The organism is uncultured Bifidobacterium sp., from assembly GCF_945269915.1.
GTDB lineage: Bacteria > Actinomycetota > Actinomycetes > Actinomycetales > Bifidobacteriaceae > Bombiscardovia > Bombiscardovia indica.
Map to the genome: position 1 here is coordinate 1 of NZ_CALYOY010000001.1, position 57,671 is coordinate 57,671.

A 57,671-nucleotide genomic window follows, 5' to 3' on the forward strand; every position below is an offset into this window, starting at 1 on the left:
TGAACCGTGCCATAACTCGCACACCCGCCATCAGATGCCGATCGTCCACACCACCATGCAACAACCCCCAAAACGATTCATCCAACACGGACACGCCCACATCCCAGGCTAGGGGAAGTAAGGCATGGGCTGGGTGAAAAACCCCAGAAAAGCCGCCTACAACAAGATCTACATGAATACAAGGTTCAGCCTCTGGGGCCTCTTTGAGTAGGGTTCCATTAGCCTCAGGCCATGCTCGGACGGGGCCTTCATGGATATGACGGAGCATACTGCAGAAGGTGAATGATGTTCGAAGCATGACAGTCGACAAAGTCGGACTGCTTTGAACAGCATTCACTCATTTTGCTCCTCGCGTTTCTTCGACTCCCCAATGGTTTCCCCCAACCAGTATCCGAATTCGCATGCCTTATCCAATATTGCGTAATGCCGCACATGATTCGCGTCGGAAACAGGGTTGTACCACAGGTGCTTCTCTGTTTCCTGTTGAATGAGTTCCTCCTGCTTCACGCAGTAAGCCAACAAACAGCATAAAAGAACAGCGGCCAGTACTATTGGAATAACAGCTGAGGCAGGACGGAATCACAACACTCTGTTCCTTGGGAAGCAGACACCCAAGCCTGTGTCGATGAGCGAAGCAAGGAAATACAGAACGGATCCTCTAACGAGCAACCGTCTAAACGCTTTTCAACTAAAGAATAGTACGGTCGTCATAGACTTTATGGAATGATTGAACGGCTTTCGGGAACTCGATTTGTCCATAATAAGGAGCTCTGGACTTCTGAAAAACCCGCTTCAGGAAATTGTTAAAACAATAGTTAATAGCATAATTCCAACAGAATTGCTTGATTACACAAGTCAACAATTTCCATATCACAGCTGATACGCAGAGCAATGCGAAAGCAACGAACACAAAGGAAATAGGGGACCACCCTCGTAAGTTAAACACACCAGACAGCACTAATACGCCATCCATAAATAAGACAACGAACCCCAACGCGTATATAAACTCAATTATCAACACCGCTGGCAATGAGGTACTTTTCTCAGCCAACATAGAATTCCTCCTGGATCCTTAAGTTCACGAGCATATTTAAAACGTGCAACTGTACGATCAGAACCTCTCCTGAAAGAACGAAGTTCCTCCAACAGGCTCTCTAAAAAACGGTGCGTGAGACGGGCATTGCCCTCCTATAGACGTGATAAGGGCAGCGACAATGACTGCCAATGCGTTCCAGTTCATTTATCTACACCTTCTATTCTCCGATGCTGAATCTACCCTACTTACTCTTCACCACTGGCTTGAGTTTGATGACTTTGGTTATCATGTGCTTCGAACAAAGCTTCCCGCCCTCTCCTACTGTTGAAACAGTATGCATGGACACCATGAAGACATCCTAGCTGCCTGTCCCGTTTCGGCGGAACTTTCCCATAAGTGCGCCGAAATGGGTGTTTGCGAGGGGTTGAACCGTTGATATCGTTGGAATTCCAACGATAACCCAATGGCGCTCATCTGGGCCGGCTGTTCGATGGCATGGTCGGCTTTGCCGACGAGGGCGGCTAGGGTCTGCAGGGGCCAGTGGGTGTAGCCGGCCGTGGTGCCGATGCTGACGTGTCCCATGAGCTCCTTGCGTGCGTCCTCGGGTGCTCCCGCATCGGCCAGCCTGGTGGCGAAGAAGTGGCGGGCGCTGCGGATGGTCACGTAGGGCAGGCTGGCATCCTCCAGGGCCATGCTCCAGCGCCGGTGCTCCACCGGGTTGGTAAGCGGCCAGCCGTCGCGCGTGAACACCAGGTCCGCGGGGCCGATACGGTGCTCGTCTATCCACCGGTGGAGGTCATGCACAGGTCATCCTCGAGGGGATGAAGCGGACACCCTTGCGGCTTTTGGGCGGCACCATCCACACTTCGCCCCGCACCCTGGCGGCGTGCAGCCATGAGGGGATGACGGTGCCCGCCTTGTACCGTTGCAGCTCGTGCATGACCATGATGCCGTGCACCCCGTTGCTGACGACCAGCTCGGAGGGTGTGACCGCGAACCGTTCACCCTGCCGCATGCCGGTACCAAAGGCGAGCCGCCACATGAGGGCCCACATGCGCCGGTCCTCCGCGTCGTCGGGCCACGGGTGGCGCGCAGACCTCTCCCCCGGTCCGCGTCCGGTGGCTTCGATCAGTGCGGCAGGCTGCCCGGCCTCGAGGATGGTCGTGGGGTTGGCGCTCACCCTGGGCGGGTCGCACCGGTCGCACACGTTGGGCTCGACGAGCCCCTCCCGTGCCGCGTCGGTGAGCGCAATGCGCAGGCGGATGTACGCGTTGAGGGCGGTCTTGCCGCTCCGGTCCCTCATGATCGTGTTGCCTATGCCGCGCACGTGCCTGGGTTCCAGGTCCTGGAGCCTGACATCGCCTATCGTGTCGGCGATGTTGCGGCAGTCGCTCCTGTAGGTCTCGTACACCCTTGGCTTGATGTTGGGGCGTTTGTATTCCTCGAGCCACCGGTCGAGCCAGTCGCGCAGGAGCGGGGACCGGTTGGTCCTGACCCTGCCGGTCCTCTCGTATTCGGCCAGCGCCTCGTCGAATTTGCGTCGGGCCTCGCTCCTGATCCGGTCACTCTTGTCGAGCCGGCGGCGTTTCCCCGTGGCCGGGTCGGGGGCAGTTCGTGGCGGAAATGCCAGTAGCCCCTCCGGTCTTTCGTCATCGATATGCGGTGTGGTGTCTCCCAAGCCTTGTGTCCGTAGTCATCCAAGCACCTCCGGTGTGTACCCTAACGTGTACCCTAATTGACCGTAAAGTGCCGAATACTGGGGAAAATCTTGCTCAGTCGGAACGGTTCCCGGACGCCCCGTGACCTTGGGAAACCCGCCAAAACTAGCGGAATATCAACGATAATCATGGAGCGGGCGACGGGAATCGAACCCGCGTAATCAGTTTGGAAGACTGAGGCTCTACCATTGAGCTACGCCCGCAAAGCCATCTGCTCGGTAAAGAGCTTACCACAGGGTGGGACACCTTACCTGTCGGGTCTGTCGCCCGAAATAAACGGATCATTCCGCATACGCGGATAGCGCCTTGTAATAATCCAGCACTTCAAACAACTTGCAACGCTTCAGCTGTACTGTATGGCACCATCGGAAATCGTCAGGGCCGGCCACTCGAAGAAGCAGCCGGCCGTACCTTGCGGAATCAGAACATCGGTGAATTGCAAATCACCACGGCGCTTGACCCGGTGGCCTCCTTGTGATCCTTGGAGACGCCGTTGACCAGGACGTCGCAGGTCAACTTCTGGTTGGGGTCCTGATTGATGATGTCGCCCATGACGGTCATGGTGTGGGTCTTCTTGGCTTCGTCCCCTGTGATGTCCTTCTGCCAGGAACCGTTGAAATTCTCCTGGCTGGTGGCACCGGCGGGACCATAGGCCACCGAACCGGACCCTGTGGAGGTGGCCTTGAGGGTGATGATCTCATCCTTGGCCTCGTCACCGACTGCAGGTGCCTCCGTTGCTGTATTCGACTCGGCTGACTTGTTTCCGGATTTGCCCTCGTCCTTCTTTTGTGACGTGGTTGTTCCCGCCGACGGGGAAACGGAGTTCGCCGCCTTGGAGAAGCCCGCCTGCATGGCCAGGGTGATCACCATGGCCAGGATGCAAAGAACGGTACCGGCTATGGAGAGCCCCTTGCCCTTCTTGCGCCCCTTGCGACCGGTTGCGTGCACACCGACCAGGCCGAAAACCAATCCGAGAATGCCTACGACGAAAGCGAAGTTGTTGATGATAGGGATGAAGGAGAAGATGATGGCGATGACTCCCAACACCAAGGAGCTAATGGCCATGGCACTGACGGAACGCTCCTCCGACCGGTTATGCCCATGACCACCACGGCCCCGGTTGGGATTGACGGGAGAACCGCCCTGCCCCATCATCCCACCGTCGGCCCCATAGGGACCTTGCTGCCCGGGCTGTGCCGGATAGGCACCTCCCTGACCGGCAGTGGATTGGTCGGCTTGGTATACCCCCTGCCCTGCTGACCTGGCATCCAACGGCGTCTGGCGCTCATTGGGATGGTAGGCCGGAATGGATGACTGCCGTCCTGCGTCCGACTGACCGGCTTGCTCGTTCTGGGGACGGAACCTGTCAAAGGCGTCCCCGGCCCCGGCATTGGTTCCATCGCCGTAGCCGTCGGTATCGCGATTGTAATCCTCACTCATCCTATGCAATCTCCTTGTGCTCTCTACTCTCTCTGGCGGTCAACGCAGATCATCGATGGATATCACCTACGAGGTGGTATTCCGATAGAAAACAACCCTGATCCATCAAAGTTTCATCTCGCAATGACACCGACGTGACCAGCGCTGAAGTCATCACCTTGGCATCCGTTCTGTTCGTTGACACTGTCATGCTATACGTCGGGCGATTTCATCGAAAGTGTACAAACGGGCAGAATTGCCTGCCCAATCGGGCAGGAGCAAGGGAACAAGAATGACCACTCGTACACTGACGAAACCATAGAGGGCAATTATCCTTGAGTGTGACACAGCAGAAATGAACCGGATGGCATGGCCGACGAAATCCCGACCATGCCGGCACAGAGGAACTTGGGAGAACTGGCATGACAGGGTTGCGTGAAAGAATGCGTGGATACCTGGCCGCCGACCCCAAGGACGTGGTTCCGGTACGCACCAGAACACTATGTACCGTCATCATGATCGTCCTGGCCACCTTCATGTCCTTGGCCGAGTCTGCCTTCACCTATAACCACATGGATGCCGCCGGAAGAGGGATCCTCTCTTTCTGGGCGGGTCTCTCCATGATGATTTCCTTTGCCCTGCCGTGGATACTGCTGGTCAAGAGGGACCGTCTGCCCTACATGACCTGCCTTCTCACCAGCCTGTCGACCCTGGTCCTGGCAATCGACCCCCTGATGGCACTGATGGGGTTGACCGGCCTGATCGCCCGCCGCAGACGGGTGGACCGGCTTGTCCCCTGCGCGACCGGTACCCTGGTGGCCACCTTGGTATCCCTCACCCGAGACCTGAACAGGCCACGAAAGGACTCCATAATCAGGACCCTGCTGACCGAGGGTGCCGATGCTGGTCTCAATACACCTCTGGCCGTCGTGGTTCTGAGTCTGGTCTTCCTGGTCCTGTCAATCGCCGTGGGGATATACATTCGCCTCTATACCACAACCCAGGAGGCCACCGAGCAAGCCAGCGCTGCAAATGTACGCAGCAGCAAGCTGGAGAACAGCCTGACCAGACAGCAGGTCACCGACACCATCGCCGTCGAGACGCATGACACCCTGGCCCATTCCCTCTCCCTGATCGGGCTCAACGCCAGCGCCCTTAAGGTCGAACTGGACACCCTGGCCAGACAGGAGCAGGCCTCTTCCCCGCAGGACCCGCTGACCGCCCGTTTGCTCGGCCTGGCCCAGCGTGCTGATGATATTCGCCAGCAGGCAGCCGGCGCCCTGGATGAAACCCACAGCGTCATCGACATGCTCCGTCACCCCGAGAAAGTACTCAATGACATAGCCCCGGATCCGCAAACCGCCCTGACCCGGGAAGCTCTGGACGACATATGCAGGGAGAGCCGTGACACTGGAATGACCCTGAACACCTGGATCGACGTGCGGAACCTGAGCAATCTGGACCCCGTCATAGGCAAGGTGGCTTTCCGGGCCATCCAGGAAGGACTGACCAACGCCCGTCGACACGCCCCGGGCATGCCGGTCTCCCTGGAAGTGACGGCCAGGCCGGATCAGGGTGTGCACGTCCATCTGACCAATCCCATGCCCAAGCCGGGTACTGTCGACCCGTCCGGAGCCAACCTGTCCGCAACTTCCGGAGGCAACGGAATCACGGGGCTGATCAAGCGGGTCAAGGCTGCTTCGGGCCAGTGCAGGTATGGAATCGATGACCATGGGCAGTTCAACCTGGATGTGGTCCTTCCTTTCGAAGCCACGTCCTGAAGCCAACGGATCCCAAGGCGCGCCATGGTGACTGGTTTGGGTAGCATAAGCAGCATGGGAGAAATTCATCCGGAGTCGGAGACAGGGGCGGCATCAAAACCGGGAGACACCGGAAATTCCCCCACATCTTCCGGCACCATCCTGGTCAGTATCGTCGACAACGATCCAATGATATGCCAGACCATGCAGGTCATCATCGATGACTATTCCCAAGGGCAGGTCAGGGTGGTCTCTACCTCCCTGAACGCCGACGACGCCGTGGCCCATGCCCGTCAGGAAAAACCGAATCTGATTCTGATGGATCTTTCCATGCCCGGGTGTGACGGTATCGAAGCCACCAAGCGGCTACGCAGACTTACCAACCCCCCGCACGTCCTGATCCTGACCTCTCTGAGCCCCTCCGATACGGTTGAAAAAGCCGTTGAGGCCGGAGCCGAGGGATTCATCTCGAAGACGGACCCGCCAAAGGAAATCATCTCCAGGATCATCAAGGCCTGCAAAGATGAGCCCCAATTCAACGCGGTCAGCACCCGCCAGCTCATCCACAGCCTGTCCTACAGCCGCCCCATGACCAGGAGGAACCAGGCACGGGCCATGCTGGACTCATTGAGTGAGCGCGAGCGCCAGGCCACCATCCTGGCCTCGGAGGGTATGACCAATGCCGAAATCGGCAGGACCATGTACATCAGTGAGCGCACGGTCAAGGCCCACCTTTCGGCAGCGTGCGACAGCCTCGATATGAGCCGGGTCCAGCTGGCACGACTGGTGGAGAGGGCCGATCTGGAAGACCGGGAGACCGGCCCGGACCCGCAAGCCACCTGATTGGAACCACACCGCTTCGGCAGCAGCCACCAGATGAACGCGTTCTGCCCGGACCCCCACATGTCGGCTTGACACTCCCCCGGCCCCGTAGATGACACTGACTCTGAAGTAATCCCCACGTCCTCGATGACCCCGCCGATTCTCATTCCGTCCATCCCCCAGGCGCTGAAGGCCTCGATGCCCATATAGGGCACAAGCTACTGCCCCCCCCCCCCGGACAGAAGGGCCGCAGGAAGAGCCCATATCGCTGATCACCCGCCCAACGGATCAGGAGGAATACCCGGTTCCTTTCTCACGCCCTCCCCCTTTCCCACGGTATCCGATGGCATTAAGGAGAACATCCTCCTCAGGTGTCCCTGAGATAATGAACCAACCGGCACATCCTCGCGTATCCGACCCTGGTCGACGCGGACGAGACACGAGCAGGTACGGCGGGCAAACTCGAAATCATGGGTCACCACGATGATGATGACCTTCCCCATGTCCGAGAACTGGCGGATAAGCTGCGCCACCCGGTTCATGCCGTCGAAGCCGAGACCTCCGTTCGACTCATCAAGAACCATGAGGGCCTTTCCGCAGATCATGCCCACGCCGACCGTCAGACGTTGCTTCTGCCCTCCCGATAGGGTATTGGGATGGCGTTCACGCAGGGCGCCGAGCCCGAACTCCACCAAGGTCGTTTCGGCCAGAGACCTCTCCGGGTGCCTGATGCCGAAGGAGCACTCAGCCTCCGCACTCTCGGCGAAGAGCTCGTGATCCACGTCCTGCATCACCATGTAGGAATGTCGCAATCGGGCCATGGGTTCACCCAGCCGACCGGACCAGAAAAACTCCTCAGGGATGAATATCCCGACAATGCGCCCATGCTCCAGGTAGACGGTCCGATCGACCGGATCCATGAGGTAGAACAACCAGTGCTCCGCGATCAGGATGGTCTTGCCCTGGCTCTTGATAAGGCAGGTGCCCCCTCAGCTCCGCGATCGGGGCCATGTCGAGATTGGATGAGGGTTCGTCCAAGAGGTATATTTCCGAATCCATGGTATAGACGGAAGCGAGGGCGATCTTCTGCTGCTCACCACCTGACAGTTCGAAGATGTTCCTGTCCATGAGGTCTCGGATGTTGAGGCCCTGAGCCGTCCCGGTCACCCCGCCCAACCAGTTCCCCGACGGAGCGGGCCCGGTTCTCGATGCCAAAGGCCATCTCGATGTCGGTGTTCACATTGAAGAACCGGGTCCTGAGATTCTGGAAGACGGATCCTACCTTCCCGGCTATCCGGTACATGGGCAGGGAGGGTATGACACTCCCATCCACCCTTGCCTGTTCCTAAAGCTCCCTGGGAAAGAACTGCGGGACGAACCCGTTGACCAGCCGCGTGATGGTAGTCTTTCCGCACCCGCTGCGGCCGCAGCAAAGCACGCGCTCCATCAGTCACGAGGAGGTCGATACCATGCAGGCCGTCGCCCTCTCGGCTTGAATAAAAGAGAAGGAAACCCCATCGAATCGATTCCGGGACGACCCAACCGCGCCCACAGTCCGAAGACCAGGTCATTGACGGCAAGGACCATGACCACACAATCCGATGGACCGCATCGAATCCGAACCAGGCATGTGCGCTGTACCGGATTCTCGATCCCCTGGTGACCGAATCGGTCGAGAGCTCATCCGCCGCCCTTGCGGCCGACATCATCAGAGACACACGGATGCACTCCACCGTCAAGACGGGACGGGTGTGGAACCCGGCCGACGAGGGGAAGACACCACGCATCCGCATAATGTCCTGGATATAGACCCGGTCCTCCTGGATGGTCGGCACGTACCGCAAAGAGAACCGACAGAGGAATGACGAGCTGTCTGGGGGTGCGCACCCGGTTCATGGCCAACAGGAACTCATTGCCCTGGCCGTCGTCACCACCAGCCCAGCCAGTATGCCACGGCGAAGACCCTGTGGAAGAGACCCAGGAAGGCCACAAACATGGTCAGGAGGGAGCCGGTCATGTGGGCCAGGACCTACCCGGTCAAAGAAACAGATGACCTCATACGCAACGACGGCCTTGGCTCTGTACCGCCATCGCCCGCAGGCGGCACGGAGCAGACCTATCGACACCACCAACACGAACTGGCAGACCAACGAGGGGCAATCATCGACGAGACCACGCAGATCAGGATAAGAATGAGCTTCGTACGCGGATCCAGATGTGGCTCCCACCCTCCGGCAGCCCCTGTCATGCATTGATGCCCGCTTTTTCGAACTACCTCCTCAGCAGTACAATTCCACAAGAACACTGACCGATGCCGTTACCGGGATCGGAACGAACATGGCTATCAGCATCCAGGTGTTGGCCGTGGCCTGCGTGGTATCGTCGTAGGATTTCTCCGTCCCGTTGCCCAGCATGGTCCTGGACCAGCCGGCCGGATCAATGAAGAAGACCAGATACGAGCCGGTACCACCCAAAGAGAAGAGAATGCAGGACAGGACGTTGACCATCCGGCTCCTGTAGTGACGTGTTCCTGCGACCAGCTCGGCGACGGCCCCCATGAGCATATACCCCAGGGCGAAGGCCCGGTGCATACCGGTGATGAACCGGACCACCCCCATCAGAATGTCCATGACGGTGATGCTCCAGGGCTTCTGCACCCGTGCCACCCTGAGCAGATCGATGGGCCCGCAGAGCAGGGCCGAGGCGGCAGGCATGTAGAAGGTCGGTACCGGGTTGGAAGCGAAGAAAACGCCCCCGATCAAGGTAAAGACCAGTATCAGGGCCGTGAATATACCAGTGGTGACCAGGTCGCGGATGGTCAGTCCTTTTCTGTCACGGGTTCGATCCGCCATGTGTTCTCCTTCTGCCGTGGAACTGTGTGAGAGTCAGTCCATGGCTTGAAAGTACTGGTAAGCTGGGTGGCCTGTTCGTCCCCATGCTCCAAAGAAACGTCCGTTCGTTTCAGAAATGGCGGGTCGCATGCGGATCTATTCGGATTACTATGAACCCCTTCTCCAGGACAACCACTTCACCCTGGTCAAGGACATGGATAACTTCAATCCGGCGGGGTGCTGCTGGTCCCGGTCATCCGAGGTCTGAGAAGGGTTTTCCTGGATCTATGCGCAGAACGACCTGTTCGATATCAAAATCCACGAATTCCGTTTCCACGGCGACTTCATCATGGACTTCCGGTTGCCGAATACCTGAGCGTACCCCTGTATGATTCCATCTCCGGGAAAGAGACATCACCACACCGATGCCTTTCACCGCGATGCATCAAGACCTTCATCAGCGGCCGCGAGCCATACCGGGGGACTCATCCATAAACAGGCTCCAATCCGAAGCATAAGCATCAAGGTGATGCCCGCCTACTATCAGGATCATCTGCAGAACCACTACCATGGCCACTACCGGAATCCTCTCCCCGTCTCCCAGAAAGTCGACCAGACGGAGGACTTCCCTGCCCTTGGCCATGCTCCTACGCGAGGTGGAGCGGTACCGCGGAGACGGCATTGCGACACGGTTGTTCTACGAGAACAAGGTGGCCCAGGCCATCTCCCTCCTCATCGCCCGGGAGAAGGCTCTGGGGAATCCTGCCGGAAGGCGCTTGAACGGCCAGGACCGGGTGCAGCTTGAGAACGTCACCTCCTATCCGGACGAGCATTGCTCGGATGAGGCATCCCTGGACTTCCTGACCACAATCGCCTGCACGGGGAGGACCAAACTCAAATCGACCTTCAGACAGGTGCACTGCTGCGCAATCACGGAATACACCCGGGGCATGTGCATGCGGGAAGCCGGACGTCTCCTGTCTGAAACGGACCGTTCCATGCATCGGTTAGCAGGCATGATCGAATACTCCACCTCGAGTCGGTTTGCCGAGCTCTTCCGCAAGGGCACCGGTCTTGTGCCGTCGGAATACCGAAGGATGACGAAGGAATCCGAGTACGGAAAGACCAGATCGGCTCAGGACCACCGGCAGCAGAGCAGGACCACCGCCGAGGCGATGCCGCCATCGTGGCTTAGGGCAATGCGCCAGACCAGGCTCGCGGCCCCACGGGGATTCGCCTCGAACGCCCCAACCGAATCGTCGCCGTTCACCCCGGACCAGCCAAGTCTGCTCTGGCGTGAATCGGACGGATCCGGGAGTGACTCATCCAGGCGGTCCTGGACTTCCTGCCCGAGATGAACCCCGGGCCTGCCACGCCTGTCGTCCAGTATCTCAATCCCACCCCAGGGGAAATCGTCGAGACCATAGGGGGCGGGCTCATCCCGCAAGGCCTCCGACCAGGCCTTCAGAACGGCCTCCTTACCAGCCCAACGAACAGCCAGGTGCGATTCCACATCATCACCCTTGACCCGGGCCCGCTCCTGGGACTGCCTTTGCTCACGGACTGAGAACAACCTGCTCATCCGAGTACCGGGCATGGCCAACCGCTCGGCGAACTCGGCTATGGAGACCAGGTCATGTCCCAGGCCCAGCACAGTTTCCTCACCCGAAAAACCCATGATATGAGTATGGCCCCGGCAGATGTCATCGGCAAGTCCGGGAATCGACAGTCCGGCATGGCAACCCAGCAAGGCCCTCAGTGAGTACCCAGTGATTCCACACTCTGTGTTCGCACGCACAGACCCTCGGCAATCATGCCCGCACCCGGGCGAAGCAACCCCTGTCAGCCTCCGCTTTCCTGTCTTTGCACTCATTCCGCGGCCGAACCGGGTTCCCTCGGGCCTCCTCCATTGTCGAGGGCCTCTTGATCCGCATCCGCATAATCCGGCAGCATAAGATCGTCACGCCAAGGAAGGTAAAACCGCTATCGGCTTTCAGGAGCGTCTTCGTCAGTCTCAGGGCCAGAAGCAGGGATTGGAGACCATCGTCTCCACACACCTGGAGGGACCAGCACTCCCGACTGCCTTCGACCAGCCCCACCCCGGTCGTACAAGCGCCATCCTCATCTTCGAGCGGTCGCTCCACAAAGAGCAGACATTCGACTCCGTCGTGCACAAGGCGTCTGGTGGCAATACGGTCGGACAAGGCGTCTCCATCCGGTTTTCAATCCTGTTGCATGACTGCCGTGCCATATCAACGGACGCGACGTTCCCATCAGGAAACCGGATTGAAGGAGGCCGAGCAAGCCGAACTTCTAATCAGCGACTGTGGGCAGCTCCAATCAGGAGGCTGGTGCGAACAGGGCCAACAGCCTTGTTCCCTCGTTATGGGTGCAGGCGAGTTCGTGATCGCCACCGACGATCGAGGATTCGGCAAAGGCGAAGAAGTTCTTCCCCTGTCCTGCCGGGTAATTGAGGTCCGAGGATGAGGACCGCATGGCTTTGCCATCGACGGTACAACGCCCTGCATCCACCTTGCGCAGATCCGACCTCATCGCAAGGAGGTAGACGGTACCCTGCTTCTTGGCGGAAATGGTCACCCTGTCGCCGTCCCCGGTCAGGTAGTATTTCTTCATTGCGGCGAATCTGCTGCTGACGTCTTCCAGACTCGGCTCCGAGCGGGTGGAACCCCCGCACCCGGCGAGGGAAATAACCCCGAACATAATCGTCAGAACCAGTGCTGGCAGTTTTGTATTCATGGTGTCCCTATCAGAATCGAACCATGCGATGCCCGTCACACTACGGGTATTGCCAAGTTGGGTCATACACTACCAGACATTCCTTCTCAGCACCAGACACTCCTGGCGGCTTGTCCGAAGTTCGGAACCACCCGCGTCATTCCCGTCTTCGAGCACCACCAAGCCTGGGTCAGGGATTACCCTCACCTCAAGCCACCGACGGAGCCGGTCAGAACCGGAAGGTCGGCATGACGAAGGGTTGGCTGAACCCCCCATGCATAAAGAGGGCCACGACGATGGCCAGCAGGCTCATCACCAGGCCGAAGATGACCATGACCTTCCCCTTGTGCCGACCACCGCTGCGTGCGAAGAAGAATCCCAGCAGGGAGCAGATGACCCCGAGGCCACCCAGGCAGAGGGCCACCAGGCCAACCTCCTTGAAGAAGGAGGCCAGCAGTGCGACGATGCCCAGTACCAGGCTGACGATGGCCATGGAGCTGACCGGGCGCTTGTCCGAACCGTCGGCCTTTATCTCACCCTGATTATCCAGCTGATTCCCGCCTTGGTTCCGGTTATCCTGTTCAACCATTGTCCAACCCCTTTCTTCCGGTTACGAAGAAGACCATTCGGCCCCCGTACCTATATGCTATGATCCGTGCAGAATCCGCTGCAGACACGAATCGCCGGCCCATTCCCATCTGCACAGACCCCGCGTATTCAAAGCAGAACCCTTCCAGCCACTATCCGGTTCCAAGAAAAGCAGTCTCAGCCAAACGTCTACGAGCGCCGGGAAGGCCGGGAATCTGGCGTCTATCAGTCGGTATTCACCTTCTGTAACCCCGTTAGGTACTGTCGGACCCGAACAATTGCAGGACTCGACTGGAACCAGTCGGCCAGAAGATCGAACCAGTAGCCCCTGCGACGATCAATGGTGCGGGAAAACAGGAACTCGCGAATCAAGTCAAGAACAAGGCAAACGGTAAACACAAGAACCACGATGGCCAGGGAATACACGGCCGCACCATGGCCTCCCCAGATCTTACCGATATCAAAAAAGGACCACAGCACTTTCCTGACCGGAGGGTAGTCGTGAATGAGATAAACCCCGAATGTTCCCCTGGCCAGATAGTTGATCAGCCGGCTTTTTATATACATCCGATCGGCAATCAACAAGCATCCGAAAGCGATGAGCAGCTGAGGAAGTTTGCCTTCGGCAATGAGGTAGTCAAAGACGATTCGAGGGAAGGGACCCCCATGGCGCAGATGGACCAGATCCGCGATGACCATGATGGCAAGTATCATCAGAGCACCTACACCGGCCATAGACCAACTCAGAGCACGGGAGGCTTTCCTCATATACCACCGATAGTATGCGATGAGCACATACTGATAAATGAAGCTGACGAAGGTGGCCGACAGGAAACCTGCATAATCATTGGGCGTCATGCCATAGGCGAGACCCCATACAAGCAGCAGGGTCACCGCCAGACATGCATGCATCCTCTGTCCCATTTTTTGCAGGCCCACAGTCACAAAGGGATAGAAGAGCAGGAAGAGCACATAATTGGTCGGATACCACCACATGTCGTACAAGGTGGGGAAGAAAGACCCGATAATCTGCTCAGACATGATGTCTTTACGGTCAAACACAAGGAAACAGACCATAAGCGTCAGGCTGTAGAACAGCATCTGCCGTTCAAGTATCCAGATACGTCTCAGCGACTTTCTGATGCTTAAATCACGCGATTCACATAAAAACCATGCCGATATACCGAAAAAGATGTCTACCGAAATCTTGCCCATTGACAAGAAGAAGACATACGCAAATTGATTGATTGATGCCGGCTGGTCAAAGGCAGGGAACGGATTGTGGGTGACATGATGATGAGCGACGATCATGAACATGGCAATGAGACGCAATAGCTCAAAACTTGAATTACGGCCACCGTGTGAACCTTGGCGCCCCAAGGCTTCTGCCGATCCTCTGACTTCGTTACTCATTCTCACCCCCCTTGCAACGGGAAGAAACCTTACCAGCGGCCGCTGACCACACAGAGGAGGGTAGGCACACCAGCCCGGTAATGCCTACCCCCCTCCGTACAAGCCAGATTCAACTGGCTCAGATCGGCTCAGGCCTGGTCGAAGTATCCGTCAGCACCCAGGCGGGCATTCGGATCCAGGAGCATGGCCTTCTCGACCTCATGGCCGATATAGCCGTGACCATCCTCGTGGAAACGACGGTTGTCGATGGGTTCATAGAGCGGAGCCCTACCCATGCGACCCTCCTCCAAATGGCGCTGGCCTGCCGCCAGTCGGTCATTGGCACGGCGACGCCATTCGGCAAGGGCCTCGGGTCCGGCTGTCTTGGCCACGGAGGCCTCGAAGGCGCCGGGATTGACGATGGCGCCGATGCCGGAGACATGGCCGAAGCCCAGGGAGGTGACCAGACCGGCCTTGACCCTGCCCACCTTGAGAGGCTGCTCCAGCCAGACCATGTGGTCATCGCCCCTCAGTGCCGGGTCGACGCAATCCAGGGAGGCATTGGCCGGAATGACCCCGGACTTGAAGAGCTGGGTCAGGCCGTTGATCTGGAAGATGCAGGCCCCGCCCTTGGCGTGGCCGGTCAGGCTCTTCTGGGAGATGACGTAGAGCGGGTTCCCGTCCGCCCTGCCGATGGCGTGGGCCAGGGTGTTGTGGAGCTCGGACTCGTTGGGGTCGTTGGCGTTGGTCGATGTGTCGTGCTTGGAGACCACCGCGATCTCGTCGGGCTCCACACCCAGCTTGGCCAGGGAACGCACCAGGTCGGAGTCCCCGCCACCCATGCCGGATGCCAGGGCGCCCAGACCGGGGGCCGGAATGGAGGTATGGGCTCCATCCGCGAAGGAGTGGATGTACCCCACGACCCCCGCCACGGGCAGACCCATCCTCAGGGCGATGTCCCCCCTGGTCAGGAGGATGGTGCCGCCACCCTCGGACTCCAGGAAGCCGCCGCGACGGCGGTCGTTGGCCCTGGAGAAGAAACGGGGCTGGATGCCCTTGGCGTACATTTCTGCGGAGTTGGCCGTGGCGTTCATGTTGCCGAAGCCGATGACCGACTCCACGCCGATGTCGTCGATGGCCCCCGTGACCACGAAGTCCGCCTTGCCCAGGGCGATCTTGTCGGCCCCCTCTTCGAGGGAGACCGCAGCCGTGGCGCAGGCCGAGACCGGCTGGACCATGTTGCCGTAGCCACCGATGTAGGACTGCATGACGTGGGCCGCCACCACATTGGGCAGGGCCTCCTGGAGGATGTCCGTCGGAATCTCCTTGCCCAGGAAGCGGTCCAGGTAGAGCTTGCGCATGGAGGCCATGCCGCCGAAGCCGGTCCCTTGGGTGGAGGCCACCTTGGAGGGGTGGACGGCCTGGAGGATCTCGGCGGGGGTGAAGCCTGCGGACAGGTAGGCATCCACCGTGGTCACGATGTTCCACAGGGCGATTTCGTCCACGTCGCCGACCATGGAGGCCGGAATGCCCCACTTCACCGGGTCGAACCCCTGCGGGAACTGGCCGCCGACCGTCCTGGTCATCGTGGCCCTGCGGGGGACGCGAATTCGGGACCCGGCATGCCGGGTGACCGTCCACTCACCGGACTCCTCGTCACGGGCGATGTCGGTGTGGTCGGGATCCTGGTTCACATACTCCTGGGCCAGGTCCTCGGTGGGCACCGAGAAGGCCACGTCATGATCCAGGAAGACATCGACCTCCTCCTCGTCGGTCCCGTCACGGTAGTCGGAACCCATTCCCTCCTCGAAGGGGCGGATGCCGGAGCGGGCCACGACATCATCGTGGTAGCGCTCGGCGATGTCCTGCTCGGGCACCAGCTCACCGTCCGTGTCGTACCAGCCCGGCTTGGGGCTGTCCTGCCACTCGACCAGGCCCATGTTCCAGGCCAGTTCGAGCACGGCGGCGGCACTCAGATCAACCTGACCGTCGGGATGGATGCCCATCTCGGCCTCGAACCGGGTACGGCCCGAGCCCCAGGGACCCATCTCGCCGATGGAGACGATGACGATCTCGTCCTCGGGCCTGGCGGTGACACCCTGCCATTCGGCCAGATCGACCGGGGCCTGGGTGGGCTCGTGCGGGGTCGGGAGGGCCTTGATGACCCTGTCCGCATCCCCGGTGGGGGCCACGGCCCGGGCCTGCCCCTGCTGGGGGTCCGTTGCCTGGGCCTGGTCCATCTGAGCGGCCTCGGCCTTCAGCGCCTTCAGGTCGATGGGCTCGCCGCCCAGCCCACCGGTCAGGTCAACCTGGAGTGGAGCCTGGACAGCCTGGGCCTTGGACGATGCCGTGCACAGATCCAGAAGGGAGTCCGCGATCTGCTCGGTGGAATAGGTGTGGATGCCATGGCCTTCCACCACCTTGACCAGGGGGTCGTTGCCGCCCATGAGGCCGGTTCCACGGACCCACCCGATCAGGGGGTGGGCGAAGGTGACACGTCCGGACCAGTCCTGCTCGGCTTTGGCCCTGTTGATGATGGCGTCAAAGGAGGCCTTGACCTCCCCATAGGCCCCGTCTCCGCCGAAGATACCCCTGTTGGGGGATCCGGGCAGGACCACGTGCAGCCTGTGCTCCACGTCGGTGTCGGCACCGATCTTGGAGAAGCCGGCGATCTGCCGCTCCAGGCTCCAGAGCATCAGCCTGGACTGGGACTCGAAGAGACGGCCCGAGTCGGCCATGGTCCCGTGCATGGGTGGTGCCGCGAAGGGCAGGAGGAGGGTGGGCTCGTAGGCCGGCTTCAGGATCGTCGTCTTGGCGCCGGTCGTCTTCTTCTGCTCGCTGCCGACCCAGTCAACCAGGGCGTCGACGTCGCGGTAGGAGGAAAGATTGGCGGGAAGGAGCCAGAGCCTGGCCTGACCGACCGCATGGCGGCGGTAGAGGTCCTTGGCCCAGATGACGGTCCGGGGTTTCATGGAGAAGGAGGTGGCGATGACGGTGGCCCCTCCCTCCAGAAGTCCGGCCACCAGGGCACCCGCGATGGAGTTCGGGGCGGCACCGGTGACGATGGCCACGTCCTTGACGAACCGCGAGGCCTTGGCATCCTGTTGGACCGGCTTGATGGCCTGGTCGGCAATCCCGGTGAAGACCTGAGCCAGGGTGGCCTCACCGCGGGCCGAAGCCTTGGAGGCGTACCAGACCGCCTGGTCGTGGACCTCCTGTCCGGCACCCAGGAAACTCAGCCCCTGACGCTGGTCATCATGCTCGTAATAGATATGCGCCAGGTCCTCCCTGGCCGTGGCCCAGCGGTCGTCGAAGAGGACTGCCCTGTCGGCGTCGAAGCGGGGTGAGACCTGGTCGGGCCAGTCGGAACCGAGTTCGGCATCGACAGCGGCCACGACGGCCGCATCTTCATCCTCGTCAGGCTGGGGGGCCGGGGCCTTGATTCCCAGCTTGTCCAGGAGGTACCTGGCCGTGGAGGCCAGGACACCCTGGGAGCCGGTGACCTTGGAGGCGAAGGCATCCAGGGCCGCTGAATCGACCACCGCGCCGCCCGCGCCGCCGCCTGCACTGGGCATGCTGACCGTGACACCCCTGGACTGGGCCACCTGCTGGACGGCCTGGTCGATCAGGGTGTTGGCCGCGGCGGTCGTGGTGACCGTCTCGGTGGGCAGGGCGGCCAGGTCGCCACCTCGGGAGGATGCCCCCCCGCGGGTGTCCAGGACCAGGCTGGCCACAACGGCCGAGACCCAGCCCGGACCCAGCTGCCAGGTGTCCGCCACGCGCTTCTCCACCTGCTGAAGCTTCAGACCGGAGGGACCGAAGAGGTCGCGGATACGTTCACGAACGATGTCCGAAAGGACCGGTCCGAAGGGGTGGTAGTTGGGCGCCACCTTGTTGACCAGGGCACTCAAGGCAGCCATGTTGGCCTCGGCCGCACCGTCCACGCTGGCCACACCGAGCTCGGAGCTGATGTCCATCAGGAGCTGGTTGCGGCGCGAGGAAACCCCGTTGGTCAGGGTATCCGTGGTGTCGCTCTCGCCGATCTGGTCCATACGGATCTTGGTGGCATAGGCCAGGAGGACGGTGATGGCATCGGAGGCCTTGAAGGGCAGGTCGGCCACATCCGAACCGGAGGGACCATCGGTCTGAGCCGGGGCCGAGGCCTGTGCAGGGGCGGCAGTGGCGGGAACCGAAGCATCGGAGGCGGCGGGAGCGGCAGCCGGGGCCGAGGCCTCGGAAGCAACAGGTTCGACGCTCTCCTCCTCCACCGGAACCAGGGAGTCGGTGTCGGTCAGGTAGACCCTGCTCTCGTCACGACCGATGTTGTACACGGCCACGTGACGTTCACGGAAATCAGGCAGTTTCAAGGTCCTGGAAGCCATGTTGGCCAGGGTGGGCGAATGGCCCAGACCGACCTCCACAAGCTGCTCCACGCCCAGACCACCCTGCTCGAGTCCACCGAACATCAGTGCTTGCGTCTCGATCCAGCGCACCGGAGAGGCGAACTGCCAGGAGAGCAGCTCGGTCAGAAGGAGGCGTCCCAGCTTCTGATCATCGGCGGCATAGGAGTCCCAGACCTGCGGGTTCTCCAGGGCCTCCCTGATCCGCTCCGAGGGAACCACCTCGAGAATGGAGGCGGCGAAGTCCCGGTTCATCTCGTAGGGCCGGGCCACCAGGTTGGGAATGTAGCGCCCCTCCAGGCGGGAGTAGTCGATCCGTTCGGGCAGGAGTCTGTCGAGCGTGTCCCTGAACTCCGGAACCCCCTTGCGCAGGAGGCTGGAGTGGAAGGGCACATCGATGCCGGGCACATACATGAAGGCGGGCTTGCCGCCGGCCTCCTTGGCCCGCCTGTTGGAGTCCTTGCGCAGGTACTCCAGGCCGGCGATGGTGCCGGCCACGGCATACTGCTGACCGGAAAGGTTGTAGTTGACGATCTCCAGGAATTCACCGCACTCCTGGGAGACTGCAGCCACGTACTGTTTGACCCCCGAGTCGTCCAGACCGAACTGGTTGGGGCGGAGGGCACCCATCCGGTAGTTGCTGCGGCCCTGCTCATCGCGCTCGATCAGGGAGTGCATGGTGGAACCACGGTGGAAGACCAGCTCCAGGACCGTCTCCAGGGACATGACCCCGGCGAAGGAGCTCAGGGCGTTGTACTCGCCCAGGGAGTGGCCGGCGAAGTAGGCGGGCCAGATGTCGCTGCCGGATTCGCGCAGACGTGATGTCTGGGCGAAGGCCACCGTGGCCAGGGCCACCTGGGTGAACTGGGTCAGGTTGAGCAGTCCATCGGGGTGGTGGTAGGTGACCCCCTTGGCCGTCAGGGTCTTGGGGTTGTCGCGGACCACGGCCAGGATCGAGAATCCCAGCTTGCTCCGGGTCAGGGCATCGGCCCGCTCCCAGGTCTCGCGGGCTGCGGGTGACTTGGCCCGCTCGTCCAGGACCATCCCCTGCTGCTGGATGCCCTGGCCGGGGTAGACATAGGCCGTCTTGGGGGCCCGGGCGATGGCCGTTCCCCGGGAGACCAGCTGGCCATCGATCCTGCAGGTGACCTCCAGGACCAGACCGCCGTGGTTGACCTGGCCGATGCGCTCGACCGAGATCTCCACCTGGTCGCCAAGCTGGACCATACCGTACATGTTGTAGGTCCACCCGGCGATTTCGTAGTGGGCGCCCTTGTCGTCCGTGGCCTGGGCCGCATACTGGGCCGTGGCAGAGAGCCACATGCCATGCACCAGGGGTGCCGACAGGCCGGAGACGGCCGCACCACGCCAAGAGGTATGGATGGGGTTGAAGTCACCCGATGTCCGGGCGAAGGCGGTCATGTTGTCGGGGGCGGTGACCGTCACCCTGCGCAGCATCCGTCGGGGGGTGTCCAGGATTTCGGCCTGGATGCCACCGAACTCCGGTGCCTCCTCGGGAAGCTGGTCGCTGTAGGCGCGGCCCCGGATGGCGAACCGTTCCACCTCGCGCGCCAGAACCGTGCCGTCCTGGGCGCTGTGAACCACATGGATGGTGACCACACGGCCCGAGGCGGACTCCTTGTAGTCCTCGGCCCAGGAGGTCAGGGAGATGCGCTGGCCGGTGTGGGCCAGGAGCTCCTCCTCGCTGACCTCGAGCTCAATCAGGTGGTCAAGGTGGACGGCGTTGAGGAGGCCCTCGATGATCGGGAAGCCCTCCACATAGACCGACCCCAGGGCCGTGTAGATGGCGGGCCAGGCAGGTCCGACCAGGGCATCGGGGGCGATCCTGGACGGAACCAGATCGTCAGGCAGGGCACCACCGGTGGCGGCCTCGTGGTCGAAGCCCAGGTTTTCGGAAAGCGTGTAGCCTGTACGGGCCAGGCCGAAGGGATAGGTCGCCTTGTCTTCGGCGGGCTCGATGGTCGGCATGGATTCCAGCCGGTCCCCGGTGATGGCGGTGTTCCCGATGCCGGCCGTGTCGGCCAGCATGGAGTAGACGTGCTGGGGCAGGCGGCTCCTGTCCACGACCGGGAAAAGCCCGGCCTGGGTGCCGTTGACGGTCAGGGGGATGACGATATCGCGCACGGCGTGCTTGTCGCGGCCCCCGTTGGGTTCGTCATCCCAGAAGGTGTCCAGGTGGATGTCCAGGTTGTAGTGCTCCCCGGCCTGGTCCGTCCCGGCGGGGGTGATCTGGTAGGCGGGGTCGCCCACCCTGGTCCCGTAGGCCGGGTTGGCCATCAGGTGGCCCACCCAGGAGATGTTGGGACTGCGACGGATGAACTCCTCGGCGGTGGCGGCACCCGCCAGCTCGCTGTATGCCTTGCGGGGCCGAGGGTCGGCTTGGCCGACCCGGTCGATGGCGGCCTGCTCGAAGCGACCCAGGATGGATGCCACGGGCTCATCCACGGTGGTGATGCCGGCAACCGAAATCGGACCGGGAATGGCGCGGACGGAATCGGCGGAATAACGGGGGTCCTCGGACTGCCAGAGCTGGTCCTGACCCCACCAGCGCAGGAGGTCGTTGTCTATGACCGGCACAAAGGGCATGGGCTTGGGGTACTCCCGCACCAGGACGGGGAACCAGGCGATATCGGTGGGGACCACCCTGACCTGGTCGGCCTGGGGGTAAGCCTGGCGCAGACGTTCCAGGGCCTGGGCCGGTTCGGTCACATCCTCACGGGAGGCGAAGATGGACTCGAACTCGCCGCTCTGCTTCTCGCAGACCCGGGCCTCGATCCGGCGCAGAAGGTGGAGGAAGCGGTCCACGTAGGTGTCGTCGGCCCAGGGGTATGCCAGCTGGGCGAACCGTTCGGCCCACTGCTGGTAGGTCATGGTCTCCAGGTCGCCGAAGTAGGGCTTGGCGGTCCTGTCCAGGGCTGCGATGATCTCATCCCGCCTGGTCTCCAGCTCCTCGGGGTGCTTCATGACCCGGACCAGGAGACGACCGCACTCGGCGGAGGCGTTCTCGATCTCATAGATGTCGGCATGGAGGTGGCTCAGACCCGAACCGACCCCTCCGACAGACTTCCCGCTGGGTACCCACTTCTCCCCCATGGGTGCAAAGGGATCGGGGTCAGGGGTGGTGATGTCGATGCCCGGGGTACGGACCAGGGCCTGCTTGACCTCGGGGTTGGTGTGGGCCTCCTTGGCGGTCATGGCGGCCGTACCGACCATGACACCGTCCACCGGCATGGCCGGCAGGTGGTAGGCCTGGGACCACTGACCGGAGATGTAGTCGGCCGCCCGCTCGGGGGTGCCGATGCCGCCACCTGCCACCAGGACGATGTTGGGGCAGGCCCTGACCTCGGCATAGGTGGTGGAAAGCAGGTCGTCCAGGGACTCCCAGGAGTGGTGGCCGCCGGCGGCGCCGCCCTCGACCTCCATCAGGATGGGGGTGGGGGCCACCTCCTTGGCGATGACGATGACCTGACGAATCTGGTCCACGGTGCCGGGCTTGAAGGCCACATAGGGGAAGCCCTCCCCGTTGAGCTGACCGATCAGCTTGACGGCCTCGTCGGTCTCGGGGATGCCGGCCGAGACGACCACACCGTCGATGGGTGTGCCGGACTCGCGCTTCTTGGGGACGATGTGCTGGCTGCCGAACTGAAGGTTCCAGAGGTAACGGTCCATGAACATGGCGTTGAACTCGACGGTCCTGCCCTCTTCCAACTGCTCTTCCAGCTGGGCCACGTGCCGGTCGAAGACCTCGGCGGTCACCTGGCCGCCACCGGCAAGCTCGGCCCAGTACCCGGCATTGGCCGCGGCGGCCACGATCTCGGGCTCCACCGTGGTGGGGGTCATGCCGGCCAGGAGGATCGGGGGTTTGCCGGTCAGTCTGCTGAAGGCGGTCTGGACCCGCGGACCTGCCGGCGTGGCCAGAAGGCGGGGGGCGAATCGAGTCCAATCCTGGGTCCGGGCAGGTTCATCCTCCATGGTGGAGAGTTCGGCGCGCTGGGCCTGGGAGGTGGCCTCAACCACACCCACCCCGGTTCCCTGGACCAGGTTCCCCACCAGCTTGCCGATGGTCTCGCCGGGCCCCAGGTCGACCAGCCAGAGGTCACGGGGGTCGTTGCTCTTCATGATGTCCCTGATCTGGCCGGCCCAGTCGGCATGGCGCAGGAGGACCTCCTCGGCCAGAACGCGGGCGCGGTCAACATCCAGGGAGCACCTGGAGGCCCAGTCGACGGTCAGATCGACGGCCCCGGTCATCAGGGAGGAGTGGAAGGGCAGGGTGACGTCAAGGTACTCCAGGACGGGGGCGAAGGCGGTGCCGCCGCGGACCTTCTCCTCACGCAGTTTGCTCTGGTGGGCGCTCTCCTTGCCGACTTCGATGGCGAAGGCGGCCAGGTCCTCGGGATACCCGGACAGGACCAGGTGACGGTCGGAGTTGGTCACGGCCACGCTGATGGGCCCACGGGTGCCGGGCACCCGCTCGATCAGGACCTCGACCTGGCGGCGGGTGGCCCCCTTGACCGAGAGCATGGGGGTGGCCTCGCCCTGGCGGTGGATGCCCAGCTGGCGGGCCTGACGGGTGCCGGCGGCCCCGATCAGCATGGCGATGGCCAGGATCTGGTCGATGGCCTCCGTGGCGGCAGCCAGGGATCCACCCTCCTGGATGGCCTGAACCATGTGAACGCCGATGATGCCCTGGGAGTGTCCCAGGAGGGCCACAGGAGCAGCCTGGGCAGGGTCGTACCCCAGCTGCCCCAGGTCCATGAGCGCACCCAACTGTGCCAGGGCGATGCCCGGAACGCTGACGGCCGCATCGGCCGCCGGTCCCAACCGAGCGGGATTGGGCTCAAACCCGAAGAGATCCAGCTGGCGGCCGTTGGTGGCCAGGAGCTCCGGCTTGACCGGCCCGAGCAGGTCGGAGGCCTCCGAAACCCGTTGGGAAAGCCGCCCCCGAATGTCCGGATCCTTGGTCAGATCCGCCAGGGCCACGGTCCAGGGGGTGGACTGGCCGGCGAACATGAGCGCATGGGGCTGTTCCGCTAGACGGTTGATGAAGAATGTGCTGGTCATGATTTCCTATTCGTTGACTGTGGTTCTCGTGCTGCTGAGGGGAGGGTGGTCCGCAGCGACAGGACCTGCCCCTCCTTTCGGGCAATCGGAGGTTGCACACCGAATACGGCTTCTGCGGTAGTGCGCTCACTTTACCCTAATTGGCTTTTCAGGATGTTCCGGTAATCATAAGGGCTGATTTCCGTGATGTTTGTCATTCATCTTCACCCGGCGCTTGTCGGCCAGGAGATCCAGGGCCCCGATCAGGACCTGACGGGTCTGCTCCGGGTCGATCATCCCGTCCAGCTCCCCCATCTCCAAGGAGAGGTTGGCGTTGACGGTCGTGGCCTCGTACTCCTCGGCCAGCCGCTGCCGGAGGGCATCCACATCCTGTCCGGCCTCCTTGGCCTTCTGGAGGTCGCGCCGGTGGATGATGTTCACGGCCCCCGGGGCACCCAGAACCGCTATCTGGGAGCTCGGCCAGGCATAGTTCAGGTCGGCCCCGATGGACTTGGAGCCCATGACGATATAGGAGCCTCCGAAGGCCTTGCGCAGGACCACGGTGACCATGGGCACCTGGGCGTTGGCATAGGCGTAGATGACCTTCGCCCCCCGCCGGATGATGCCGGCATGCTCCTGGTCGGACCCGGGCTTGTAGCCGGGGGTGTCCACCAGGGTGATGACCGGGAGGTTGAAGGCGTCGCAGAGCCGGACGAACCGGGCCAGCTTCTCCGAGGAGTCCACATCCAGGCTGCCTGCGTCGACCATGGGCTGGTTGGCCACGATCCCCACCGGATGACCCTCCAGGCAGGCGAAGCCGACGACGATGGACCGGGCGAAGAGCTCATGGACCTGGACCAGCTCGCCGTTGTCGACGACGGCATGGATCACATCCAGGACATCGTAGGGCTGCCGGTCGTTCTCGGGGATGATCGTTGCCAGACGCTTGGCGGCCTGCCGCTCGGCATGACCGGAGGCGAAGGCGTAGGTCGGGGGCTCCACCTCGCTGCTGGAGGGGAGGTAGGCCAGTACGGTGCGGGCGTAGTCGATGGCATCGGCCTCATCCTCGCCCAGGTAGTGGGCCACGCCCGACCTGGTGTTGTGGACGTAGCCGCCACCCAGCTGATCCATGCTGATGGTCTCCCCGGTCGCCGCCTTGACCACATCGGGCCCGGTGACGAACATATCGGAGTTCTCCTTGGTCATGACGATCAGGTCGGTCAGGGCCGGGCAGTAGACGGCTCCGCCGGCGCAGGGACCGAGGATCAGCGATATCTGGGGAACGAACCCGCTGGCCTGGCAGGTCTTGCGGAAGATCCTCCCGTACTGGGTCAGGGCCGCCACACCCTCCTGGATCCGGGCACCGCCCGAGTCGATCATGGCCACGATGGGGACCTTGATCCGCATGGCCATGTCCATGAGCCTGCAGATCTTCTCCCCCTCGGCCTGGCCCAGGGTGCCACCCCTGACCGAGAAGTCCTGGGCATAGACGCCCACCTTCCGGCCGTAGATCATTCCGAACCCGGTGATGACGGCCGACCCGGCCTTTCCACCGACGATGTTCCCCCCGGCGAAGCGGCCCACCTCCTCGAAGGTATCCTTGTCGAAGAGGAGGTCCAGGCGTTCCCGGGCCGTGTTCTTCCCCTTGGCGTGCTGCCGGTCCCGGGCGTGCTCCTCGGCCTGGCGGGCCAGCTGCGCCGCCTGCCGGATCCCCTGCCGCACCGGTTGGGTCTCGAGCCCGGACCGCCCGGTCTCCCTGCCCGTCTCCCTTGTGGCCCCGACTTTCACTGAACTGTTCATGTCTGCTCCTCCCCCCGGGCTGTCCCATCCCCTCCCGTCTCCCGGGAGGACGCGTCCTGATCCTTGTCGCCTCCTTGCAGGTCCAGGGTGACCAGGGTCTGGCCGGGGTCGACCCCCTGGGCGACCCCGACCTGGATGGACTTGACCGTGCCCTTGGCAGGCGCATAGACGTAGTTCTCCATCTTCATGGATTCCAGGACCACCAGGAGGTCGCCCTTGTCGACCGTCTGCCGCTCTGCAACATTGATCCGGGTGACCACGGCCTGCATAGTGGCCACGATGACCCCGGACCGGGCCGCATCCTGACGGGGGGATCCGGGCTCCGCATCTCTCAGCCCACGCCCACGCAGGGGCTGGGTGGGGCGGCGCGCCGCACCCTGGCGGTTGAAGGAGCCTCCCATGCCTCCCAGGAGGGAATCGGGCAGGGAAAGCTTGACCCGCTTGTCGTCGATCTCGACGTTGTAGGTCTCCATGGTCTCCCTGACCGGGGGCTCCTGGGGGGTACCGGATACCGAGGCCGGCTGACCGGTGGTGTTGGTCTTGGGCTCCATGGTCAGGTAGACCCGTTCCAGCCACTTGGTCGAAACGTCGAAGGAATGACCATTTTCGGCCGTGAACTCCGGGTTGGAGAAGATCTTCTGGAAGAGGCTGGCCGGGGTCGGCACCCCGCCGATGCTCATCTCGCGCAGGGCACGGCGAACCCGGGCCACGGCGGCCGGACGATCCTGCGCGGTGACGACCACCTTGCCCATCATCGAATCATCCCTGGGTGAGACCGTGTCGCCCACCTCAACACCCGAATCGATGCGGATGCCGGGGCCCGAGGGCCACTGGAGGGATTCTATGGTGCCCGAACTGGGGGTCAGGTTGGTGGCCGGGTCCTCGCTGGTGATACGCAGCTCGAAGCTGTGCCCGCGCGGGGCCGGGGCCGGGGTCAGGGAGCCCCCGTCGGCGATGATCAACTGTTCCCGGACCAGGTCCAGGCCGCAGACCTGCTCGCTGACCGTGTGCTCCACCTGGAGCCTGGGGTTGACCTCCATGAAGTAGACCGAGTCCTGGGGGGTGACCAGGAACTCGCAGGTGCCCAGCCCCTCGTAACCGACCGTATCGAAAAGCCGCCGGGAGAACCCCTCCAGCTGGGAGATGACATCGGCCGAGAGGAAGGGGGCCGGGGCCTCCTCGACCAGCTTCTGATTGCGGCGCTGCACGGAGCAATCCCTGGTGGAGTAGACCGTGAACTGGCCATGGCTGTCACGCCCGGACTGCGTCTCCACGTGCCGGGCCCGATCGACGAACTTCTCGATGAAGTAGTCTCCCAGATCGCCCCCCTGGAGGGCGTCATGGTTCATATAGAAGGTACGGAGCTCGTCACTGTCGTTGATCAGGGTTATACCGCGTCCACCGCCCCCGTCCGCCTTCTTCATCATGACGGGGTAGCCGTTGTCGTCGGCGAAGTCCAGGAGTGCACGCATGTCGGAGACCGGCTCACTCAGCCCGGGCACGACGGGCACCCTGGCCCGCTCGGCCACCTTGCAGGCCGTGATCTTGTCACCAAGCTCGTCCAGAACGGATGGGTCCGGCCCCACCCAGGTGATCCCGGCGGCCTTGACCTTGGAGGCGAAGGAGGAGAACTCGGAGAGGAACCCGTATCCGGGATGGAGGGCGTCGGCCCCGGCCCGCTTGGCGATGGAGACGATCAGGTCCTCGTTCAGATAGGTCTGGATGTTGGTGTCACCAGGCAGAAGGTAGGCCTCGTCCGCCATCTGGGCGTAAGGGGCGTCACGGTCCTGATCTGCATAGACGGCCACGGTGGCGACGCCCATTTCCTGGGCGGTTCGCACCACCCTGAGCGCGATTTCGCCTCTGTTGGCAATCAGCAGTTTTTTCATATACCCTTCTCTTTCCCCGTGGATGGCGGAGCCTCCCCCGCAATGAATCGATGCTTATCTGGTACCCGATGACACATCGGGAAGAACGCCGACATCGCCGGTGGTCACGGTGATTGACGACCCGTCCTCCAACTCAACCTTGAGGGAGGCATCGGGGTTGATGGCCAGGGCCTTGCCCCTGACCGGATCACCGGCAACTGGCCTGACCTCGACCTGGCGGCCCACGGTCCAGCTCATGCCTCCGATCCGCGAGCGCAGATCATCCAGGGCCGGGTCCGCCCGGTCCACCAGGTCGTTCAGGTAGAGGCTCAGGTACCAGGAGATGGCATCGACCAGGTCGTCCCTGAGCATGCCGTATTCGGGAAGCTGCCCGTAGCGGAGGTGGAGGGAGGTGGCCAGATCGGTGGGCAGGTGGTCTTCGGGCAGGAAGAGGTTCATGCCCACACCGATGATGACAGCGGACCACTCCTGGTCTACCGTCACCAGTTCGCAGAGGATCCCCGCCAGCTTGCAGCCCCCGCAAAAGATATCGTTGGGCCATTTCAGGGCCAGGTCGGAACCGGTCCTGGTCCGATCCGCGTCAAGTGGTCGGCACCCGTGGTATGCAAGGACATCCTCGAGGCCGTCGATGACGGCGAGTCCGGAGATCATGGGAAGCCATCCGGACCGGGAGCCCGTGGTCAGAGGGGTGGGGAGGGCCACGGCCCATGAGGAGAGGAGAGATTGACCGGCCTGGTTGACCCAGGTGCGATCAAGACGACCACGGCACCGGACCTGTACATCTGAAACCGCCACACTGAGTGGCACATTACAGTGCCCGGTACCGGGCCATCGCCGAATACCTTTACTTGCGACTCTTCCCTCATTTCGTGTAGCCGTAGTAATCCCCTTGCGGGTATTTTTTCGAGGCGTGTCTTCGGCTTTCCCCTTTGTGCCTGGAACTACAAACCCCTTCGTGTTCCCCACGTCCGTTGCGGAACCGCTGTCCCCAAACAGCTTCTCCACCCGTTGGCGCGCGTCTGAATACGGGGAGGTTTCCAGAGCATGGGCCAGAAGGGTATTGGTCGAATCAACGGTATCGAGAACCGTGATAGATGACACAACACCACTGCTCAGCGATGCCGATGGTTGCCACTTGGTATTCTGATGAGGCACATCTTTTACTATAAGTCACGGAAGGTTCTTCAGGAAGCTGGCTATCTACAAAACAGGACGTCCGATTTTGTACCTTTCCACAAATCACGCCACGGAGCGGCAGGACCGCCCCGGCAGAGGACACCAATCGTGTCCGAATCGTGGTCCGATGGATAGAATTGGATGTACCGAACCGCATGCTTCATACACGAGGGGGGACCACTTGGCAGCAGATACCGGTACCAGCGGCAACTCTCTGAGTGGTCACCGGAACCCTCCTGGCACCATCCTGGGCAGGGGCCTTGCCGGACTCATCTGTCTCTGGATCGCCTGGTGCACCTCGGTGGGCCCCATATACCGCCGGAGCGGGTCCATGGCCGAGTTCGGCTGGTCGAATACCCTGATTCTCCTGGTCACCCTGACCGTCTGCCTGGGCATGGTCGCCCTGGTCGGCCGCCTACTGAGTGGCGGTGAGTCCGTCTGGACCGGCTTGGAGAACGGACGTGATGGATTCCCGGGAAGGAAGGTCAGGGCCTTCAAGGATTCCCTGGACGGGCGGGAACGGTTCCGGTCCATGGTCGGCGCCTACCGGGCATTCATCATGGGGCAGACCCGGGGATGGAAACCCATCATGCGCCTCCTGGTCATTGGATGGGCCTGGGCCCTGGTGACCCTCCTGGCCGCGTACGGAGCCGACCTCTACGCACAGATCGCCGAGTGCACCAACTGGCTCCTGCAGATGCGGGGCGACGTGCCCCAATACGGCGGGAACGCCTTCACCCAGATGGACGTCTACCCGATCGGACACTACCTCTGGCCGGCCGACCCCACCTTCCTGACCGACCAGCACAACCTGGTCCTGACCTTCTTCTACGGGATGACGGCCCTGGCCTCCCAGCGGCTGACAGGCTCCTACGACGCGGGCATCGTCCTCCTGGGGGGGCTGCAACTGGTCTTCGGCGCCTTCTGCTGCGCCGTCACGGCTGATCGGTTCTTCACCGGCGGACGGCCCTGCGCTACCGGCGCGGAGACCAGGACCGTCACGGCAGAGCCTGGAGCCTACCGGGCCGGCCCCCTGGCCCGCACCCTGGTCATCATCTTCTTCCTGGTCTGCCCCTTCAACGTCTTCAGCACGATCAGCCTGACCAAGTCACCCCTCTTCGCCTTCGCCTTCGTCTGGTGGTTCGGCATCTGGTACCAGGCCATCAGGCAGGACGGGCCCGGCAAGCGCCCCTTGGCCAGCACCAGGACCCTGGTTGGTCTGGCCGTCAGCACCCTGATCATGCTGATCAGCACCAAGTATGGGGTCTACATCGTCGCCGCCCAGATCGTCCTGGCACTGATCCTGCACCGGCGGCATTGGCGGGCCTACCTGGTCTGCCTTCTCCTGCCCATCCTGGCCTTCACGGCCCTGATCACCGGCCTTGAGGGGGCAGGACGGGTCATCAAGGGAGACCCCGTGGAGAGCAAGAGCATCCAGCTCCAGCAGATAGCCCGGGTGGCCAAGGTCGACCCCTCAGGCATCGACGGACGGACCAGGCAGGACCTGGCACCCATCCTGGACCTGGGCTCGGCGGCCACCAACTACACGCCCTGGGAGGCCGACAGGGTCAAGTCATCCGGGAACCAGCCCAAGCTGATCGTCTACAAGTGGCGCACGGTCACGGCCGAGCAGATGAAGAGGTTGAATCGGGCCTGGCTCCACCTGGCCAAGGGGCACACCCTTCCCTACCTGGATGCGTTCATGGCCGAATGCTACGGCTACTTCGACGTCAACGACCCGGCCTATGTGGCCATGTCCTATTATCTGAATAACTCCTACGTGCAGGAATCCAGCACCTGGATCCAGTACTGGTGCCGGGATTGGCGCAACGGAATCACGGGCCTGGCCAGAACCTGGGCCAGCATACCCGTCCTGGGCTGGGTGGCCCAGGGGAACTTCTGGGTGGTCCTGGCGCTGATCCTGATTGCCGCCTGGCTGAGCACCGGACGCTGGCGCCACCTGCTCGGCTTCTTCCCGCTCCTGCTGATCATGGGGGTCATGGTCACCTCGCCGGCCAACAACTTCGAACGGCACATGCTTCCCGTGGCCATGGTGGTGCCCTTCCTGATCCTGGCCATGTCCCGCGAACGCCAAAGCGCTTCCACCCAGGAAAGGAGCGGGTCCCTACCATGCTGACACCCAAGAGAAGACCCCGGTCTGACGCTGTTGGGGGTCGCACCGGGGCGGGGAGTCTGTTCCGGAATGGTCTGGTACCGAATGGCTGAACCGCATAGGACCGCGGGCAGCGGCATCCCCCACCCGAATGGCCAATCGCCGGATGCGTCCGACAAGCCGGATTCCATGGCCGTCCCCCTGCCTGAACCGATCAGAACCCTGGTTCGCCAGGCCGAGAAGGACCTCGGCGACAAGTTGCCATGGTACGAGGATCTGCCCCAGGACAGCAAGCAGATCCTCAAGGAACTTATTGAAATCGCCATCGCCTCCTTCCTGACGTGGAAGGGCCGGCAGGACAGCCTCCCGCCCGACACAGGATGCGACTCCGAACAGGGCATGGTTTCCCTACCGGCACCATTGGAATTCTCTCAGGTCATCAGTCCCCGCCAGGCCATGGACGTGACCCGGGTCATCGTGGACCTGCTCGAGAACAACATCACCGTCTTCGCCCGTGAGGGGGAGCCTGAGGATGAGACCAGGGATACCATACTGCGCTATGCCTGGGAGGTGGCCTTCTCTGCCGCGACGATATACGCCGACCTGGCCGAGGCCCGGAACAGCATGGGAACCAGGACCGAGACCCTGATCATCGAGAGCCTAATCGACGGATCGACCGGCAGACAGGTAACGACCGGACTCACCATGCTGGGGTGGCCGGCCGACTACCGGTGTTTCGCCATCGTGGGCCGAACACCCCGGGGAGGGAAGACGAGTGCCGGCATAATCCACCAGCGTATCCGGCTCACCCTGGAGCAGGCTGGGGCCAGGGTACTTATGTCCCAGCACAACAAACTGGTCGTGATCCTGGCCGATATGGAGGAGGCTGGGACCCCGGCCGACCTCTGTGCCGGCCTCCTCCGCTACTTCGACAAAGAGAGTCCGGTCTGCCTGGGCCCGCTCCGTCACGGAATCCACGGGGCGGTCGAAACCATCCAGGCGGCCCTGAACACCTATACGGTGGCCCCTGCAGCCGAAGGGCTGAGTGTGGACGGCGGCCTACCCAGGCCCCTCCATGCGGACGACCTCCTGCCCGAGCGTGCCCTGATGGGCGACGAGAAGGCCTCGGACCAGCTCTACCAGGAGGTCTACAAGAGCCTGAGCAACGGGGATCGGAACAACCCCCTCCTGGTGACCCTGAGTACCTTCCTGGTCTCCGGCAACTCCCTGGAGACCACGGCCAGGCGGCTGGGAGTCCACCCCAACACGGTCCGGTACCGACTCAAACGGTCCATCGAAGTGACCGGCTGGGATGCCATGAACCCCCGTGAGGCCTTCGTTCTCCAGACCGCCCTGAAGATAGGCCAGATCCGCGACGCCCAGGAGCAGATGCAGGAACCCCGGGCATAGCTTCCGACCCAAACCGTCTCTGGTCGGTTGGGAGGTCTGCAGGGTCGGCACAGGACAGACTGCTCAGGCGCGGAACCATCGGCCCGACACGACGAGGCATGGAACAGGGTGGATGGCCGTACGGCCATCCACCCTCAGGAATCCACGAGGGCAACGCCCCCGAGACCACAATCAGAGCAGGGCTATGTCCAGAGGAACACCAGGACCCATGGTCGTGGTCAGGGTGGCCTTGGTGATGTAGCGACCCTTGACCGTGGCCGGCTTGGCGCGCTTGATCTCCTCATCGACGGCGCGGAAGTTCTCCGCCAGGGCCTTTTCATCGAAGGAGACCTTGCCCACGGGGAAGCTCAGGTTGCCGTTCTTGTCGACGCGGAACTCGATACGACCCGCCTTGATCTCGGAGACGGCCTTGGCCACATCCATGGTGACGGTGCCGGTCTTCGGGTTGGGCATGAGACCACGGGGGCCCAGGACGCGGCCCAGACGGCCGACCTTGCCCATCATGTCAGGGGTGGCAACCACGGCATCGAAGTCCAGGTAGCCGCCGGCGACCTTTGTCACCAGCTCGTCATCGCCAACCTCGTCCGCGCCGGCCTCGGTGGCAGCAGTGGCCTGGGGGCCACGGGCGAAGACCAGGACGCGGACGGTCTTGCCGGTGCCGTTGGGCAGGCTGACGGTGCCGCGGACCAGCTGGTCGGCCTTACGGGGATCCACGTTCAGACGGTAGACGGCCTCTACGGTCTCGTCAAACCCGCGCTTGGGCATGCTCTTGAGCAGGGCGATGCCCTCCTCAGGGGTGTACAGGTTGGTGCGATCGACCTTCTCGGCCGCCTCGCGGTACTTCTTGGAACGCTTGGTCATCTGCTTCTCCTATCAGCAGTCGCGGTGCGGGCAAGCGTATGCCCTACCGCTCACAACAAAAATTTCAGTCGGTGACGGTGATGCCCATGGAACGGGCGGTGCCTTCGATGATCTTCATGCCGGCCTCGACATCTCGGGCCGACAGGTCCTCCATCTTGGTCTCGGCGATCTCGCGGACCTGGGCCTTGGTAACCGAGCCCACCTTGGTGGTCAGCGGGTTGCCGGCACCCTTGGCCACGCCAGCAGCCTTGCGGAGCAGGTCCGCAGCCGGCGGGGTCTTAGTGACGAAAGTGAAGGAACGATCCTCATAGACGGTGATGATGCAGGGGATGACCTGACCCATCCTGTCCTTGGTGGCATCGTTATACTGCTTGCAGAAGTCCATGATATTGACGCCATGGGAACCCAGGGCGGGGCCCAGCGGCGGGGCAGGATTGGCCTTGCCTGCCTCGATCTGCACTTTGATCAGCGCGGTGACTTTCTTCTTTGCAGCCATTGCTGGTTCTTCTTTCTATGAAGCGGTGATGTCGGAGACCGAAGGGTCCCCTCCCGCAACTTGTTCTTTCCACATGCACCCTGGGGGCGCACAAGCCTGTCGATTATGACATGGGCCGACGACACGCCGACCGGTGCCGACCCGGGGCTAGGAGATCTTCTCCACCTGGTCGAATCCCAGCTCGACCGGGGTGTCACGCCCGAAGATCGAGACCAGGACGGTCAGCTTCTGGGTGGTGGGCTCCACATCGGAGACCACGGCGGCCATGGTGGCGAAGGGCCCGTCGGTGACGGTGACCTGGTCGCCCACGGCGTAGGAGACCTCGACCGTACGCTTCTTGGCGGCCTCGGGCTTGTCGCCTGCAGCCTTCAGGGCCTCGGAGGCAATCATGGGGGCCATCATCCTGACGACCTCCTTGCGGGTCAGGGGTGCGGGCTCCTTGCTGGGGCCCACGAACCCGGTGACACCTTCGGTGTCGCGAATGATGCGACGTGCATTCTCGTCCGGCCACATACGGATGAGCACATAACCGGGGACCCGAACACGGGTGACGACCTTCTTGCCACGGTCCGTGTGCTTCTCGACCTCCTCCATGGGAATCTCCACCTGGAATACCTGGTCTTCAAGACCGAAGGAGACGATACGGGACTCGACGTTGGCCTTGACCCGCTTTTCGTACCCGGAGTACGTGTGCAGGACGTACCACTTGCCCTCAAGGGTGCGCAGCTTCTTGGAAAACTCGTCAACCGCCTTCTGGCCGGCATCCTCCTGGGCGGGTTGATCCTGGGCGGTCTCACCCTGATCGACGGAATCCGCCTGGGCCTGCTCGGGGGCGGGGCCGGCATCTTCCCGAGCCTGCCGGTCGACAGGCCGGTCCTGGATCGGAGCCTCCTCCTGCCCCTCGGCCAGGGCCGGGACCGTATCCTGGGGTCCCTGGGTCAGATCATTGCCCAGACCCTCAGTCGTCAGATCATCACTCATGGATTACTCCACCTTCTACCTTGTTGCGCTTCAGCCGAATACGAGGAAGACCAGTTTGCCCAGCCCGAAGTCCAGAACCGTCACGAAGAGCATGAGCAGGAGGACGAAGATGAAGACGGCCACCGACCAGCCCAGGAGTTCCTTCCCGGTCGGGGCGACCACCTTGCGGATCTCATCGATGACCTGTTTGATGAACAGACCGATACGCATGAAGAAGTTCGGCTTGTCTTCTTTCCTTGCCATGGTCTACATCCTTCACTTGTCGTGCACTGCCAGCTGCAACACTTTGCAGGGAAGGCGGGACTCGAACCCACAACCTACGGTTTTGGAGACCGTTGCGCTACCAATTGCGCCACTTCCCTATCGGGACTTCTCCCAACAGTACTCGAGGCAGACAAACCCGCCTCCACTGTCGGAGAAAAACCGCCAAATTGCTATTTTAGCGTAAAGGGTGGTCTGAGTCCAACCGCGTGCCGTCACGACACCTCGGAGGAAGGCGATCAGACCCCGACCCAGACCTGGAACCGGCGCATCCCCTCGGCCAGGTCCGCATCGGACAGGGCGTAGGAGAAGCGCAGATGACCCGGAGCACCGAAGGCCTCACCCGGTACGGCGGCCACATGGATCTCCTCCAGCACCGCTGCGGCCAGGTCGGAGGAGGTCCGGCTGATGGTTCCTCTGGGGCCCACCGGCCGGTTCAGGAGTCCGGTTACATCCGGGAAGGCATAGAAGGCTCCCTTGGGTTCCGGGCAATGGACACCCGGCACCTGGCTCAGGGCGGCCATGATGGCCTGACGACGGAGACCGAAGGCCCTGCCCATGGCCCTGACCTCATCCAGGGGGGCCTGAATGGCTGTCAGGGCGGCCCGCTGCGAAACATCGGCCACGTTGGATGTCATATGGCCCTGGAGCTTGCCGGCGGCCTGGGCTACGGGGGCCGGAGCCACCATCCATCCCACACGCCAACCGGTCATGGCGTAGGTCTTGGCCACCCCGTTCAGGACGATCAGCTGATCGCGCAGCTCCGGCAGAAGGGCACCCGGGTAGGGGGTGTGGGCACCGTCGTAGGTCAGGTGTTCATAGATTTCGTCACTGACCACCCAGATGTGGTGTTCAATGGCCCACCGACCGATGGCCCTGACCAGATCGTCGTCCCAGACCACCCCTGTGGGATTGGAGGGGGTGTTGATGATGATGGCCTTGGTCCGCTCGGTACGTGCCGCCTCCAGGGCATCCAGGGAAGGCAGGTAACCCTTGTCCGACCCACTGAAGACGGGGACCGGCTCCCCTCCGGCCAGGGTGACCACTTCAGGATAACTGGTCCAATAGGGAGCAGGGATGATGACCTGGTCACCCGGGTCGAGAAGAATCTGGAAGGTCTCGTAGACGGCCTGCTTGCCGCCATTGGTGACCACCACCTGCTCAGGTTCCACCGCATAGCCGGAATCACGCCTGGTCTTGTCGGCTATGGCCTGACGCAGCTCGGGCAGACCGGCCGTGGGGGTGTAGCGGTGATTGCGCGGGTCCAGGCAGGCCTGCGAGGCGGCCCGGGCGATGAAGTCCGGGGTGGGGAAGTCGGGCTCACCCGCACCGAAGCTGATGACGTCGACCCCCTGGGCCTTCATGGCCTTGGCCTTGGAGTCCACGGTCAGGGTGGCGCTGGGGGCCACGGAATCGATACGTCTGCTCAGGGTCTGCCATTCAGCCATGCTCATGGTTTCCATGGTACCGCCCGTCTTCCGTTTTCTTCAGATAAGGACCAAAGAATCACGATGGACCAGTGGATGGGCGAAATGCGCCCCCTGTCGTCGGCGCAGATCCGTGGTGGTCAGGCCCAGCATCTCCTCGGCCTCCTCGGAGTCGTACCCGGAGAGCCCCTTGGCCACCTGGTCACCGGACTGGTCCCATATCCAGACCGGGTCACCGGCCGAGAACCCTCCCCGGACACTGACCGTGCCCGCCGCCAGGAGACTGGCCCGACCAGCCCGGAGGGCCTCGGCTGCCCCCCGGTCGACCACGTACCCGCCCTGGGGTTGGGACGCGTATTTGATCCAGAGCCTGTGGGAGGATCCCCGCCGTCGAAGCGGGGCGAAGAGGGTGCCCACCGGGTCCCCCTCCATGGCAGGACCGGCCTGATCAGCCCGGGCCAGGACCACGGGGACACCTGAAGAGGTGGCCATCCTGGCGGCATCCAGCTTGGTGGTCATTCCCCCGGTGCCCAGACCCGATGAGGACCCGGCCGCGTCGATCCGATCCATGGCCTCGGCCACGTCGGGAACGAATTCGATCCGCCTGGCCCCGGGATGGCCGGGAGGGGCGGTATAGAGGGCATCCACGTCGGTCAAGAGGACCAGGGCATCAGCGCTGACGATGTTGGCGATCAGGGCCGAGAGACGATCATTGTCGCCGAAGCGGATCTCGTTGCTGGCCAGGGCGTCGTTCTCGTTCACCACGGGGATGACCCCCAGATCGAGCAGTCGGCAGAGGGTACGGCGGGCATTGCGGTACTGGACGGCCAGGGTGGTGTCGCGGGCCGTAATCAGAATCTGGCCAACCCGCAGCCCCCTTCGGGAGAAGGCGGCCTCGTACTGGGCCATGAGAAGTCCCTGGCCCACCGATGCGGTGGCCTGTTGGGTGACCACATCCTCGGGGCGGGACCGGAATCCCAGGGGGCCGAAACCCGCAGCGATGGCCCCTGAAGTGACCAGGACCAGCCTGGCCCCATCGTTGGCGGCCGAGGCCAGGGCCCCGACCAGGGCGTTCAGGCGGGAGGTGTCCAGGTGACCGTCGGGGGTCGTCAGGGAACTGGAACCCACCTTGACCACCATCGTGCGGGCCTGGGCCACCCGGGCACGAATCTCGTCATGACTGGGTGCGGCCATGGTCGATCAGTCCCCTTCCCCGGTCTGGTCCACCTGGGTGTCCGCCTCCTGGGCCGGCCGACCCAGGAGACCTTCCATGTCGTGGGGGTCGTCGGCCACGGAAGGATCGGCCCAGTGCCCGACCTTGCGCTCCCGGTCCATGACCTCGCGCACGGCCTGACGGGCGTCCATCATCCTGTGGTACTCCTCGCGGCGCTGACTGTTGGTCCGGCGGCGGGTACGGCCCTCGGTCTCCTCCAGACGGATGTCCTTGCCACGGGCGATCCGGGGGGTTCCGTCCAGCATCTCGGCCCCGGCGGCGATGGTCGGATCCCAGTCGAAGGCCATGGCATCATCCCCGGGGCCGATCCTGACCTCATCGCCCGGGTGGGCACCCTCCCGCCGGAGGGCGTCCTCCACGCCCAGGCCCGCCAGCCGGTCGGCCAGGAAGCCCACGGCCTCCTCGTTGTCGAAGTTGGTCTGGCGGACCCAGCGTTCGGGCTTCTCCCCACGGACCTGGAACCAGTGCTGACCGTCGCGGTTCCGTCTGCGTTCCACCGTGAAATCGCCAAGGGTATCCCCCCTGCGGCCCCGACGGGTCTCCAGGGGCCGGATGACCACCCGGGCCTCCTCCTCGGCGGCCTGGGCTCTGAGCTTGCCACGCAGGTGGGTGACCAGGGCGGCCAGGTAATAGCCCAGCTCCTTGAGCCCCTGATGGGAGGCAGTGGAGACGATGAAGACCTTCAGCCCCATGCGTTCGAATTCGGGACGGACGAATTCGGCCAGCTCCCGGGCCTCGGGCAGGTCGGCCTTGTTGAGGATGACCACCCTGGGCCGCTGTTCCATGGGGATGACCCCCAGGGGCAGCTCCAGCCGGTCGGCGTATCTGGCGAGTTCATCCTCCAGGGCACGGTAATCGCTGACCGGGTCCCTGTCCGGCTCCAGGGTGGCGCAGTCGATCACATGGGCGATGATCTCGGTCCGCTCGATATGGCGGAGGAACTCCAGGCCCAACCCCTTGCCCTGGGAGGCGCCGGGGATCAGCCCAGGCACGTCGGCCATGGTGAAACGGTCATCCCCGGCCTGGACCACGCCCAGGTTGGGGACCAGGGTGGTGAAAGGATAATCGGCGATCTTGGGCTTGGCCGAGCTCATGGCGGCCACCAGGCTCGACTTGCCGGCACTGGGGAAACCGACCAGGGCCACATCGGCCATGGACTTGAGTTCCAGGACCAGGTCCCTGTCCTGGCCAGGCTCACCCAGGAGGGCGAACCCGGGCGCCCTCCGCGCCTTGTTGGCCAGAGATCGGTTACCCAGACCTCCGATGCCACCCTGGGCGGCGACGAATCGGTCCCCCGCGTGGTTCAGATCGGCCAGACGCCTGCCGGGTCGCTTGGTCTCGCCCTCATGGCCCTCGGCGGTGAAGACCACCGTACCCACCGGCACCGGCAGAATCAGATCCTGGCCACGGCTGCCGTCCTTGTCGCCGCCCAGGCCCATGGTGCCCGAATCGGCCTTGCGGTGGGGCAGGAAGCGATAGTCCAGGAGACTGGTGGCGTTGGTGTCGGCCTCCAGGATGACCGATCCGCCATGCCCCCCGTCACCACCATCCGGCCCAGCCAGGGGCTTGTACTTCTCACGGCGTATGGAGGATGCCCCATTGCCACCGTCTCCGCCCTTGACATGGACGGTGACACGATCCACGAATGCACTCATACCAACCAACCCCTATGCTCTCCGACCAAGCGGCCGCCGTCCGAACAATGAAAAAAGCCGCGTCCTTACCGGGCGCGGCTGAAGCGATGAAGACAGCTCAGGCCGTGACGACATCCACGACCTTGCGGTCACGACGCTCGCCGAACCTGACCTCGCCATCCGCCAGTGCGAAGAGGGTGTGGTCCTTGCCCAGACCCACATTCCGACCGGGATGGAACTTGGTGCCACGCTGACGGACGATGATGTTGCCCGCCACGACGGTCTCGCCGCCGAACTTCTTGACGCCCAGGTACTGAGGATTCGAATCGCGCCCGTTACGAGAGCTGGACGCGCCCTTCTTGTGTGCCATGTCTGGATTCCTTTCCTAAGCTTTTCGACCCGAATCAGGCGATGGCCGTGATCCTGACCACAGACAGCTTCTGACGGTGACCCTTGCGGCGTGCCACGCCGGTCTTGTTCTTGAACTTCTGAATGTTGATCTTGGGGCCCTTGGCCTCGTCATCCACGATCTCGCCCTTGACGGAGATCTTGGCCAGATCCTTGGCGGCCAGGGTCACCTTGGCTCCATCGACGACCAGTGCGACCGGAAACTCGACCGACTCGCCCTTCTTGGCGCCCAGACGGTTGACCTCAATCAGGTCACCGACCTGGACCTTCTCCTGATGGCCTCCGGCCTTCACAATCGCGTACATAGCCCTACCTTGCCTGTTTGTCTAAAGCTGAGCGCGCCCGGAACCCTGTCCGGACACCAGCCAACTACTATATAGGCAAACACACCGCATCGTCAAATGTATTCACCCTATTGCCAAAACGGGTTTCAGCTTACGACTCCTGGGCGACATCCACCGAATCCGTGGACTCCGTGTCGTCCTCATCCCGGTCGCCCTCGTCGGAGGCGGCCTGGGCCGCCGCAGCGATCTGGGCCAGCTTGGCCTTGACGGCCGGGGTGGACCCGGTGGTCACACTCTCCTTGGCCGACGCATTATGGCCGTGCTTGTTGGTCTTGACGAAGGGATCGCCACCCTTGACGGCGTAAGGGTCATCATAGGAAGCGGAGATGGTCGGCTCATCGTGGAGGATGAACCCACGCCCATGGCAGGTGGGGCATTCCTCGGAGAAGGCCTCTACCAGGCCCTGGCCCACCCTCTTGCGGGTCATCTGGACCAGACCCAGCGAGGTGACCTCGGCCACCTGGTGCTTGGTGCGGTCGCGGGCCAGGCACTCCACCAGACGGCGCAGGACCAGGTCGCGGTTGGCCGGCATGACCATGTCCACATAGTCAATCATGATCATCCCGCCGATGTCACGCAGTCGCAGCTGCCGGGCGATCTCCTCGGAGGCCTCCAGGTTGCACCTGGTCACGGTCTCCTCCAGTGACTTGCCCCTGCCGATGAAACGGCCGGTGTTGACATCGATGGTGGTCATGGCTTCGGTGCGGTCGATGACCAGGGAGCCGCCGGAGGGAAGGTAGACCTGACGCTCCATGCCCTTGCGCAGCTGGCTGTCGATGCTCCACTTGTCGAAGACATCCTTGCCCTCATGCTCGGACGGGTCCCACCTGACCAGCTTGTCCTTGAGGTCGGGGGCCATGGTGTCCAGGTAGTTCTCGACCCGGTCGTAGACCCGGTCACCCTGGACCACCAGGCTGGAGAAGTCATCGTTGAAGATGTCACGGACCACCCGGATGGCCACGTCGGGCTCACCCTGGAGGAGCTTGGGCCGCTTGCCGTGCAGGAACTCCTTGCGCTTGGACTCGATCTGCTCCCACTGACGCTGGAGGTTCTCCAGATCCTTGGTCAGGGCCTCCTCGCTGGCACCCTCTGCCGCCGTACGGATGATGACCCCCATGTCCTTGGGGGCGATCCTGGAGACGATCCCCTTGAGGCGGGACCGCTCGTGGTCGGCCAGCTTGCGGCTGACACCGGTCATGCCCCCCGAGGGAACCAGGACCAGGAAGCGGCCCGCCAGGGTCACCTGGGAGGTCAGACGGGCGCCCTTGTGGCCGATGGGGTCCTTGGTGACCTGGACCAGGACGGGGTCGCCCGACTTGAAAGCCAGCTCGATACGACGGGGCTGCCCCTCCAGACGGGTGGTGTCCCAGTTGACCTCGCCGGCGTAGAGAACACCGTTGCGGGCCTGGCCGATGTCGACGAAGGCGGCCTCCATGCTGGGCAGGACGTTCTGGACCCGCCCCAGGTAGACGTTGCCGACCGTGGAGACCTCCTGGATGTCGGAGACGTAGTGCTCCACCAGGATGTCATCCTCGATGACCGAGATCTGTGTGTGCTGCTCCTTCTCGCGCACCACCATGAGCCGGTCGACATTCTCGCGGCGGGCCAGGAAGTCCTGCTCCACCAACTGGGACTGGCGCGAACGCTCACGACGGTTGTCGCGCCGACGCTGCTTCTTGGCCTCCAGGCGGGTGGACCCCTCGATGTCGGTGATCTCATCGATGTACTGCTGCTTGCGGGAGCGGCGGGAACCACCTGTCTCCTCGGCCTCCGGTTCGGAAGACCTGGAACCACGTCTGCGCCTGCGGCGACGGGTCAGTCCCCCCTCTTCCTCCTCCTCGTTCTCATGGTCACGGGAGCGGCGACGACGGCGGGAGCCGAGCTTCTCGGTCTCCTCCTCGTGGACGCGCTCACCCTTGCCGCGACGGTGACGGCGGGAGGATCGGGAGGGGGCCTCCGCGGAGTCTTCCTCATCCTCGTCGTTGATGAAGGTAATGCCTTCGTGGTCGAGGTCCTCCTCGATCAGTTCCACCTCATCGGCGGCGCGGCGTTCCTCGGCATTGAGCCTGCGGGACCTGCGGGACCCGGACTCTGGACGCTCTTCTTCCTCCACACCGGACCCATCGTCAACGGCGTTGCGTGAACGCCGGCTCCTGGACCTGCGGGAGGGCCTGGGCGCTGCCGGCTCCTTCTCATCCTCCGTGCCGGATTCATCCCCGTCCTCCGGGGCCACCGGAATGACGGGCTCCTGGAAGAGAAGGGAGGTCATGGGCCGGGCCGGGGCCGGGGCCGAGGAAGCCGTCCGCGATGAACGGGCCTTGGACCTGGTCGACCGGGACCTGCGGCCCTGGTCATCGTCCTCCTGGACAAGGCCGGTCAGGGATTCCACGGCCTCCAGGGCACGTTCCTGACGATCGTCCGATTCCCCGGAGGAATCATGACCGGACCCGGAACGACGGCGGGAGGGGACCTCGGTCGATTCCGAGGCCTTGGTCCGGGTGGACCTGCGTGGTCTGGTCGAAGTCTTGCGGCGGCGGGATGCGGGCGCCTCTTCATCCTCGTCCGACCGGTCCTGATCCGCGGCTTGGGACTCGTTCAGGTCCGGTTCCGGATCCTGTCGGGGGGACCGACGACGGGTGCTGGAACCCGATCGGGTCTCCTCGCCCTCATCCCGGGTCTTGGTGCGGCGGCGACGCCCCCTGCCGGAGGTCGTCTCCTCGTCCTGATCGGCCTCGACCTTGACAGGTACGTGGGCGCCGGCGGCACCCGCCACCCGGACCACACGCCGTCCACCACGGCGACGACGGGTGGTTCCCTTCTCATCCTGGGGATCCTGGTCGGATGCCGGTCGGCTTGTTTGCGTTGCACCTGCTGAGGATTCTTCTTTACTGTCCTCGTTCGTATTCCTGGGCACTATGCTCCTTGCGGCACGCTGACTCGAACCGCGCTCACGGGTCCGACACTCTGTCACTCCACACTCTCACTGTGGCCGCACACCCTGTGGGATGCGCTCGGTCGGGACACCTTTGAAAAAGTCTTCCTGGCACAGGCGGACACCGGCGCCTGCATGGATCCAGACGAATCCATACAGGGGGATCAACGCCTACGCTGCAAGTGGTCAGGCAGAACCACCACTCTCAAGTATGACACAGATTTTGTATCATTGGTGTTTTTTGAGCCAGGAGACCAGGATCGACTCCAGCGACACCAGGTCATCCAAGGGAACCTGCTCATCCGACTTATGGGCAAGGAGGGGGTCTCCGGCACCCAGGTTGACGGCGGGGACGCCCAGGGCGGAGAACCGGGCCACATCGGTCCATCCCAGCTTGGGTCGGGGGGTGGAACCGTTGGTCTGGGTGATCAGATCCGTCAGGGACCGGGCCCAGGGCGAGGCCAGTCCGGGACGGGCCGCCGGGGACTCATCACACATCTCGACATCGAATCCCTCGAAGACCCCTCCGGTGGCCCGGTGCTCCCCATTGCCCAGCTCCGCACCGGCATCGGCCCCCATCATCAGGGCCTTGGCATCGGCCAGGGTCTTGTCCGGGGCGAAACGATAGTTGACGTGGACCCGGCATGTGTCGGGGATGACATTGGTGCCGGTCCCCCCGCTGATCATCGTGGCGTTGAGACCCTCCTGGTAGTCCAATCCATCCACGGCCACGGTCCTTGGCTGGTAGGCATCGAGTCTGGCCAGGATGGGGGCGGCGGAATGGATGGCATTACTGCCCATCCAGGACCGGGCCGAGTGGGCGGCCACCCCGTGGGTGACCAGGTCGAATCGCATGGTCCCGTTGCAGCCCGCCTCGATTCCGCAGTTGGTGGGCTCACCGATGATGGCGAAGTCGCCACGGACCCAGTCGGGATGGGCGGCCACCACCCTGCCCAGACCGTTCTTCTCGGCCGCGACCTCCTCATGGTCGTAGAAGACCAGGGTCAGGTCATAGACCGGGTTGTCCAGGACGGAGGCCAGATGGAGCATAACCGCATCAGATGCCTTCATGTCGGCGGTGCCCCGCCCCCGGAGCACCCGGGAACCCGGATGGGCCTGGGCCACGTCGGACCTGATCTCCGGGTCGCCGGTCTCCAGCCACCGGGGCGGCAGGTTCCCATTGACCGGGACCGTATCCAAATGACCGGCCATGACGATCCTGTGGGACCTGCCCAGGTCGGTCCGGGCCACGACCGTGTCACCCAACCTGTCAACCCGCCAGGAAGGGCAGGCCGCGAGCGCCGCCTGGACGGCATCCGCCAGCGGCCCCTCATCGTCGCTGACCGAGGCGGTGGCCACCATCCGCTCCAGTATCAGGGCCAGGGCCTCCTCGGAAGGCAGGGCGGATGTGCCGTCCAGGAGTCCCGTCTCCCGGGAACCGTGCCGGCGGGGTGCCATATCCTGCGGAATCGTGTTCATAGGACCATGCTATAGGCAGATGATTTCGGGGATGTCGGGACTTCCGAGCCTTGGATGGGCCCATCCGTCCATGGGACATCCGGAACGGGATCGGCATCCGGGTGGCACAATGGTGGTGCCCGGTGCCGGTACCCGAGTCCGTCACCGTCCGCATGACCACGATTTTGGGAGTTGGTGAAAGAAAAGATGCCCGGTCTGCTCAGTGCCATGGAAGGCTTTTTCATCATCGGCGTCGTCATTGCGGTGGGCTATGTGGCCTCCCGCTTCCATATCGGCGGGCCCTCGGCCCAGATGGTTCTGAACAAGTTCTCCTTCTTCGTCTCCACCCCCTGCCTCATGTTCGCCATCCTCTCCAAGCAGAGGCTCAGCGTCATCTTCCATCCCAGCATCATCGTGGCCTTCTTCTCGGCGGCGGCCGTGGGGCTGATCTTCGTTGCCCTGAACGCCCTGACCTTCCATATGGATGCGGCGAATGCCACCATCGGGGCCCTGAACTCGCTCTACCTGAACTCCAACAACATCGGCCTGCCTGTGGCCACCTACATCCTGGGCAACCCCACCCTGGTGGCCCCGATCCTGGTCATGCAGCAGGCCCTCTTCACACCAATAGGCCTGACCGTCCTGGATGCCACGACCACCGGGAAGCTGTCCCTGAAGACCATCATCAAGCAGCCCCTGAAGCAGCCCATCCTGCTCGGGTCCCTGGGCGGGATCCTGATTTCAGCCATCAGCGCCCAGGCAGGGCACTTCGTGATTCCCGACTTCGTCTTCAAGCCCATCGACATGATCGGCGCCTCGGCGGTCCCCATGATCCTGATGGCCTTCGGCATGTCCCTGCGCGGCTCCAGGCCCATGGGGAAGGGGACCGATCGACGGGCCACCCTGACCGTGGTGATCCTGAAGAACCTGGTCATGCCCATCATCGCCTTCCTCCTCGCATGGTTCGTCATGGGTTTCCGGGGCGTGGAACTCTACGGGTGCGTGGTCCTGGCAGCCCTGCCCACCGGGCAGAACGTCTACAACTATGCGGCCCGGTACAACGTGGGGACCACCTTCGCCCGGGACGGAATCCTGATCAGCACGATCACCTCACCAATGGTCATCGCCCTGATCGCCGTCATCCTGGGCTGAGCGGGCAGGCTCTCCCCCAGTCTCCCCGGACCCCGATAGGGCCGTCAGGACAATCCCCGGAGCCGTCAAAAAGGGGACGGGCCCCACTCAGAGTTCCCGGAGGAGAAATGGATGGCACTGCTGGAAGTGTCGGGCAGTGGGAGCGCAATATGCGAATCAGCACCGGACTCATGAACACAGCGTACCGGCAGGAAATGTCACCGATGGAACTCGACCCGGATTAATCCCTGGCGGCCAGGTCCTCGAGGCGACGACGGAAGTGGGGCCAGTCCTGGCCGAAAGCACCCAGGAGGGGACGGGAGTCGACCTGATCGATGGGAACCCAGGCCAGCTCGATGCTCTCGTCGTCGTTCATGTGCGGGTCCACCCGGTGACCGGGCCGCTCGAAGGCCAGGATGGTGGTGTATCCCCAGGGGCCATGGTCCTCAAGGTGGGAACCGACCACCTGGATGTCTTCGGGATGGACGTTGGCCTCCTCGTAGCTCTCGCGCAGGCCGCCCTCCAGGGGGCTCTCGCCGTCCGAGACGGCACCGCCGGGCACACCCCAGGTTCCACCCTCGGCGCTCCACCTGGCACGGTGCTGGAGAAGGACCTCGGTCAGGACACCGGTCTGCTGGTCACGACGGGCCAGGAGGACACCGGCCGCGCCGTTCAGGCCCCAGTGCTGCTTCCCACAGGCACAGTTCACCCAGCCGTCACCAGGCTGATGGACGTTTCCCTTGGGAGGGACGATTCCGCTTGGATCGGTCCGGTCCTCCGAATCCGCGGGCCGGACCAGGGCCGGATCCCAGAGGTCGGCCCAGTGCAGTCCCAGCTGCCCGACCAGGGAGCGCAGGGTTGGCATGCTCAGTCCCATGACCCCGCTGGGATCACCCTCGATTCCGGTGATGAAGGCGCTGCCCAACCCCTCCAGGGTGAAGGATCCGGCCACCTCCAGGGGCTCCCCGGTGGCGATGTAGGCCTCCATGTCGTCCCGGTCATACTGCCCGAAGGAAACCTCGGCCCTGCTGACGGCGCGGACCCTCCGTCCAGAGGCCACGTCGGTCAGGCAGTGGCCGGTGACCAGGGTGCCGGTACGACCCCGCATGGCCATGAGCCGTTCCATGGCCACCTCGGGCGTATGGGGCTTGCCCATGATCCGCCCGTCAAGGCTGAACAGTGAATCGCACCCCAGGAGCAGGGGCCCGACCTTGGCCCGGACCATGCCCGCCCAGGACCTGACGGCCTGATGCATGGGCTCCACCTGTGCCGGGTCCTCGGCCCGGGCATCAAGGGGCCTGACCACGACCAGGTCCCCCTGTGCCTGGGTCTCGGCGTCAATGACCGCACGCAGGGTCTGCAGAATCAGGTCGGCCTTGCCCTCTGCCAGGATGGAGACCCTGTCCTCTATGGACAGGTCGGCCACTCTGAGCCCCTGTGCCTGGGCGGCATCCTCCAGGGCCTTGGGTTCATCCAGGTGGGACTTGCGGATGACGGGACTGATTCCTCCCTTGACCAGGAGGGCCTGGCGGGAGGGCGACTGGGAGGCCAGGATGAAGGGGATGTGCCCCCTGCCTTGGCCGGTCTGCACCGTCGCCTTGGAGGTCCGGGCTTCAGCAGCCATTCAGGTCACCATCCCCATCGCATTCCACCTGAACCCCTTGCAGGTCCACATCCAGCTGGAGGATCCGCCAATGGCCGGAATCCAGCTGGTCCTTGGCCAGGACCTTGAGATCCTCCGAGGCATCCCCGTAGTGGAGGACGATGACGCAGGGCCCGGCGCCCGAGACCGCGGCGGCGTACCCGTGTCGGCGGAAGAGGTCGATCAGGTCGGTCGATGCGGGCATCAGATTCGCCCGGTAGGGCTGGTGGAGCCTGTCCTGGGTGGCCACGAAGAGGAGGGAATTGGCCCTGACGGACAGGTCCTCCCCCGGACCGGCCAGGCTGGAGGGATTCAGGGCCCCGGGGATCAGGGCGACCCTGGACAGGTTGTGGACGGCATCGGCATAGGGCACCTGGTCGGGCAGGGCCCGACGGGCCTTCTCGGTGGAGAGGTGGAAGTCGGGCACGAAGACCGTGGCCCTGATGGCCGGATCCACCTGGTAGCGCAGGCTGTGGAAGCCCGGTGCCAACGGGGTGCCTCCGGCGATGGGGAGGGACCCCACACCCTCGTCGGTGACCAGGTCGTAGGAGACGGTCAGCCCCCCGTAGACGGCCGGAGCCACGTTGTCGGGGTGCCCCTCGATCCGGGCGGCAAGGTCGAAGATGGCATCCCGGGAGATCCGGCCCGGGTGGGCAAAGGCCGCTGCCGCACTGATCCCGGCCACGATGGCCTCGGCGCTGGACCCGAGTCCCCGGGCCTGGGGAATCCGGTTGGAGGCGGTCATGAGGAAGCCGAACCGGGGCAGCCCGAAGACCTGGCAGGCCTTTCGGAAGGTGGAGACGACCAGGTGGGTCTCATCCCTGGGCAGGGTACCCTCCCCCTCCCCCCTGATGACCACGTTGACGGAGGTGTCGGCAGGGTCGGCCGCCCGGGTGAAGACGATCTCGTCATGGTGGTCCAGGGCCAGACCCACCGCGTCGAAGCCCGAACCCAGGTTGGCGCTGGTGGCGGGAACCCGGACCCGCACGGTCGGTATCCGGGGGTGGTCCGCGCCCATCAGAGGGCGTCCTGGTCGAAGACGCGCAGGATGGAGGCCTGGCCGGTCACCGAGTCGAAGGTGGACACCCGTTTGACGACCTGGCGCAGGGTCGCCTCATCGCAGAGGTGGGTGACCACCCTGAGCTGCTGGATCTCCCCGCTGTAACCCGGATCGTGCAGGGTGGGCTTGATGTCCTGGTTGACCCCGTTGATGGAGATGCCCTCCTGGGAGAAGACCTGGGCGATGGCCGCCAGGACGCCTGGCTTGTCGTGGATCAGGAAGCGGACGGCGAAGGCGGCCCGGGAAGCCTCCAGGGGGGCCATGGGCACCTGGGCGTACATGGGGATGATCGGGCCCATTCCCTGCTGGGCTATGTGCCGGGCCTCGGTGACCACATCACCGACCACGGCGGAGGCCGTAGGGGCGCCACCGGCCCCACGCCCGTAGAACATGAGGTCATCGGCCGCCTCGGCGGTGACGAAGACCGCGTTGAAACTGCCGTGGACCGAGGCCAGGGGGTGGGTGTCGGGAATCAGGGCCGGGTAGACCCTGGCCGAAATGCCCTGGTCGGTGCGCTCGGCCACGGCCAGGAGTTTGATCACCCTGTGCTCGGCCTTGGCCGCGGCGATGTCGTCGGCCGTGATGGCCCTGATCCCCTCGACCGGCACATCATCCATCCGCACATCCCGGTGGAAGGCCAGGGTGGCCATGATGGCGGCCTTGGCGGCGGCATCCAGGCCATCCACGTCCGCGGTCGGATCGGCCTCGGCGAACCCCTTGGCCTGGGCATCGCCCAGGGCCTCCTCGAACTGGAGCCCCTTGGTGGTCATCTCGTCGAGAATGTAGTTGGTGGTGCCGTTGACGATGCCCACCAGGCTGGTGATCCTGTCTCCCACCAGGGATTCCCGCAGGGGGCGGACGATGGGGATGGCCCCGCCTACAGCGGCCTCGAAGTAGATATCAACACCATGATCCTGGGCCGCCTGGTAGAGTTCCGGCCCGTGCCGGGCCAGGAGGGCCTTGTTTGCCGTGACCACGGAGGCCCCTGACCCGATGGCCTTGAGCAGGAGGGTCCGGGCCGGCTCGATGCCGCCGATGAGCTCAATGACGACGTCGGCCCTGGTGACCAGACCCTCTGAATCGGTGGTCAGGAGGGACTTGTCGATCCAGTCCGCCGTGACCTTGGAGGGGTCCAGAACTGCAATACCGACCAGTTCCAGTGGGCGACCAACCCGGCTGGCCAGGTCCTCGCATTCCTCGACCAGCAGACGGGCGGTCTGCGAGCCGACGGTTCCGGCCCCCAGGAGGGCGATACGGATGGGTTTATCGGATTCCGTCATGGGCTTCGCGGACATGTGCGCTCCTTCATTCGTACCCCGGTGCGTCGGGTACCATAGAGTATCCATCCTAGAGAATCAATCCGACACAGGCGGCGGGGATTCCACCCATATGGACTGCCTCCGTCCGGTCAGACCTCGAGCTGATGACCACTCTAGTCGGAAAGGATCACACTGACCTCCTCGAAGGTGACCTCGAAGAGCGCCAACCTGTCGCGGAAGGGCCCGATCCGCTCCATGTATCCCGGCCTCTTCCTCTCGAAGACAGGGGCCACATCCTCGCAGGTCCTGGAACTAAGACGGGCAACCCCCTCTCCCCGCACGCATGCTATTGGTTCACCGGGGAGGGTGACGAAGACCACCTTCCCGTTCTTCCCTATCTGTTCCACCTTCCTGGACTCCGGGTAGGTGACGAAGTAGAGGATTTTCTCCTCGGGATCATAGGAGAAACCGACCATCCGCACGTCGGGTTGCCCAACAACGCTGGTAGCCAGGGCCATGACCCGTTGCGTACCCATGATCCTTAAAAAAATCCTGACGGATATCCATAACCGTGCTCCTTGCCATCCGGCCTTTCCCGGCCTCAGCCCTGATCCAGGTCGAGCAGATCGTCCATGGTCTGCCCCCGCAGCATCAGGTGGTCGCCCACCCCGTCCAGGGCCACGACCGGGGGAATCAGGACCTGGTTGTAGTTGCTGGCCATGGTCCGCCCATAGGCGCCGGTCACCGGCACCAGGAGGAGGTCCCCCCGGTGGATGTCGGCGGGCAGGGAGACGTCACGTACGACGATGTCGCCGGACTCGCAGTGTCTGCCGACCACCCGGGCGCGAATGGTCTCCCCACTGCCCTTGCGGTTGGCCAGGATCACCGTGTAGTCGGCCCGGTAGAGGGCCGGACGAATGTTGTCGCCCATGCCACCGTCCACCGATACGTAGGTCCTTACGGTCCCGTCCGAAAGGGGTACCGGCTTGACGGTGCCCACCCGGTAGAGGGTCATTCCGCTGGGACCGGCGATCCATCGGCCGGGCTCAAAGGAGAGAACGGGCATGGGCATGCCCAGCCGGTCGTTGATCCTGGTGATGGCATGACCCAGGTCGTCAAGGGCCTCGGACAGATCCATCCGGTCCTCGTCCGGCAGATAGGGGACGGAGAAGCCGCCACCCAGATCCACCTCGGGCAGGAGGAACCCATCGGTCTCCCAGAAGGTCCGTCTCAAGAGCATCATGCGCTTGGCCGCCTGGACAAAGGCCGAGGCCCCGTGGATCTGCGACCCGATGTGGGTATGGATTCCCACCAGCTCCAGATCGTCCGCATGGGTCTGAATATCCTTCAGGACCTTGATGGCCGGACCATCCGCCAGCATGTCCAGGGCTGCGGCGAGGGCCGGATCCACCAGGGCCCCATCGGCACCAGCCCGGAAAAGGTCGGAGGAATCCGTGGACAGTATCCCGCTTCCTGATTGGGTTCGCCCGCTTGGGGGTTGACTTCCCTCCCCTGCCCCATCCGGGCATGATGCCTGTCCTCCCTCGCCACCGTAGAGGTCAAGGAGGGAGGCATCGGCACCCGGTGCCAGCATGGGAACCCCGAATTTCTGATCCTCGTGGGAGGTGGAGATGTACTCGTGGCCACCGGCATGGACCCCGACCGTGATCCTGACCATGACCCGGGCACGTTTGCCCTGGCTGTGGGCTATGGCGGCTATGCGTTCCGGCTCGTCGGCCGCATCGACGACGATCTTCCCGTACCCCTGCTCGACGGCCAGGGCGATCTCCTGGTCGGACTTGTTGTTGCCATGCAGGACCAGGCGACGGCCCGGGGCGCCGGCGGCCTTGGCGATCAGCATCTCACCCAGGGTGCAGGTGTCGATGTTGAGCCCCCGGTCCAGCATGATCCGCACGACCTCCTTGCTCAGGAAGGCCTTGCCGGCATAGCTGACCTGGGTGGTGGCCGTAGGCAGACTCCGGCTGACGATCTGTCTGAAGGTCCGGGCCCGTTCGGCCATGAAGGCGGTATCCATCAGGTAGACCGGGGTGCCGTAGCGATCCGCCAGGTCCCCGACAGGGACCCCCTGGATGCTCACGGCACCACAATCCTGGCGACGGACCGTCCGCGGCCAGATGTCACCCAGGTTCGACTGTTCCTTCTCCTGGCTCATGGAGTCCCCTTCCCTCGCGCAGTCCTGATCCGACCGGTCCGGTCACATCCTGTCCGGAGCGCAGACGCCCAGGAGATCGAGTCCGTTGGCGATGACCTGTTGGACAGCATCGTTGAGTCTGAGCCTGGCGGCCGCCCTGGCCGGCTCCGGGTTCTTGGCCTCCTGCCTGGCCGGATCATCCGCTCCGGTCAGCTCCATGGGGACCACCCGCTCCAGGTTGTACCAGCGGTGATACACCCCCGCCAGCTGCTCCAGGTAGTGGGCCACCCGATGGGGGGCCTTCTGGTCACCCGCCGTCTGCACGATGTTGGGGTAGAGGGCCAGGGTGCCCAGAACCTCGTTGTCGGCCCCGGTGTCCAGGAGGGCAAGGTCGGCCTTGGAGGCATCGATCCCGGCCTCTGCCGCATTCCTGTCGACGTTCCTGGACCGGGCATGGGCGTACTGGACGTAGTAGACGGGGTTCTCGTTGGTGTGGGAGACCAGGAGGTCCAGGTCGATGTCGACGGACTGGTTATAGTCGGTTCGGGCCAGGGAGTACCGGGCCGCGTCCACCCCGATGGCCTCGACCAGGTCGTCGATGGTGACCACGTTGCCGGCCCTCTTGCTCATCCGCACGGCCCGGCCATCCTTGAGGACGTTGACCAGCTGGCCGATCAGAATCTGCATGTTGACGCCCGGTTCGTCGCCGAAGGCGGCGCAGATGGCCATCATCCTGCCGATGTAGCCGTGGTGGTCGGCCCCCAGCATGTAGATGGCCTCGTCGCAGGGGTCCTTGTCACGCCGGCGCTTGTTCAGGTAGTAGGCGATGTCGGCCGCCACGTAGGCGGCATTCCCGTCGGACTTGATGACCACACGGTCCTTGTCGTCGCCGTACCTGCTGGAACGGAACCAGGTTGCCCCGTCCTTCTCGTAGATGTCGCCCTGGCCACGCAGTTCATCGATGGCCTTCTGCACCTGACCCGACTCATAGAGGCTGTTCTCATGGAACCAGACGTCGAAATCCACCCGGAAATCCTTCATGGACTGTTGGATTTCGGCGAACATCATCGGAACGGCCCGGCTGCGGAAGGCCTCACGCTGCTGGCTGTCGCCCTCGGCACCGTCCTCGTCCCTGACCCTGGGCAGGGCCAGGACATCCAGGCCCTCGGCCCTGGCCTCATCCACCACCCGCTGGGCGATCTCGTCGATGTAGGCACCCCTGTATCCGTCGGCCGGAACCGGCTCATGATGGGCCGCCGCCACCAGGGAGCGGCTGAACCGGTCGATCTGGGTGCCATGGTCGTTGAAGTAATACTCGCGGACCACCTTGGCCCCGTTGGCCTCCAGAACGCGGGCCATGGAGTCGCCGACCGCGGCCCAGCGGGTCCCCCCGATATGGATGGGGCCGGTGGGGTTGGCCGAGACGAATTCCAGGTTCAGGGTGCGCCCCTGGAGGTGGTCATTGGACCCGTAGGCCCTACCCTCCTTGAGGACGGTATCGACCACGGCCGCGGCCGAGGCGGAATCCAGGCTGATGTTGATGAAACCGGGACCGGCGACGTCCACGCCGGCGATCCCGTCGGCCTTGACCAGGGCCCGGGCCAGGGACTCCCCCAGGTCACGGGGCTTCATGCCGGCCTGCTTGGCCAGCTGCATGGCGATGTTGGTGGACCAGTCCCCATGGGAACGGTCCTTGGGCCTCATGACGGCCAGGTTTCCGGCGGCGGGAACCATGGAGGCATCCAGGTCACCCAGACCGCCCGCCTGGGCCAGTTGGACAGCGGTAGAGGAAATGATACGGGCAAGTGCTTCAGGACTCATGACCCCAAGTCTAGCGGGCCGGGTGACGAGTCGGCCGTCCGGTCCCACCCCGGGCTCAGGCCATGGCGATCACGTCGATCTCGACCAGGGCGCCCTTGGGGATCATATTGTTGCCAAAAGCCACCCGGGCGGGCCGGACCGAACCGATGAAGACCTGGGAATAGGCCTTGTCGACCTCGGTGAAGTCCTCCACGTTCCTCATGTAGACCGTGGCCTTGACCACCCTCTCCATCCCGGTGCCCGCAGCATCCAGGATGCTCTTGATGTTCTTCAGGGCCTGGACGGCCTGGTCGCCGGCCGTCCCCTGCACCAGGTCGCCGGTCTCCGGGTCGATGCCCAGCTGGCCGGAGACGAAGACGAACCCGTTTGCCTTGACCGCCTGGCTATAGGCCCCCAACGCCTGGGGTGCATAGGGTGTACCGATCTCTTCCAGACCCTCGTCCATGAACGTCCCTCCTCGGGTGCAGGCCCTTCCGGCCTCCGCCAGGGCAGGCGGTGCGGCAGGTGCCGATGGCTGACCGGAATTCCGGTCGAGTTGCTTCCAACTATAAACCGCCAGTACCCGAGGAGGGGTTATCAGGACCATTTCATCGCAATCGGATCAGTAGACCACTAAACCCGACCCCGGATCAGTGGGACCGGCTTTCCAGACCCATCCAGTAGGCCAGGGACTTCAGGTCTCCGGCCTGGTGGGTCTTGACGAACTCATCGATCTGTGCCTGGTCCTTGCAGGTCTCCGGGAAACGCATGTAACGGGTATCCAGGGGGCTGGCACCGGTCAGCTTCACATCGATGATCGAGGACCGGTCGGCCTTGCGGGCCTGGTCGAAGGCCCGACGGGCATCATCCAGGGTCCTCACCGTGAAGCCCAGGGCGCCGAAGCCCTCGGCCACCTTGGCCCAATCCGTATCGGGCAGGTCCACTCCGCTCAGAGGCTGGTGGCTGTCATCGCGCTGCTCGGCCTCGATGTATCCCAGGGTCTGGTTGGAGAAGACCACGTTGATGACCGGTGCCTGGTACTTGAGCTGGACCAGGACCTCCTCACCCAGCATGGCGAATCCACCGTCGCCGCTCAGGGAGTAGACCGTGGAATCCGGATACTCCAGCTTGGCGGCCAGGGCGGCCGGAACAGCGAAGCCCATGGTGGCGTGCCTGCCCGAAACGGCCCAGCGGTTGGTGGGCTTCAGGTGAAGGAGACGGAGGAAGTCGATGTCGACATTGCCCACGTCGGGAATGACGATGTCATTGTCCCCAAGCTGCCGGTCGATCACGTGGAAGACCGGTTCGGGCCTCAGGGGGGTGGAGGTGTCCCCGTTGAAGGAGGCCACCCACTTGTCCCAGTTCTCCTTGCTCCGCAGGCAGGCCCGGTAGAAGACCGACTCCTCCTGCTGGGTCCCGGCCGCGGTCAGGGCCTTCAGGGTCTCCCTGGCATCCGCCTGGATGGCCAGACCGATGTTGGGCTGGAAGCGCTTGCCCAGCTTGGAGGGATCCATATCGATTTGGATGACCTTGGTATGGGGAGCCACGAACATGGATCCGAAGGGGTTGTCGGACCCGATCCAGACCGAAAGGTCGGCCGTATAAATGGCCTCGGTGGCCGTCTTGGTGGCCACACGTCCCGCCGACTGGAGGTAGGCCGGATAGGTGTCCTCGACGATTCCCTTGGCCGGGAAGGTTGAGACCATGGGCATCTTGAACTTCTCCGACATGGCCACCAGCTCATCCCTGGCACCGCGGGCGCCCTGTCCGAAATAGAGCAGGGGTGCCTTGGCCGACCGGATCATCTCGACGGCCCGGGCCACCAGATCCTCCGGGGGCTTCAGGGGTTGGGGCTTGCGGAAATCGGCGGCCGAAGCAACCGGCCGGTCCTCGATCCGAGCCCAGGCCAGGTCCTTGGGGATGATGACCACGGAAACGCCCTTGTTCTTGTAAGCGCGTCTGATCGCCTCGTCGACCAGTCCGGGCAATCCATCGGCATTGGTGGCGGCCCTGTCGAAGACGGCCACATCGGAGAACATGGGAACCTCGTCCATGGCCTGGAAGAAGTCGATGTTCATGAACTGCTGGGGCACCTCACCAACCAGGGCCAGGACGGGCACCCCATCCTCACGGGCATCATAGAGCCCGTTGAGCAGGTGGACGGCACCGGGGCCCGAGGAGCCGAAGCAAACGCCGATCCGACCGGTCAGCTTGGCCTCGGCCGCAGCCGCCAGGGCACCGGCCTCCTCATGCCGCACCTGAATGAAGTCGATCCGATCGCGTTCATCATGGATGGCGTTCATCATGGAATCGAAGGATCCCCCGGGCAGACCGTATATACGCGGCACGCCCCACTGCTCCAAAACCCTGAGAACCGCATCCCCCGCATTGATCTGATTGGTCATGACCATCTCCTTTATCTGGTCCGGTGTCAGGACGGGATGCCACCTTGCACTGTCCGCACCTGCCGAAATATCCATCTCCCACTATCCCACCAGACCCCGTGACAGGTGGGTGCAAACGGGGCTGAATTCCTTGAGAGCGTAGCAAATGCAAGTCCTTTGCGTGAAAGCTCACATCAGATTCCACCGACTTCATATCGTCTTATCGTGGACGAGGGCTGAGGGACAATCACGGAAGATGAACGATGCCATGCACGTGATGGATGGAGTGGGCTCGAAGGGATTCGAACCCTCGACCTTCTGTTCCGGAGACAGACGCTCTATCCGCTGAGCTACGAACCCGACATGACCGTCCGAAGACGGGCAACAGGGACCATCTTAGGACACTTTGCCGAAAAATGCACCCGAAGCGGACCCTGGTGTCGCAGGAGATGGCCCTCCTTGCGGTGTGTCAGCACAGGAAAATACAGATTTGCGTTTACGGTGAAGGCAAGACTTCACGGAGTCGTATTGGTTGCGCCATTGCATCCGTCCACGGCTCCGCGAAGCCGCCAACAAACCCCGATTTTCTTCTCTCGGGCTGATTCTCACTGTAGTGTGTCCCTCCCCCGACCACAAGCGGCCTTCACATTCGGCAATCCACCCGGAAATTCCTTAGATCGGCCTGCCAACCATGCCGAGAAGCTTGGAATACCTAGGAATTGGGCATGGGTGCATTTCCAGATGATTCAATGAACAATCGACTGGAATATCAGCGCACGAATCGACCGACTCCAGGCAAGACCGAGGCAATCGCCTCGAACCCCCAGGCCCGGATCGTTACTCCGGTATCCCGCGCAAGACCGGTCCTCAACCATTTCCGGTCGGACCGGGACGGGGCATGGCATAGCCGGGTCCCATCACGTACCATGGAGGAATGCCGTTGGATGAGGAACACAAGGATTTCGAATTCGAGCGCCGTTTCTTTTGCAGACGGCTGCCTGAAAAGTTGACAAGGGAGGAAACTCCCACCCTGATTGTGCAGAGCTATTACGTGCACGAAGACAACTATGCCCTCCGAATACGCCTTCAGGCCAATGACTACGGGGTGCCCATGAGCGCCCACACCGATGCCCTGCACACCCTCCTGGAGAGCGGCGACCGTTTCACCGCGGCTTCGATGACGGCCAAGGGTCCATCCGTGGGCGGCACCAGGTATGAGGCTGAACGCGCCATCGACGTCGGCATAGCCCAGGAGCTCGTGTTGAGGGGCGGATCCCCCATAGTCAAGAACCGTTATGGTATCTGGCTGGACGAGGACTGGTGGAACCTGGATGCTTTCGGCGACAAGAACGCACCGTTGATTGTTGCCGAGGTGGAGCGGAGCGGGCCGGTGACCGACCTGACCATCCCGGACTTCTGTCTGACGGAAATCACCGATGACGCTCGATTCTCCAATGACGGTCTGGCCGACAGACCCTTCAGCCACTGGAAGGATACCTTCGACCAGGAGCTTGCCGAGCATGGACCGCACTTCCTGACCAATTTCGGATACAACAGGACCGAAAGGCCTGAAGATGGTCACTAGACGGTACCGGGGCCACCGCTCGGATGGCCACCCACCCCATGCGTGTAACCACGGCAGTCCTGCAGAAATCTTCCTGAACAGCTACAAAACGTCAGTACATCATCGTGGACAGCCGCCGACGGGCGTTGACCAGGCGCGGGTCCGCAGGCTCGGGAATCGAGAAATACTCCAGGAGCCGCTGACGGACCGGCTCCATCTGGTCACGATGCCCGCCGAGAAAATCCAGCAGACGGTCAAAGGCATCCTGAATCTGCCCCCCCAGCATGTCCACATCGGCCACCGCCAGCTGGGCGTCCAGGTCGTCAGGGGCATCGGCCGCGGCCTGCCGCACCTGGCGGACATCGGCACTGGCCGAACGGCTCATGAGGAGGGCCTTGGCATGTTCACGCCGGGCCAGGTCATCACCTGGGTCGGCCTCCATCACCTTGGCATAGGCCTGAGCAGCCCCGGCATAATCGCCCTCCCGGGCAA

At 63.3% G+C, this 57,671-nt stretch carries 40 protein-coding genes, 3 tRNA genes and 1 pseudogene (1 of these 44 running past the window's edge); 7 read left to right on the forward strand and 37 right to left on the reverse strand.

Annotation, left to right across the window (positions count from 1 at the left end):
• Positions 1-1,354: 1,354 nt before the first annotated feature.
• The 4 genes from Q0K62_RS00005 to Q0K62_RS00020 form a co-directional block, all read right to left on the reverse strand.
• On the reverse strand, positions 1,355-1,840 hold the full coding sequence (locus tag Q0K62_RS00005; RefSeq protein WP_297315930.1) for a site-specific integrase: 486 nt from the start codon (positions 1,838-1,840) through the stop codon (positions 1,355-1,357).
• Positions 1,833-2,714, reverse strand: coding sequence for a hypothetical protein (locus tag Q0K62_RS00010; protein WP_297315931.1), 882 nt, complete (start codon positions 2,712-2,714; stop codon positions 1,833-1,835). The genes Q0K62_RS00005 and Q0K62_RS00010 overlap by 8 nt, the downstream gene beginning before the upstream one ends.
• Positions 2,715-2,883: 169 nt before the next feature.
• Positions 2,884-2,957: transfer RNA gene (locus Q0K62_RS00015), tRNA-Gly, on the reverse strand.
• A 217-nt stretch (positions 2,958-3,174) separates the two neighbouring features.
• Complete coding sequence (locus Q0K62_RS00020; RefSeq protein ID WP_297315932.1) at positions 3,175-4,194, reverse strand: hypothetical protein; 1,020 nt, start codon at positions 4,192-4,194, stop codon at positions 3,175-3,177.
• A 401-nt stretch (positions 4,195-4,595) separates the two neighbouring features.
• Between Q0K62_RS00020 and Q0K62_RS00025 the strand changes: the two genes are divergently transcribed.
• A complete protein-coding gene (locus Q0K62_RS00025; RefSeq protein WP_297315933.1) occupies positions 4,596-5,954 on the forward strand; it encodes a histidine kinase in 1,359 nt (452 codons plus the stop codon).
• Between the two features lie 54 nt (positions 5,955-6,008).
• Positions 6,009-6,776 carry a response regulator transcription factor gene (locus tag Q0K62_RS00030; RefSeq protein WP_297315934.1) on the forward strand — a complete coding sequence of 256 codons (768 nt, stop codon included), beginning with the start codon at positions 6,009-6,011 and terminating at the stop codon, positions 6,774-6,776.
• Positions 6,777-7,027: 251 nt separating this feature from the next.
• Here the strand turns inward: Q0K62_RS00030 and Q0K62_RS00035 are convergent, their stop codons facing one another.
• The 3 genes from Q0K62_RS00035 to Q0K62_RS00040 all read right to left on the reverse strand — a co-directional run bounded on the left by Q0K62_RS00035 (position 7,028) and on the right by Q0K62_RS00040 (position 9,607).
• The gene (locus Q0K62_RS00035; protein ID WP_297315935.1) at positions 7,028-7,675 is read right to left on the reverse strand and encodes an ATP-binding cassette domain-containing protein; all 648 of its coding nucleotides are present in this window, start codon (positions 7,673-7,675) and stop codon (positions 7,028-7,030) included.
• Positions 7,611-7,883, reverse strand: a complete 273-nt coding sequence (locus tag Q0K62_RS07965) for an ATP-binding cassette domain-containing protein (protein ID WP_366515873.1) — start codon at positions 7,881-7,883, stop codon at positions 7,611-7,613. Before Q0K62_RS07965 ends, Q0K62_RS00035 begins: the two co-directional genes overlap by 65 nt.
• 1,151 nt (positions 7,884-9,034) lie before the next feature.
• Positions 9,035-9,607 (reverse strand): MptD family putative ECF transporter S component, encoded by a 573-nt coding sequence (locus Q0K62_RS00040; protein WP_297315936.1) that lies wholly within the window; start codon positions 9,605-9,607, stop codon positions 9,035-9,037.
• Positions 9,608-10,227: 620 nt separating this feature from the next.
• Here Q0K62_RS00040 and Q0K62_RS07970 point away from each other — a divergent pair.
• Positions 10,228-10,623 (forward strand): annotated as a pseudogene (locus tag Q0K62_RS07970) (AraC family transcriptional regulator); the annotation flags it as partial.
• A 98-nt stretch (positions 10,624-10,721) separates the two neighbouring features.
• Here the strand turns inward: Q0K62_RS07970 and Q0K62_RS00045 are convergent.
• The 8 genes from Q0K62_RS00045 to Q0K62_RS00080 form a co-directional block, all read right to left on the reverse strand.
• Positions 10,722-11,264 (reverse strand): 4'-phosphopantetheinyl transferase superfamily protein, encoded by a 543-nt coding sequence (locus Q0K62_RS00045; protein WP_297316035.1) that lies wholly within the window; start codon positions 11,262-11,264, stop codon positions 10,722-10,724.
• A gap of 662 nt (positions 11,265-11,926) precedes the next feature.
• Complete coding sequence (locus tag Q0K62_RS00050; protein WP_297315937.1) at positions 11,927-12,343, reverse strand: hypothetical protein; 417 nt, start codon at positions 12,341-12,343, stop codon at positions 11,927-11,929.
• A 208-nt stretch (positions 12,344-12,551) separates the two neighbouring features.
• Positions 12,552-12,911 (reverse strand): hypothetical protein, encoded by a 360-nt coding sequence (locus tag Q0K62_RS00055; protein WP_297315938.1) that lies wholly within the window; start codon positions 12,909-12,911, stop codon positions 12,552-12,554.
• Between the two features lie 224 nt (positions 12,912-13,135).
• The gene (locus Q0K62_RS00060) at positions 13,136-14,323 is read right to left on the reverse strand and encodes an acyltransferase (protein ID WP_297315939.1); all 1,188 of its coding nucleotides are present in this window, start codon (positions 14,321-14,323) and stop codon (positions 13,136-13,138) included.
• Positions 14,324-14,451: 128 nt separating this feature from the next.
• Positions 14,452-23,784, reverse strand: a complete 9,333-nt coding sequence (locus tag Q0K62_RS00065) for a type I polyketide synthase (protein ID WP_297315940.1) — start codon at positions 23,782-23,784, stop codon at positions 14,452-14,454.
• A 165-nt stretch (positions 23,785-23,949) separates the two neighbouring features.
• Entirely contained in the window at positions 23,950-25,563 is a 1,614-nt protein-coding gene (locus tag Q0K62_RS00070; protein WP_297315941.1) for an acyl-CoA carboxylase subunit beta, read from the reverse strand.
• Positions 25,560-27,452 (reverse strand): biotin carboxylase N-terminal domain-containing protein, encoded by a 1,893-nt coding sequence (locus tag Q0K62_RS00075; protein ID WP_297315942.1) that lies wholly within the window; start codon positions 27,450-27,452, stop codon positions 25,560-25,562. The genes Q0K62_RS00070 and Q0K62_RS00075 overlap by 4 nt, the downstream gene beginning before the upstream one ends.
• A gap of 54 nt (positions 27,453-27,506) precedes the next feature.
• Positions 27,507-28,247 carry a biotin--acetyl-CoA-carboxylase ligase gene (locus Q0K62_RS00080; protein ID WP_297315943.1) on the reverse strand — a complete coding sequence of 247 codons (741 nt, stop codon included), beginning with the start codon at positions 28,245-28,247 and terminating at the stop codon, positions 27,507-27,509.
• 562 nt (positions 28,248-28,809) lie between these two features.
• Between Q0K62_RS00080 and Q0K62_RS00085 the strand changes: the two genes are divergently transcribed.
• The gene (locus Q0K62_RS00085; RefSeq protein WP_297315944.1) at positions 28,810-30,765 is read left to right on the forward strand and encodes a DUF6020 family protein; all 1,956 of its coding nucleotides are present in this window, start codon (positions 28,810-28,812) and stop codon (positions 30,763-30,765) included.
• Positions 30,766-30,846: 81 nt separating this feature from the next.
• Entirely contained in the window at positions 30,847-32,151 is a 1,305-nt protein-coding gene (locus tag Q0K62_RS00090) for a helix-turn-helix domain-containing protein (RefSeq protein ID WP_297315945.1), read from the forward strand.
• A gap of 171 nt (positions 32,152-32,322) precedes the next feature.
• On the opposite strand, the gene rplA is transcribed toward Q0K62_RS00090, so the two are convergent.
• The 12 genes from rplA to dapE form a co-directional block, all read right to left on the reverse strand.
• A complete protein-coding gene (gene rplA / locus Q0K62_RS00095; protein ID WP_297315946.1) occupies positions 32,323-33,012 on the reverse strand; it encodes a 50S ribosomal protein L1 in 690 nt (229 codons plus the stop codon).
• Between the two features lie 64 nt (positions 33,013-33,076).
• Positions 33,077-33,508, reverse strand: a complete 432-nt coding sequence (rplK, locus tag Q0K62_RS00100; protein ID WP_297315947.1) for a 50S ribosomal protein L11 — start codon at positions 33,506-33,508, stop codon at positions 33,077-33,079.
• 147 nt (positions 33,509-33,655) lie between these two features.
• A complete protein-coding gene (gene nusG, locus Q0K62_RS00105) occupies positions 33,656-34,489 on the reverse strand; it encodes a transcription termination/antitermination protein NusG (RefSeq protein ID WP_297315948.1) in 834 nt (277 codons plus the stop codon).
• A gap of 30 nt (positions 34,490-34,519) precedes the next feature.
• A complete protein-coding gene (secE, locus tag Q0K62_RS00110; protein ID WP_297315949.1) occupies positions 34,520-34,732 on the reverse strand; it encodes a preprotein translocase subunit SecE in 213 nt (70 codons plus the stop codon).
• Between the two features lie 46 nt (positions 34,733-34,778).
• Positions 34,779-34,851: transfer RNA gene (locus Q0K62_RS00115), tRNA-Trp, on the reverse strand.
• A gap of 138 nt (positions 34,852-34,989) precedes the next feature.
• Positions 34,990-36,198 (reverse strand): pyridoxal phosphate-dependent aminotransferase, encoded by a 1,209-nt coding sequence (locus Q0K62_RS00120; protein WP_297316036.1) that lies wholly within the window; start codon positions 36,196-36,198, stop codon positions 34,990-34,992.
• A gap of 39 nt (positions 36,199-36,237) precedes the next feature.
• Entirely contained in the window at positions 36,238-37,371 is a 1,134-nt protein-coding gene (proB, locus tag Q0K62_RS00125) for a glutamate 5-kinase (RefSeq protein WP_297315950.1), read from the reverse strand.
• Between the two features lie 6 nt (positions 37,372-37,377).
• A complete protein-coding gene (gene obgE, locus Q0K62_RS00130; RefSeq protein WP_297315951.1) occupies positions 37,378-39,066 on the reverse strand; it encodes a GTPase ObgE in 1,689 nt (562 codons plus the stop codon).
• 97 nt (positions 39,067-39,163) lie between these two features.
• Complete coding sequence (gene rpmA, locus Q0K62_RS00135; RefSeq protein ID WP_297315952.1) at positions 39,164-39,415, reverse strand: 50S ribosomal protein L27; 252 nt, start codon at positions 39,413-39,415, stop codon at positions 39,164-39,166.
• Positions 39,416-39,449: 34 nt separating this feature from the next.
• On the reverse strand, positions 39,450-39,758 hold the full coding sequence (rplU, locus tag Q0K62_RS00140; protein WP_297315953.1) for a 50S ribosomal protein L21: 309 nt from the start codon (positions 39,756-39,758) through the stop codon (positions 39,450-39,452).
• 130 nt (positions 39,759-39,888) lie between these two features.
• Positions 39,889-42,711 carry an Rne/Rng family ribonuclease gene (locus tag Q0K62_RS00145; protein ID WP_297315954.1) on the reverse strand — a complete coding sequence of 941 codons (2,823 nt, stop codon included), beginning with the start codon at positions 42,709-42,711 and terminating at the stop codon, positions 39,889-39,891.
• A 246-nt stretch (positions 42,712-42,957) separates the two neighbouring features.
• Entirely contained in the window at positions 42,958-44,208 is a 1,251-nt protein-coding gene (gene dapE, locus Q0K62_RS00150; protein WP_297315955.1) for a succinyl-diaminopimelate desuccinylase, read from the reverse strand.
• A gap of 186 nt (positions 44,209-44,394) precedes the next feature.
• Here dapE and Q0K62_RS00155 point away from each other — a divergent pair, with 186 nt between their 5' ends.
• Positions 44,395-45,339 carry an AEC family transporter gene (locus tag Q0K62_RS00155; RefSeq protein ID WP_297316037.1) on the forward strand — a complete coding sequence of 315 codons (945 nt, stop codon included), beginning with the start codon at positions 44,395-44,397 and terminating at the stop codon, positions 45,337-45,339.
• Positions 45,340-45,559: 220 nt separating this feature from the next.
• Here Q0K62_RS00155 and Q0K62_RS00160 read toward each other — a convergent pair whose 3' ends face one another.
• From Q0K62_RS00160 to Q0K62_RS00200, 9 genes are all read right to left on the reverse strand, one after another.
• Positions 45,560-46,942, reverse strand: a complete 1,383-nt coding sequence (locus Q0K62_RS00160) for a Maf family nucleotide pyrophosphatase (protein WP_297315956.1) — start codon at positions 46,940-46,942, stop codon at positions 45,560-45,562.
• The gene (thrB, locus tag Q0K62_RS00165) at positions 46,932-47,978 is read right to left on the reverse strand and encodes a homoserine kinase (RefSeq protein ID WP_297315957.1); all 1,047 of its coding nucleotides are present in this window, start codon (positions 47,976-47,978) and stop codon (positions 46,932-46,934) included. The genes Q0K62_RS00160 and thrB overlap by 11 nt, the downstream gene beginning before the upstream one ends.
• A complete protein-coding gene (locus Q0K62_RS00170; RefSeq protein WP_297316038.1) occupies positions 47,978-49,300 on the reverse strand; it encodes a homoserine dehydrogenase in 1,323 nt (440 codons plus the stop codon). The genes thrB and Q0K62_RS00170 overlap by 1 nt, the downstream gene beginning before the upstream one ends.
• 152 nt (positions 49,301-49,452) lie before the next feature.
• Positions 49,453-49,815, reverse strand: coding sequence for a pyridoxamine 5'-phosphate oxidase family protein (locus Q0K62_RS00175; protein ID WP_297315958.1), 363 nt, complete (start codon positions 49,813-49,815; stop codon positions 49,453-49,455).
• 65 nt (positions 49,816-49,880) lie between these two features.
• Positions 49,881-51,452 (reverse strand): diaminopimelate decarboxylase, encoded by a 1,572-nt coding sequence (locus tag Q0K62_RS00180; protein ID WP_297315959.1) that lies wholly within the window; start codon positions 51,450-51,452, stop codon positions 49,881-49,883.
• Positions 51,453-51,494: 42 nt separating this feature from the next.
• Positions 51,495-53,252 (reverse strand): arginine--tRNA ligase, encoded by a 1,758-nt coding sequence (gene argS / locus Q0K62_RS00185; protein ID WP_297315960.1) that lies wholly within the window; start codon positions 53,250-53,252, stop codon positions 51,495-51,497.
• Positions 53,253-53,307: 55 nt separating this feature from the next.
• Complete coding sequence (locus Q0K62_RS00190) at positions 53,308-53,697, reverse strand: Rid family detoxifying hydrolase (RefSeq protein WP_297315961.1); 390 nt, start codon at positions 53,695-53,697, stop codon at positions 53,308-53,310.
• 184 nt (positions 53,698-53,881) lie between these two features.
• Positions 53,882-55,636: a pyruvate oxidase gene (spxB, locus tag Q0K62_RS00195; protein ID WP_297315962.1), complete on the reverse strand. Its 1,755-nt coding sequence runs from the start codon at positions 55,634-55,636 to the stop codon at positions 53,882-53,884.
• A 266-nt stretch (positions 55,637-55,902) separates the two neighbouring features.
• Positions 55,903-55,975: transfer RNA gene (locus Q0K62_RS00200), tRNA-Arg, on the reverse strand.
• A gap of 574 nt (positions 55,976-56,549) precedes the next feature.
• Between Q0K62_RS00200 and Q0K62_RS00205 the strand changes: the two genes are divergently transcribed.
• A complete protein-coding gene (locus Q0K62_RS00205) occupies positions 56,550-57,200 on the forward strand; it encodes a hypothetical protein (protein ID WP_297315963.1) in 651 nt (216 codons plus the stop codon).
• Positions 57,201-57,291: 91 nt separating this feature from the next.
• On the opposite strand, the gene Q0K62_RS00210 is transcribed toward Q0K62_RS00205, so the two are convergent.
• On the reverse strand, positions 57,292-57,671 hold the 3' end of the coding sequence (locus Q0K62_RS00210) for a tetratricopeptide repeat protein (protein ID WP_297315964.1). The gene runs 586 nt beyond the window's last position; only the last 380 of its 966 coding nucleotides appear in the window; its start codon lies off the right edge, out of view; it ends in the stop codon at positions 57,292-57,294.

Excerpts from the sequence above, each read along its gene's own strand:
- Q0K62_RS00040 (WP_297315936.1), bottom strand. The coding sequence starts at position 9,607 with ATGGCGGATCGAACCCGTGACAGAAAAGGACTGACCATCCGCGACCTG.
- spxB (WP_297315962.1), bottom strand. The coding sequence starts at position 55,636 with ATGACCAATCAGATCAATGCGGGGGATGCGGTTCTCAGGGTTTTGGAG.
- Q0K62_RS00035 (WP_297315935.1), bottom strand. The coding sequence starts at position 7,675 with ATGGATCCGGTCGATCGGACCGTCTACCTGGAGCATGGGCGCATTGTC.
- rpmA (WP_297315952.1), bottom strand. The coding sequence starts at position 39,415 with ATGGCACACAAGAAGGGCGCGTCCAGCTCTCGTAACGGGCGCGATTCG.
- rplU (WP_297315953.1), bottom strand. The coding sequence starts at position 39,758 with ATGTACGCGATTGTGAAGGCCGGAGGCCATCAGGAGAAGGTCCAGGTC.
- Q0K62_RS00190 (WP_297315961.1), bottom strand. The coding sequence starts at position 53,697 with ATGGACGAGGGTCTGGAAGAGATCGGTACACCCTATGCACCCCAGGCG.
- Q0K62_RS00060 (WP_297315939.1), bottom strand. The coding sequence starts at position 14,323 with ATGAGTAACGAAGTCAGAGGATCGGCAGAAGCCTTGGGGCGCCAAGGT.
- argS (WP_297315960.1), bottom strand. The coding sequence starts at position 53,252 with ATGAGTCCTGAAGCACTTGCCCGTATCATTTCCTCTACCGCTGTCCAA.
- Q0K62_RS00180 (WP_297315959.1), bottom strand. The coding sequence starts at position 51,452 with ATGAGCCAGGAGAAGGAACAGTCGAACCTGGGTGACATCTGGCCGCGG.
- nusG (WP_297315948.1), bottom strand. The coding sequence starts at position 34,489 with ATGAGTGATGATCTGACGACTGAGGGTCTGGGCAATGATCTGACCCAG.
- Q0K62_RS00175 (WP_297315958.1), bottom strand. The coding sequence starts at position 49,815 with ATGGGTACGCAACGGGTCATGGCCCTGGCTACCAGCGTTGTTGGGCAA.
- Q0K62_RS00020 (WP_297315932.1), bottom strand. The coding sequence starts at position 4,194 with ATGAGTGAGGATTACAATCGCGATACCGACGGCTACGGCGATGGAACC.
- Q0K62_RS07965 (WP_366515873.1), bottom strand. The coding sequence starts at position 7,883 with ATGGACAGGAACATCTTCGAACTGTCAGGTGGTGAGCAGCAGAAGATC.
- proB (WP_297315950.1), bottom strand. The coding sequence starts at position 37,371 with ATGGCCGCACCCAGTCATGACGAGATTCGTGCCCGGGTGGCCCAGGCC.
- Q0K62_RS00030 (WP_297315934.1), top strand. The coding sequence starts at position 6,009 with ATGGGAGAAATTCATCCGGAGTCGGAGACAGGGGCGGCATCAAAACCG.
- Q0K62_RS00205 (WP_297315963.1), top strand. The coding sequence starts at position 56,550 with ATGCCGTTGGATGAGGAACACAAGGATTTCGAATTCGAGCGCCGTTTC.
- Q0K62_RS00065 (WP_297315940.1), bottom strand. The coding sequence starts at position 23,784 with ATGACCAGCACATTCTTCATCAACCGTCTAGCGGAACAGCCCCATGCG.
- Q0K62_RS00075 (WP_297315942.1), bottom strand. The coding sequence starts at position 27,452 with ATGAAAAAACTGCTGATTGCCAACAGAGGCGAAATCGCGCTCAGGGTG.
- Q0K62_RS00055 (WP_297315938.1), bottom strand. The coding sequence starts at position 12,911 with ATGGTTGAACAGGATAACCGGAACCAAGGCGGGAATCAGCTGGATAAT.
- rplA (WP_297315946.1), bottom strand. The coding sequence starts at position 33,012 with ATGACCAAGCGTTCCAAGAAGTACCGCGAGGCGGCCGAGAAGGTCGAT.
- secE (WP_297315949.1), bottom strand. The coding sequence starts at position 34,732 with ATGGCAAGGAAAGAAGACAAGCCGAACTTCTTCATGCGTATCGGTCTG.
- Q0K62_RS00025 (WP_297315933.1), top strand. The coding sequence starts at position 4,596 with ATGACAGGGTTGCGTGAAAGAATGCGTGGATACCTGGCCGCCGACCCC.
- thrB (WP_297315957.1), bottom strand. The coding sequence starts at position 47,978 with ATGGGCGCGGACCACCCCCGGATACCGACCGTGCGGGTCCGGGTTCCC.
- Q0K62_RS00160 (WP_297315956.1), bottom strand. The coding sequence starts at position 46,942 with ATGGCTGCTGAAGCCCGGACCTCCAAGGCGACGGTGCAGACCGGCCAA.
- Q0K62_RS00050 (WP_297315937.1), bottom strand. The coding sequence starts at position 12,343 with ATGAATACAAAACTGCCAGCACTGGTTCTGACGATTATGTTCGGGGTT.
- Q0K62_RS00090 (WP_297315945.1), top strand. The coding sequence starts at position 30,847 with ATGGCTGAACCGCATAGGACCGCGGGCAGCGGCATCCCCCACCCGAAT.
- Q0K62_RS00155 (WP_297316037.1), top strand. The coding sequence starts at position 44,395 with ATGCCCGGTCTGCTCAGTGCCATGGAAGGCTTTTTCATCATCGGCGTC.
- Q0K62_RS00170 (WP_297316038.1), bottom strand. The coding sequence starts at position 49,300 with ATGACGGAATCCGATAAACCCATCCGTATCGCCCTCCTGGGGGCCGGA.
- Q0K62_RS00070 (WP_297315941.1), bottom strand. The coding sequence starts at position 25,563 with ATGAACAGTTCAGTGAAAGTCGGGGCCACAAGGGAGACGGGCAGGGAG.
- rplK (WP_297315947.1), bottom strand. The coding sequence starts at position 33,508 with ATGGCTGCAAAGAAGAAAGTCACCGCGCTGATCAAAGTGCAGATCGAG.
- dapE (WP_297315955.1), bottom strand. The coding sequence starts at position 44,208 with ATGAACACGATTCCGCAGGATATGGCACCCCGCCGGCACGGTTCCCGG.
- Q0K62_RS00120 (WP_297316036.1), bottom strand. The coding sequence starts at position 36,198 with ATGGCTGAATGGCAGACCCTGAGCAGACGTATCGATTCCGTGGCCCCC.
- obgE (WP_297315951.1), bottom strand. The coding sequence starts at position 39,066 with ATGAGTGCATTCGTGGATCGTGTCACCGTCCATGTCAAGGGCGGAGAC.
- Q0K62_RS00045 (WP_297316035.1), bottom strand. The coding sequence starts at position 11,264 with ATGGGTTTTTCGGGTGAGGAAACTGTGCTGGGCCTGGGACATGACCTG.